The organism is Streptomyces sp. ISL-99, assembly GCF_018614005.1.
Taxonomy (GTDB): domain Bacteria; phylum Actinomycetota; class Actinomycetes; order Streptomycetales; family Streptomycetaceae; genus Streptomyces; species Streptomyces flavidovirens.
In genome coordinates this window covers 170460-224391 of the sequence record NZ_JAGGPC010000028.1, presented here as the reverse complement: position 1 = coordinate 224391, position 53932 = coordinate 170460, and the positions used below count along the sequence as shown (strand labels likewise).

General features: G+C 71.2%; 42 protein-coding genes (1 of these 42 running past the window's edge). 12 read left to right on the top strand and 30 right to left on the bottom strand.

Annotated features, from left to right (window positions below; all coding sequences use genetic code 11):
- The 11 genes from J7E91_RS17575 to J7E91_RS17525 all read right to left on the bottom strand — a co-directional run.
- A partial coding sequence (locus tag J7E91_RS17575) for a serine/threonine protein kinase (RefSeq protein ID WP_214905237.1) occupies positions 1 to 1566 on the bottom strand: 1566 nt, incomplete at its 3' end.
- Positions 1563 to 2846, bottom strand: coding sequence for a hypothetical protein (locus J7E91_RS17570; RefSeq protein ID WP_214905306.1), 1284 nt, complete (start codon positions 2844 to 2846; stop codon positions 1563 to 1565). The genes J7E91_RS17575 and J7E91_RS17570, both read right to left, overlap by 4 nt.
- Before the next feature lie 142 nt (positions 2847 to 2988).
- Positions 2989 to 4035 (bottom strand): glutamate ABC transporter substrate-binding protein, encoded by a 1047-nt coding sequence (locus J7E91_RS17565; protein WP_214905303.1) that lies wholly within the window; start codon positions 4033 to 4035, stop codon positions 2989 to 2991.
- An 8-nt stretch (positions 4036 to 4043) separates the two neighbouring features.
- Positions 4044 to 5393, bottom strand: a complete 1350-nt coding sequence (locus J7E91_RS17560) for a hypothetical protein (RefSeq protein ID WP_374224730.1) — start codon at positions 5391 to 5393, stop codon at positions 4044 to 4046.
- A 426-nt stretch (positions 5394 to 5819) separates the two neighbouring features.
- The gene (locus J7E91_RS17555) at positions 5820 to 6791 is read right to left on the bottom strand and encodes a BadF/BadG/BcrA/BcrD ATPase family protein (protein ID WP_214905234.1); all 972 of its coding nucleotides are present in this window, start codon (positions 6789 to 6791) and stop codon (positions 5820 to 5822) included.
- Positions 6782 to 8047, bottom strand: a complete 1266-nt coding sequence (locus J7E91_RS17550; RefSeq protein WP_214905288.1) for a 6-phospho-beta-glucosidase — start codon at positions 8045 to 8047, stop codon at positions 6782 to 6784. Before J7E91_RS17550 ends, J7E91_RS17555 begins: the two co-directional genes overlap by 10 nt.
- Before the next feature lie 14 nt (positions 8048 to 8061).
- On the bottom strand, positions 8062 to 8958 hold the full coding sequence (locus J7E91_RS17545) for a carbohydrate ABC transporter permease (protein WP_214905231.1): 897 nt from the start codon (positions 8956 to 8958) through the stop codon (positions 8062 to 8064).
- 5 nt (positions 8959 to 8963) lie between these two features.
- Entirely contained in the window at positions 8964 to 9911 is a 948-nt protein-coding gene (locus J7E91_RS17540) for a carbohydrate ABC transporter permease (protein ID WP_214905228.1), read from the bottom strand.
- A gap of 7 nt (positions 9912 to 9918) precedes the next feature.
- Complete coding sequence (locus tag J7E91_RS17535; RefSeq protein ID WP_214905224.1) at positions 9919 to 11253, bottom strand: ABC transporter substrate-binding protein; 1335 nt, start codon at positions 11251 to 11253, stop codon at positions 9919 to 9921.
- A 51-nt stretch (positions 11254 to 11304) separates the two neighbouring features.
- Entirely contained in the window at positions 11305 to 12516 is a 1212-nt protein-coding gene (locus J7E91_RS17530) for an ROK family transcriptional regulator (RefSeq protein ID WP_214905221.1), read from the bottom strand.
- Positions 12517 to 12604: 88 nt separating this feature from the next.
- Positions 12605 to 13681, bottom strand: a complete 1077-nt coding sequence (locus J7E91_RS17525; RefSeq protein ID WP_214905218.1) for a mechanosensitive ion channel family protein — start codon at positions 13679 to 13681, stop codon at positions 12605 to 12607.
- Between the two features lie 240 nt (positions 13682 to 13921).
- On the opposite strand from J7E91_RS17525, the gene J7E91_RS17520 reads away from it, so the two are divergent.
- A complete protein-coding gene (locus J7E91_RS17520; protein ID WP_028814500.1) occupies positions 13922 to 14458 on the top strand; it encodes an HNH endonuclease in 537 nt (178 codons plus the stop codon).
- Between the two features lie 249 nt (positions 14459 to 14707).
- Here the strand turns inward: J7E91_RS17520 and J7E91_RS17515 are convergent, their stop codons facing one another.
- Positions 14708 to 17725, bottom strand: a complete 3018-nt coding sequence (locus tag J7E91_RS17515) for a beta-N-acetylglucosaminidase domain-containing protein (protein WP_214905215.1) — start codon at positions 17723 to 17725, stop codon at positions 14708 to 14710.
- Between the two features lie 250 nt (positions 17726 to 17975).
- Here J7E91_RS17515 and J7E91_RS17510 point away from each other — a divergent pair, with 250 nt between their 5' ends.
- The 6 genes from J7E91_RS17510 (at position 17976) to alc (ending at position 24093) form a co-directional block, all read left to right on the top strand.
- Positions 17976 to 18173, top strand: a complete 198-nt coding sequence (locus J7E91_RS17510; protein WP_374224731.1) for a hypothetical protein — start codon at positions 17976 to 17978, stop codon at positions 18171 to 18173.
- A complete protein-coding gene (gene malQ / locus J7E91_RS17505) occupies positions 18174 to 20495 on the top strand; it encodes a 4-alpha-glucanotransferase (RefSeq protein WP_214905212.1) in 2322 nt (773 codons plus the stop codon).
- A gap of 20 nt (positions 20496 to 20515) precedes the next feature.
- Complete coding sequence (locus J7E91_RS17500) at positions 20516 to 20746, top strand: hypothetical protein (protein WP_028814504.1); 231 nt, start codon at positions 20516 to 20518, stop codon at positions 20744 to 20746.
- Positions 20747 to 20932: 186 nt separating this feature from the next.
- Entirely contained in the window at positions 20933 to 21904 is a 972-nt protein-coding gene (locus J7E91_RS17495) for a DMT family transporter (protein WP_214905210.1), read from the top strand.
- 41 nt (positions 21905 to 21945) lie between these two features.
- Complete coding sequence (locus J7E91_RS17490; protein WP_214905207.1) at positions 21946 to 22854, top strand: LysR family transcriptional regulator; 909 nt, start codon at positions 21946 to 21948, stop codon at positions 22852 to 22854.
- Positions 22855 to 22944: 90 nt separating this feature from the next.
- Positions 22945 to 24093 carry an allantoicase gene (alc, locus tag J7E91_RS17485; protein WP_214905204.1) on the top strand — a complete coding sequence of 383 codons (1149 nt, stop codon included), beginning with the start codon at positions 22945 to 22947 and terminating at the stop codon, positions 24091 to 24093.
- 164 nt (positions 24094 to 24257) lie between these two features.
- Here the strand turns inward: alc and pepN (J7E91_RS17480) are convergent, their stop codons facing one another.
- Positions 24258 to 26852: an aminopeptidase N gene (pepN, locus tag J7E91_RS17480; RefSeq protein ID WP_214905201.1), complete on the bottom strand. Its 2595-nt coding sequence runs from the start codon at positions 26850 to 26852 to the stop codon at positions 24258 to 24260.
- A gap of 141 nt (positions 26853 to 26993) precedes the next feature.
- Here pepN (J7E91_RS17480) and J7E91_RS17475 point away from each other — a divergent pair, with 141 nt between their 5' ends.
- Complete coding sequence (locus tag J7E91_RS17475; RefSeq protein ID WP_214905198.1) at positions 26994 to 27524, top strand: DUF1203 domain-containing protein; 531 nt, start codon at positions 26994 to 26996, stop codon at positions 27522 to 27524.
- 13 nt (positions 27525 to 27537) lie between these two features.
- Here the strand turns inward: J7E91_RS17475 and J7E91_RS17470 are convergent, their stop codons facing one another.
- Complete coding sequence (locus J7E91_RS17470) at positions 27538 to 28407, bottom strand: LysR family transcriptional regulator (RefSeq protein ID WP_214905195.1); 870 nt, start codon at positions 28405 to 28407, stop codon at positions 27538 to 27540.
- Positions 28408 to 28495: 88 nt separating this feature from the next.
- Here J7E91_RS17470 and J7E91_RS17465 point away from each other — a divergent pair, with 88 nt between their 5' ends.
- The gene (locus tag J7E91_RS17465) at positions 28496 to 29746 is read left to right on the top strand and encodes an MFS transporter (protein ID WP_214905192.1); all 1251 of its coding nucleotides are present in this window, start codon (positions 28496 to 28498) and stop codon (positions 29744 to 29746) included.
- Here J7E91_RS17465 and J7E91_RS17460 read toward each other — a convergent pair.
- Complete coding sequence (locus J7E91_RS17460) at positions 29736 to 30764, bottom strand: aspartate-semialdehyde dehydrogenase (RefSeq protein WP_214905189.1); 1029 nt, start codon at positions 30762 to 30764, stop codon at positions 29736 to 29738. The two genes, J7E91_RS17465 and J7E91_RS17460, sit on opposite strands and share 11 nt — an antisense overlap.
- Before the next feature lie 275 nt (positions 30765 to 31039).
- Positions 31040 to 34333 (bottom strand): S8 family serine peptidase, encoded by a 3294-nt coding sequence (locus J7E91_RS17455; protein WP_214905178.1) that lies wholly within the window; start codon positions 34331 to 34333, stop codon positions 31040 to 31042.
- A 218-nt stretch (positions 34334 to 34551) separates the two neighbouring features.
- Between J7E91_RS17455 and J7E91_RS17450 the strand changes: the two genes are divergently transcribed.
- Together J7E91_RS17450 and J7E91_RS17445 are read left to right on the top strand one after the other, a co-directional pair.
- Positions 34552 to 35010 carry an NUDIX hydrolase gene (locus J7E91_RS17450; protein WP_214905175.1) on the top strand — a complete coding sequence of 153 codons (459 nt, stop codon included), beginning with the start codon at positions 34552 to 34554 and terminating at the stop codon, positions 35008 to 35010.
- 271 nt (positions 35011 to 35281) lie between these two features.
- Positions 35282 to 37012 (top strand): TIGR03767 family metallophosphoesterase, encoded by a 1731-nt coding sequence (locus tag J7E91_RS17445; RefSeq protein ID WP_214905163.1) that lies wholly within the window; start codon positions 35282 to 35284, stop codon positions 37010 to 37012.
- A gap of 6 nt (positions 37013 to 37018) precedes the next feature.
- On the opposite strand, the gene J7E91_RS17440 is transcribed toward J7E91_RS17445, so the two are convergent.
- Positions 37019 to 38104, bottom strand: a complete 1086-nt coding sequence (locus J7E91_RS17440) for a hypothetical protein (protein WP_214905160.1) — start codon at positions 38102 to 38104, stop codon at positions 37019 to 37021.
- A gap of 154 nt (positions 38105 to 38258) precedes the next feature.
- Positions 38259 to 40877: an aminopeptidase N gene (pepN, locus tag J7E91_RS17435; RefSeq protein ID WP_214905140.1), complete on the bottom strand. Its 2619-nt coding sequence runs from the start codon at positions 40875 to 40877 to the stop codon at positions 38259 to 38261.
- Positions 40878 to 41017: 140 nt separating this feature from the next.
- Between pepN (J7E91_RS17435) and J7E91_RS17430 the strand changes: the two genes are divergently transcribed.
- The gene (locus J7E91_RS17430; protein WP_214905137.1) at positions 41018 to 41665 is read left to right on the top strand and encodes a DsbA family protein; all 648 of its coding nucleotides are present in this window, start codon (positions 41018 to 41020) and stop codon (positions 41663 to 41665) included.
- A 123-nt stretch (positions 41666 to 41788) separates the two neighbouring features.
- On the opposite strand, the gene J7E91_RS17425 is transcribed toward J7E91_RS17430, so the two are convergent.
- The 12 genes from J7E91_RS17425 to J7E91_RS17370 all read right to left on the bottom strand — a co-directional run.
- Complete coding sequence (locus J7E91_RS17425; RefSeq protein WP_214905134.1) at positions 41789 to 42430, bottom strand: superoxide dismutase; 642 nt, start codon at positions 42428 to 42430, stop codon at positions 41789 to 41791.
- Positions 42431 to 42526: 96 nt separating this feature from the next.
- Positions 42527 to 43603, bottom strand: a complete 1077-nt coding sequence (locus tag J7E91_RS17420) for a glycerophosphodiester phosphodiesterase family protein (RefSeq protein ID WP_214905131.1) — start codon at positions 43601 to 43603, stop codon at positions 42527 to 42529.
- 503 nt (positions 43604 to 44106) lie between these two features.
- Entirely contained in the window at positions 44107 to 45549 is a 1443-nt protein-coding gene (locus J7E91_RS17415) for an FGGY-family carbohydrate kinase (RefSeq protein ID WP_214905129.1), read from the bottom strand.
- 38 nt (positions 45550 to 45587) lie between these two features.
- Positions 45588 to 46601 (bottom strand): 2-hydroxyacid dehydrogenase, encoded by a 1014-nt coding sequence (locus J7E91_RS17410; RefSeq protein WP_214905125.1) that lies wholly within the window; start codon positions 46599 to 46601, stop codon positions 45588 to 45590.
- Positions 46598 to 47716: an ABC transporter ATP-binding protein gene (locus J7E91_RS17405; protein ID WP_214905121.1), complete on the bottom strand. Its 1119-nt coding sequence runs from the start codon at positions 47714 to 47716 to the stop codon at positions 46598 to 46600. The genes J7E91_RS17410 and J7E91_RS17405 overlap by 4 nt, the downstream gene beginning before the upstream one ends.
- Positions 47709 to 48557 carry a DeoR/GlpR family DNA-binding transcription regulator gene (locus J7E91_RS17400; RefSeq protein ID WP_308376704.1) on the bottom strand — a complete coding sequence of 283 codons (849 nt, stop codon included), beginning with the start codon at positions 48555 to 48557 and terminating at the stop codon, positions 47709 to 47711. The genes J7E91_RS17405 and J7E91_RS17400 overlap by 8 nt, the downstream gene beginning before the upstream one ends.
- A complete protein-coding gene (locus J7E91_RS17395) occupies positions 48554 to 49693 on the bottom strand; it encodes an ABC transporter ATP-binding protein (protein ID WP_214905118.1) in 1140 nt (379 codons plus the stop codon). The genes J7E91_RS17400 and J7E91_RS17395 overlap by 4 nt, the downstream gene beginning before the upstream one ends.
- Positions 49693 to 50535 carry a carbohydrate ABC transporter permease gene (locus J7E91_RS17390; RefSeq protein ID WP_308376701.1) on the bottom strand — a complete coding sequence of 281 codons (843 nt, stop codon included), beginning with the start codon at positions 50533 to 50535 and terminating at the stop codon, positions 49693 to 49695. The genes J7E91_RS17395 and J7E91_RS17390 overlap by 1 nt, the downstream gene beginning before the upstream one ends.
- Positions 50532 to 51491, bottom strand: a complete 960-nt coding sequence (locus J7E91_RS17385) for a carbohydrate ABC transporter permease (RefSeq protein ID WP_214905115.1) — start codon at positions 51489 to 51491, stop codon at positions 50532 to 50534. The genes J7E91_RS17390 and J7E91_RS17385 overlap by 4 nt, the downstream gene beginning before the upstream one ends.
- A gap of 8 nt (positions 51492 to 51499) precedes the next feature.
- Complete coding sequence (locus J7E91_RS17380) at positions 51500 to 52918, bottom strand: sugar ABC transporter substrate-binding protein (protein ID WP_251015790.1); 1419 nt, start codon at positions 52916 to 52918, stop codon at positions 51500 to 51502.
- A 463-nt stretch (positions 52919 to 53381) separates the two neighbouring features.
- Positions 53382 to 53591: a hypothetical protein gene (locus J7E91_RS17375; protein ID WP_214905109.1), complete on the bottom strand. Its 210-nt coding sequence runs from the start codon at positions 53589 to 53591 to the stop codon at positions 53382 to 53384.
- A gap of 40 nt (positions 53592 to 53631) precedes the next feature.
- A protein-coding gene (locus J7E91_RS17370) for an amino acid permease (protein ID WP_308376700.1) crosses the window boundary here: on the bottom strand, positions 53632 to 53932 show its 3' end. It continues 1340 nt past the right edge of the window; the window shows 301 of its 1641 coding nt (coding positions 1341-1641); its start codon lies off the right edge, out of view — the gene reads right to left on this strand; the stop codon is at positions 53632 to 53634.

Sequence of the window (53932 nt, the reverse complement as noted above, 5' to 3'; positions counted from 1 at the left end):
GCCCAGGGCGCCCGCGCCCGCGCGCCGGGCGCGCCACGCGCGGCGTCCCGTCGGGGCGGCCCGGCCGCCCAGCCGCGACACATCGCCCGTCAGTTCCGCGAACAACCGCGTGTCCGGCACGCGTAGTTCCGGGCCGAACAGGGTCGAAAGCGCCGGACGCGGGCGGCCCGTCTGAAGCGCCACGACCTCCCGCAGCACGCCCGTCAGCTGCTCCGCCATCTCCGCCGCCGACGCGAACCGCCGCGCCGGGTCCGGGTCGGTCGCCCGTACCAGCAGTCGGTAGAAGGATTCGTACTTACCGAAGACCTCGATGTTGGCGGGGTCGGGCAGGCTGTCCACGAAGACGTTCGTGTAGCCCTGGAAGTCGAAGGTCAGCACGGCCAGCGTGCGCGCCACCGTATAGAGGTCGGAGGCGACGGACGGACCGACCTCCGCGACCTCGGGCGCCTGGTAGCCCACCGTGCCGTAGATCGCGCTCTCGTCGTCGTCCATCCTGCGGACCGCGCCCATGTCGATGAGCTTCAGCTGGTCCTGCTGCTGGATGGCGTTGTCGACCTTGAAGTCGCAGTACAGCAGATTGCGGCTGTGCAGGTGCCCCAGCGCCTCCAGCGCCTCGATGCCGTACGCGCACGCCTGCTCGACCGGCAGCGGATCTCGCCTGCCCGACGGGCCGCGCCGCTCGTTGGCGATCTCCTTGAGCGACTTGCCGCCGACGTACTCCATGACGATGTAACCGTCCATGGAGCCGGTGCGCTGGTCCAGGTGCTCGACGAAGTTGTAGATGCGGACGATGTTGGAGTGCTCGATCTCGGCGAGGAAGCGGCGCTCCGAGATCGCCGCGGCCATCGCGTCCTGGTCGCCCGTGTCCAGCAGGCCCTTGAGCACGACCCACCGGTCCGAGACCGCCCGGTCGACCGCCAGATAGACCCAGCCGAGGCCGCCGTGCGCCAGGCAGCCCATGACCTCGTACTGGCCGTGCACGATGTCGCCCGCGCTCAGCTTCGGCACGAAGGAGTACGGGTGCCCGCACTTCGTGCAGAAGCCTTCCGTACGCCCCTTCCTGTCCCCGCGCGAACGCCCCACCGGCGCCCCGCAGTCCGACCGCGAGCAGAAGCGCTTGCGCTCCGGGACCTCCGGGTTCTCCATCACCGCGGACTGCGGATCGGGGCGCGGCACGTCCGGTATCGAGACCAGGCCCGCGCCCAGCCGGTTGCGCCCGGAAGCGCCCGTCGACGCACCGGAACTGCGGACCGAGACGGACCCGGAGGTGGACGCGCCCGACAGGGAGCGGGAGAGGCGGCCGGAGACCGAGCGGCGCGAGGTCGAGGACCGCGACGAGCGGGAGGAGGCACGCGACGAGCCGCGCGAGCCGCTGCGCCCGGACGAACTGTCGCCGCCCGCGCCGCCCTTGCCGCTGCGGCCGTCGGCCGCCATCCCGGTCGGCGGCGACGCCAGCATCCCGGTGGGCGAGACGACGGGAGCCAGCCCGCAGGTGCCGCAGTAGAACTCGCCGCTGCCCATGTCCTCGTACGACCCCTCGCACCCGGGGCGCCGGCACTGGCTCATGACGGGTTCCCCGTGTGGCCTCTGGGCTCGGTCTGCCGCGGGACCAGGACTTCCGCGGCCGCCTGCTGATAGCGCAGCACCGCCTGCTCGGCCGCCCGCAGGTCGCACGGCGCGCTCCACAGCATGCGGCGGGCCACGTCGTAACGCTCGATCAGCAGCGGGTCCTCGGCCATGCCGTGCCTGGCGACCTTCGCCCTGTACGCGTCGAGCCGGCCGCGCAGCTCAGCCCGTACCGCAAGCGGCGCGGTGACCGCGGTCAACGACTCGCGCGCCCGCAGCAGTTCGTCCTCGGCCTCGCGCTCCAGGGACTCCAGCAGCGGCGAGAGCCGGTGCCACTGGGCGTGCCTGCGGTAGTCGGCCGCCAGCACCAGCTGATCCTGGAGAGCGGTGGGCGGGCCGCCGACCGCCGGCACCTCGGAGGCGGCGATCTTCGCCAGCACCTCGCCGCGCGCGGACCTGGCCTCGGTCAGCGTGCGGTCCGCGCGCGAGAGCACGTCACGCAGCCGCACCAGCCGCTGCTCGGCGTCCTGCCGCACGGTGAGCACCGCGTCGATCTCGCGCCTGACCTCCTCCAGCGCGCGGGCCGCCCGGTCGTAGCGCTCGGTGTCGGGCCGCCCGCCGCCCGGCGCCGAACTGCCCAGCCCCGGGCGCCAGAAGGCCAGCGGATCGGTCACCACCTGGGAGCGCAGCGCCGGCAGCTCGCGGGTGATCGACTCCAGGTCGTCGCCCGACGGATGCTCACCGGGCCGTACGCCGACGGAGTGCGCGAGCGAACGGGTGCGCTGCAGCTCGGCCGCGAGGAGGTCGATCCGGGCCGGCAGCGCGGACCACACCGCGTCCGCCGTGACGACCATGTCGAGCGACTGCGCGTACAGGTCGTTCATCCGGGACACCAGCGCCGCCAGCGTGAGCCGCTCGCAGAGCTTGGCGGGCCCGGTGAGGGACGGCTGGGCGTGGGCGGACGCGCCGCCCGCCACCGTCACGCTCTCGCCGCGCAGGAGGTCGGTCAGCTCGGACAGGTCCTGGCGGGTGGGGAAGCGCCGCCGGGCCCGCAGCTCACGGGCGGCGCGCAGGGCGGCGGTGTACGTGTCGAAGTACGACCACAGCAGGGTGATGGCCGGCTCTGTGGCGTTCCAGCGCTCCAGCGTGATGCCCGTCAGCTCGGCGCCTTCGAGCAGCCTGCGGCCGGCGTGATCCTGCAGCGCGAGGAGCGAGCTCTCGATGGCCTCGTACTCCGCGCCGAGCCGTGCCAGCGCACGGTCCACCTCGTCCCGGTCCATCACCGGCCCGGTGGCATCCGCCGCCACGCTCATCGATCACCTCTCCGCTCTTCCGCTTTTCTGCTCTTCCGGTTTCCGGCTTCCAGGCTTCCGGCTTCCGCGATGCACTGCCTCGTGTCGTTCTGCCCAGGATTCAACCGGCTCAATTGTCCCGGTACTTCGGCTCCGGTGGTTTCTTTATGCCGGGCAGGTCTTCCTTCAGCCACTTGCCGTACGCCTTCATCCACGGGCCGTCGTCGCCGCCCTCGCGGTAGTCGTCGAGGACCTGGTTCAGCCGGCGTACCAGATCGTCGCTGCCGAGCTTCGTAGCGATGCCGTAGTACTCCTGAGTAAACGGTTCGCCCTTCAGCTCGACCGCCGGGTCCTGCGCCGCCTGGCCTGCCGCCAGGGCGTTGTCCGTCACCACCGCGTCGACCTCGCCGAGCTGGAGCCGCACCAGGCAGTCCAGCTGGTTGGACACGGTGAGCCCTTCGAACCGCGCGCCGAACGACTTCGCGGCCAGCGCGTCGTACGCCGTGGAGCCCTTCGCCGTACAGACCTTCTTGCCGGCGAGCGAGGCATCGTAGCCCTTGACCGTCGATTCCTTGGGGGCGAGCACCTGCTGTCCCGCCTGGAAGTACGCGGTCGAGAACGCGACGTCCTTGATCCGGGCGCAGGTGACCGTCATCGTCCTGACGACGACGTCGACCCGGCCCTCCTGGAGGGCGAGGATGCGCTGATTGGTGGGTATGGCGCGGTAGATGACCTTGTCGGGGTCACCGAGGATGTCCTCGGCGACGGCGCGCACCAGGTCGATGTCGAAGCCTTCGAGGTCACGGGTGGCCGGGTTGCGGTAGCCCCAGCGGAAGCTGTTCTGATCGACGCCGGCGATCAGCTTGCCCCGTGCCTTGATCTTCTCGATCGCGGGTCCTTCCGCGCCCGACGGCCGCAGGCTGGCCTCCGGGTCCTCACAGGTGTCCGCCCGCGTGGCGACCGCCCGCGTCACACCCTGCCCCGCGGCATCCGGGTCCTGCCCCGCCCCGGCGCCGTGGGAGATCGGCAGCAGCGTGACCGCGGCCGTGAGCGCGCAGGCCGCGGCCATCCCGGCCACGCCGCCCCAGCCGCGCAGCCTGCTGCCGGTGCCGCCGTACCTGCTGCCCGACCTGGTCACCGCGCCTCCTTCCGCCCGCATCTCCCGCATCTCCCGCATCACCCGCATTACCTGTACTCCGAAAGCCGGCGCCCGATGCCGAGCACGGCGCCTGCCGCGCCCAGCACCGCCAGGACCGCGGCTCCCAACGGCAGCCCGGAGAGCGCGCCCCGGCTGCCCTCGGCGGCCCTGGTGAACTCCGCCTGCTCGTGGGCGAGCGCCTTCTCCAGCGCCGCGTCGACCCCGTTGAAGCACTCGCCCGTGGAGCCCTTGCCACCGATGACCTTCGCCAGGGCGCCTTCGTAGTCGCCGCTGTCGTCGGTGGCGCGCGCGGTGGTGTGCCGCTTGCGCCACTCGGCGGCCTTGTCGGCCGCTTCCGCCACGGGGTCGCTGCCGTGCAGGTCGTCGGCGAGCCCGCGCGCCTGCGCGAGGCGCTGCCCGAGGGCCTTCATGCCGTCGGCGTACTGCGATTCGTACAGGTCGCGTCTGCCGTCCTCGGCCAGTACGGCGCCGCGCGCGACCAGGGTGAGGTTCTCGTTGGCGCGGGCGTTGAGTGAGTTGATGCGCGCGTCGTTGAGGACTTCGAGCGACTCCTGGCCGTGCGCCATGGCGTCCTCCAGCTCGGCCCGCGCGACGGCGTGCCCTATGCCCAGCCACAGCAGGACGACGGCTGAGGCGATGCTCGCGGCCAGCAGACCGTGGTTGAACACCCGGTTGGTACGCCGGTAGTTGCGCCCCTGGGCCCAGCCGAGGCCGCCCAGCGCGAGGACTCCGAGACCGAGCCCGACGAAGGGCCACACCCGGGCGTCGTCGTAGTCGTCCCCGAGCCTGCTGGTCTCCGCCTTGTACAGCCGCTCGGCGGCGGGCAGCAGTTCGGTGGTCATGCGCTCGTTGGCGTACCGGAGGTAGGCGCCGCCGAGAGGGAGGCCGAGGCGGTTGTTGGCGCGGGCACGTTCTATCAGGCCGGTGTACTGGGGGAGTTGGCTGTTGAGGGTGGTGATCTCGCGTCCGGAGGCGCTGGTGCTGTCCGTGTTGGCCGCGGCCTTCACCAGCAGCGCCGAGGCGGTCGCGATGTCGTCCTCGTACCGCTCGCGCACGTCCTGCGGTTCCTGCGCGCCCGCCAGGAATCCGCTGGCGGCGGCGGAGTCGGCGTCGGCGAGGGAACGGTAGATGCTCGCGGCGTCGGCGCTCAGCGGCTGGCTGCGGGTCACCACGTCGTCGGCGGCGGCCGCGCGGTCGGAGATCTCCCAGGCGGTCACCGCACCGAACGCGACTACGAGCGCGGCTACGAGGGCGCCGATGATGCGCAGCCGGCCGGGTTCGGTCGTCGCTCCCGCGCGCAGGCGGTCCACGCCCTCCGACCACGCGGTGGTCCGGGCGGGTGGCTGCGCCTCGCGCACATTCGGCGGGTGTGCCACGTGACCTCCCCCTCGGTCATTGACGGTCTGCCGTGCCCGGCAAGCAGTATGGCCGCAGGGACCGGTCTCCACACCAGGATTGACTGGATCTTGTGCCGATCAAGGCTTGCGCGTTCTGAATCTCCCCACCATGTATACGCGGGGCGCGCTGCGGTGGTTCCCGGGCCGGGGCTCGGCCACTGGGTTCCCTGCGGGGCTGTTCTCCACCCCGCCCCTTCCCGAACCGGGGCGCTGCCCCAGCCCCCGACGCCCTCCGGGCGCTGTCCGCAAACGCCGGACGGGCTGGAATTCGCCGCTGCGGCCCGACGCGAGCCGGGCCAGTCACTCCTGGGCAACTTTCAGCCGTCCGGCGTTTGAGGACCGGGGTCTGGGGCGGAGCCCCGGTTCGGGAAGGGGCGGGCCGGGGAAGTGGCCGCAGGCACCCGCTCACGCGTAACGGCCCCGCAGCCGTGTATGTGCCTCCGGTGGGGCCGCGACGTGGTCCAGGCCGAGTAGGGCCGCGCCCAGGACCGGTGGGGCCGTCACCACGCGCAGGGTCGCCTTCGGGGCGCGGTCCGACATCAGGGTCGCGATGCGGTCGTCGAGCTGCGGGTGGCGGGCCGCCAGGACGCTGCCGCCCAGCAGTACCGGCGCCTCCTCGGTGAGGAGGCCCAGGCGTCCCAGCGCCACCGTGGACATCGCGACGATCTCGTCCGCCTGGCGGTGCACGATCGACCGGGCGATCCGGTCACCCTCCGCCGACACGGCGAAGAGCACCGGCACCAGTTCGTGCCGCCGCCCCGGCGCGATACGCCCCAGATGCAGCGCCTCGATCAGCGCGTACATCGACGGCAGCCCGAAGTGCGCCGGAAGCGCGTGCGCCAGCTCCGTGCGCTCGCCCCGGCCGTCCTCCGCCCGCGCCGCGAACCAGATCGCTTCGTCCGCCAGCCCCCCGCCGCCGCCCCAGTCGCCGGAGAGCCGGCCGATCGCAGGGAAGCGGGCAGTGCGCCCGTCCGGCAGCATGCCGACGCAGTTGATGCCCGCGCCGCACACCACCGCGACGCCGCGCGGCTCGTCCACACCCGCCCGGAGGATCGCGAAGGTGTCGTTGCGGACCTCCGTCGTACGCCCCCAGCCGCGCGCGTGCACCGCGGCCTGCAACTCCTCCTCCTCGACGGGAAGGTCGGCGTTGGCGAGGCAGGCGGAGACGCACTCGGCGTCCGTCGCACCCGCCTCCTCCAGCGCCCGGCCGACCGTCTCCGCCAGCGCGTCGACCGCCGCCCCGACCCCCACCAACGGCGGCTGGAACCCCCCACCGCGCGCGGCGGACAGGACCGAACCGTCCGCCCCGACCACCGCCACGTCCGTCTTGCTGTTGCCCGCGTCGATGGCGATCACGGCGACTGTGGTCACGCCCACGCCAAGTGCTCCCGGTTGTGCGCGATCAGCCGGTCGGTGAGCCCGTCGGCGTACTCGAACTGGCCGATCAGGGGGTGTGCGAGCAGCGCCTTGAAGACGCGGTCGCGGCCGCCGCGCAGCGCCGCCTCCAGCGCCAGTTCCTCGTACGCCGTCACGTTCGCGACGAGCCCCGCGTACAGCGGGTCCAGCTCCGGCACGGCCAGCGGCGTGGCGCCCGTCCGGTCCACCCGTGCCTGGACCTCGATGACCGCGTCGTCCGCGAGGAAGGGCAGCGTGCCGTTGTTGTACGTGTTGACCACCTGGACGGGGCTGCCGCCGTCGCCCAGCAGCGAGGCCGCCAGATCCACCGCCGCCTCCGAATAGAACGCGCCGCCGCGCTTCGCGAGCAGCGCGGGCTTCTCGTCCAGCGACGGATCGCCGTACATCGCCAGGAGTTCCGCTTCCATCTTCGCCACCTCCGCCGCCCGCGAGGGCTTCGTCCCGAGTTCACGTACAACCTCGTCGTGCGCGTAGAAGTAGCGCAGGTAGTACGAAGGGACGACGCCCAGGCGGTCGAGCACCGCGCGCGGCAGGCGCAGGTCGTCGGCGATCGCGGCACCGTGCTCGGCGAGCAGCTTCGGCAGCACGTCCTCGCCCTCGGGCCCGCCGAGGCGTACCCCCAGCTCCCAGGAGAGGTGGTTGAGCCCCACGTGGTTCAGGTGCACGTCGGCGGGTGCCACCTCCAGCAGCTTCGCGAACTTCCGCTGGAAGCCGATCGCGACGTTGCACAGCCCGACCGCCTTGTGGCCCGCCTGGAGCAGCGCGCGCGTCACGATGCCGACGGGGTTGGTGAAGTCGATGATCCAGGCGTCCGGGTTCGCGCGGCGTACCCGCTCCGCGATGTCCAGGACGACCGGGACCGTACGCAGCGCCTTCGCGAGACCGCCGGCGCCCGTCGTCTCCTGCCCGACGCAGCCGCACTCCAGCGGCCACGTCTCGTCCTGTTGGCGGGCGGCCTGCCCGCCGACGCGGAGCTGGAGCAGCACCGCGTCGGCGTCCGCGACGCCCGCGTCCACGTCGGAGGTGGTCGTGATGCGGCCGGGGTGGCCCTGCCGGTCGAAGATGCGGCGGGCGAGGCCGCCCACCAGGTCGAGGCGGTCGGCGGCCGGGTCGACGAGGACGAGCTCCTCGATCGGCAGGGTGTCCCGCAGACGGGCGAAGCCGTCGATCAGTTCGGGGGTGTAGGTGGAGCCGCCGCCCACCACCGCGAGTTTCATGCCGGTCATGGTCGTCATCCCTTTACTCCGGTCAGTGTGACGCCTTCTACGAACGCCTTCTGGGCGAAGAAGAAGACGACGATCACAGGGGCCATGACCAGTACGGTCGCGGCCATGGTCAGGTTCCAGTCGGTGTGGTGCGCGCCCTTGAAGGATTCGAGTCCGTACGACAGCGTCCAGGCGGCAGGGTTCTCGGAGGCGTAGATCTGCGGGCCGAAGTAGTCGTTCCAGGCGTAGAAGAACTGGAAGAGGGCGACGGCCGCGATGCCCGGCCTGGCCATCGGCAGTACGACCCGGATCAGCGTCCGCAGCTCGCCGCAGCCGTCGACCTTCGCCGCGTCCAGGTATTCGTTCGGGATCGTCAGCAGAAACTGCCGCAGCAGGAAGATCGAGAAGGCGTCACCGAACGCCATCGGGATGATCAGCGGCCACAGCGTGCCCGACAGGTCCAGTTGCTTCGCCCAGAACAGGTACATCGGGATGATGACCACCTGCGGCGGCAGCATCATCATGGAGATGACGAGCATCAGGGACAGGGTGCGGCCCCGGAAGCGGAACTTGGCGAGCGCGTACGCCACCGGGACCGACGACACCACGGTCAGTACGGTGCCGAGCCCGGCGTACAGCAGGGTGTTCTTCCACCAGGTCAGGAAGCCGGGCGTCTCGAAGACCTTGACGTAGTTTCCCCACTCCCAGGTGTTGGGCGTCAGGTCGCGGGTCAGCGCCTGCTGGTCGTTCATCAGCGACGTCAGTACGACGAAGACGAACGGCAGCACGAAGAAGAGCGCGGCCGCGGTCCCCAGCGAGTGGACGGCGATCCAGTGCAGCAGCGCCTTGCGGCGCGCGGTGCGCTCAGCCGGTGTGGAGGTGTTCGCCGCCACCTTCGCGGGAGCGTCCAGTAGTTGAGTCATGACGGTCATTCACCTGCCTGGAGGATGCCGCCGCGCCGCCGCATCAGAAGCGCGGTGAAGGCCATGGCCAGGGCGAACAGGACGAGGGCGACGACGCACGCGGACCCGTAGTCGAACCGCTGGAAGCCGAGGTTGTAGACGAGCTGGGGAAGCGTCAGCGTCGACTTGTCGGGATAGCCGGGCTCGAACTGCTGGCCCGAGCCGCCGATGATGCCGGAGGCGACCTTTCCCGCGACCAGCGGCTGTGTGTAGTACTGCATGGTCTGGATAACGCCGGTGACGACGGCGAACATCACGATCGGTGAGATGTTCGGCAGCGTGACGAAGCGGAAGCGCTGCAGCGCGGACGCGCCGTCCAGCTCCGCCGCCTCGTACTGCTCCTTCGGTACGTCGAGCAGCGCGGCCATGAAGATGACCATCAGGTCACCGATGCCCCACACCGCGAGCATGGTGAGCGCCGGCTTCGACCAGGACGGGTCGTTGAACCACCCAGGGGTCGGCAGCCCGAGCTCCCCGAGGACCGAGTTGACCGGTCCCGTCCCCGGGTTGAGGAGGAAGACGAAGGCGAGCGTCGCGGCGACCGGCGGCGCCAGGAACGGCAGGTAGAAGAGGGTGCGGAAGAGGCCCGTGCCCGTCTTGATCCTGGTGATCAGCAGTCCGATGCCCAGCCCGAAGACGACCCGGCAGCCGACCATGATCAGGACCAGCCACAGGGTGTTGCGCAGCGACGGCCAGAACATGGGGTAGTGGCTGAAGACGTACGTCCAGTTGTCGAGCCCGTTGAAGGCGGGGACGCCGAAACCGTCGTACCGCATGAAGGAGAAATAGACGGTCGACAGCAGCGGGTACGCGAAGAAGACGCTGAAGCCGACCAGCCACGGCGACATGAACGCCGCCGTCCGAAGCGCCGACCTGCGACGCTTGGAGCGGAGCGGGTGCGCGGTCGTGCTCATCGGCGGGCTACTTCGCCTTCGCGATGTCGGTGTCGATCTGGGCGGCGGTCTTCTCCAGCCCGGCCTTCAGGTCCTTCACCGCGCCCTTCTCGTACTGGTAGCCGAACTCCTGGATCGTCTGGAGGTACGTCGCACCGTTCACGGCGCCCGCCGGGGTGCTGGACTTCGGGTGCCGCGCGATGTCCAGGAACGTCTTGAAGCGCGGGTCGAGCTTGAGGTCCGGCGACTTCAGCGCGTCGAAGGTGGACGGCACGTTGCGGATCGCGTTGGCGAACTCCACGACGGCCTCGGTGTCGGTCGTCATGAACTCGACCAGTTCCCAGGCGGCGTTCTGCTTCCTGCTGGCCGGGGCGATGCCCATGATCGTGCCGGACAGGAAGCCCTTGCCGTAGCTGTCGGCCTCGTCGTCGGCGACGGGCATGGGCGCGACACCGACCTCGAACGGCACCTTGGCGTCCTCGGCCATCCCGAGCCGCCACTCGCCGTCCATCTGCATCGCGACCTGCCCGGTGTGGAACGGGTGCTTGGCGCCCCACTCGTCACCGAAGGTGCCGCGGAACTTCTCCAGCTTCTCGAAGCCGCCGAGCTCGTCGACCAGCTTCTTCTGCTGCCTGAACATGGCGGCGAAGGCCGGGTCCCTGGCGATGTTCGACTTGCCGTCCGCGTCGAAGTACTGCTGGTCCCAGCTGCCCATGTAGTGCTCGGTGGTCGTCTCGTAGCCGTGGTAGTTCGGCATGAAGCCGAGCTGCTCGTAACTGTCGCCCCTGGTCCTCGTCAGCTTCTTCGCGGTCGCGGTCAGCTCGGACATCGTCCTGGGGGGTGAGGCGATACCGGCCTTCTTGAAGGCGTCCTTGTTGTAGTAGAGGCCGTACGCGTCGGTGAGCAGCGGCATGGCGCACCGCTTGCCCTCGAACTGCGTGTACTCCAGCGTCACCTTCGGGAACGTCTTCTCCAGGTCGAGCTCCGACTTCTCGATGAAGGGCTTCAGGTCGGCGAAGGCGCCCGACGAGCAGAACTTCCCGACGTTCGAGGTCGTGAAGGACGAGACGACGTCCGGGCCCTTCGAACCTCCCGCGCGCAGCGCCTGGTTGAGCTTGTCGTCGTTGATGTTGCCGACGACGTTCACCTTGATGTTCTTGTGCCGCGCCTCGAAGCGGTCGACGTTCGCCTGGATCGCCTTCACCTCGCTCGGGGCGCTCCAGCCGTGCCAGAACGTGATCGTGGTCTTCGCGTTCGGGTCGTCGGTCGCACCGGTCTCCGGCTGCCCCGTACACGCGGAGGCGAGCACGGACATCGCGGCGACGACGACGGCTGACGCGGTGAGACGGCTGTTTCTGCGCATGGCGAAGCTCCCAGGGGCAGGGGTCATGGGGAGGAGAGGGGAGGGGAGGGGCTAGCGGGCGGTGGTGTCGAAGACCTCGTCGCGCGTGGTGGCGAGAGCGCTCTCCAACGCCCCGCGCAGTACGGGCTCTTCCTGTACGGAACCGATGACGAGCCGGGGCCGGGGCGCGGCGAGCTCGGCCAGCTCCGCCTGGACCAGCGCGCGCAGCGGTTCGCCGCCGGCGACGAGGACCCCGCCGGACAGCACGATCAGTTCGGGGTCGAGGAGGGCGACCATGGAGGCGAGACCGGTCGCGAGCCCGGTCGCGAAGGCCTGGAGAAGCTCCTGGTACGGTCCGCCGTCCGCCCGCGACGCCTCGCCGATCAGCGCGATGGCCTCATCGATGTACGTCTCGCCGGGCGGCACCGCGATGCCCAGCTCCCGCGCCAGCCGCGGCACGGCCTGACCGCCCGCCAGCTCCTGGAAGCCGCCGGAGTTGGCCTTGGTCACCCGGCGTACGAGCGGAGTGCCCGGCACCGGCATGAACCCGACCTCGCCGGCGCCGCCGGTCCAGCCGCGGTGCAGCCGGCCGCCGATCACCAGCGCGGCGCCGAGGCCGCCGTGGTTCCACAGCAGTACGAAGTCCTGATGTCCCCGCGCCGCGCCCAGCCGCTGCTCGGCGACGGCGGCCAGGTTCACGTCGTTCTCGTACTCGACGGGCATGGGCAGCACGGCCGCCAGTTCGTCGAGGAGGGTGGGAGAGTGCCAGCCGGGGAGGTGGGAGGCGTACCGCAGGCGCCCGGTGCCCGGGTCAAAGGCGCCCGGCGTGCCGATGACGACGCGGTGCACGTCGGCCCGTACGAGACCGGCGGCCTTCACCGCGCCGTCGAGTGCGTCGGTCACCTGGCGTACGACGGACTCGGCGCGGCGGCCCGGGGTCGGCAGTTCGAACTCACCGACGGTCGCGCCGGTGATGTCGGCGACGGCGGCGCGGATGCGCTGCGGCGTCACGTCGAGGCCGGCCACGTGCGCGGCGCGCGCGTTGACCGCGTACAGCTGGGCGTTCGGTCCCGGGCGCCCCTCCGTCGTACCGGTGGCGACGACGAGGCCGGCGGTCTCCAGGCGGACGAGCAGCTGGGACGCGGTGGGCTTGGAAAGACCGGTCAGCTTGCCGATCTTCGTACGGGAGAGGGGGCCGTGCTCCAGGAGCAGGTCGAGGGCGGCCCTGTCGTTCATCGCCCGCAGAACGCGCGGCGTGCCCGGCGTACTCGGCGTACCGGCCATGGCAATGCACCCATCCACTGTTAGGAAAGTTTCCTATTTGGTGGGACGAAAGTAGGGCGGAGGCAGGGCGGCCGTCAAGAGCGCTCGGCTACTTGTGGAGATTCGTGGCCGGCGGCGGAATCGGAGACGCCGCGAGGGACTGCGGGGACGTCGGGCTGGCCAGTGCCGACGGCGCCGCCATGCCCGCCGTCGGGTCGGCCGACGCGGCCTCGTCGCCGAGCACCGCGGGGCCGCCGACGATCCGGATGCCCGCCCGGTCGAAGGCCTGCTTGATGCGCCAGCGCAGTTCCCGCTCGACGCCGAGCGCCTTGCCCGGCATCGTTTTCGCGGAGACCCGCACCACCATCGAGTCGAGCAGCACCGAGTCCAGGCCGAGCACCTCGACCGGGCCCCACAGCAGCTCGTTCCACGGCTCGTCCTTGGCGAGTACGGCAGCCGTCTCGACAATGACCGCGCGCACCCGGTCCAGGTCCTCCGTCGGACGTACCTGTACGTCGATACCGGCCGTGGCCCAGCCCTGGCTGAGGTTGCCGATCCGCTTGATCTCGCCGTTGCGGACGTACCAGATCTCACCGTTGTCGCCGCGCAGCTTCGTCACACGCAGACCGACCTCTATGACCTCGCCGGACGCCACTCCCGCGTCGATGCTGTCCCCGACGCCGTACTGGTCCTCAAGGATCATGAAGACGCCGGAGAGGAAGTCGGTGACCAGGTTGCGCGCACCGAAACCGAGCGCCACACCCGCGACACCCGCGGAGGCGAGGAGCGGCGCCAGATTGATGTTGAGCGCGCCGAGCACCATCAGGGCGGCCGTACCCAGGATCAGGAACGACGCGACGGAGCGCAGTACGGATCCGATCGCCTCCGAGCGCTGGCGGCGGCGCTCGGCGTTCACCAGGAGGCCGCCGAGCGGGGTGCCCTCGACCGCCTGGGCGCTGCGGTTCATGCGGGCTATCAGCTTGGTGAGGGAGCGGCGGATGACCGTACGCAGAATCGCGGCGATCACGACGATCAAGAGAATGCGCAGGCCCACGCTCAGCCAGGTGGACCAGTTCTGCTCGACCCAGCTCGCGGCATTGGTCGCCTTCTGCGCCGCCTCGTCGAAGGTGACGGGCTGCTGGTGCTCGGGCGTCGGATCAGCGGCCGACAGGACGGACCAGGGCACGGCGGGGACCTCCAGGCGGGCGGGACGACAGCAGACCAACCACACTAACGGGGCATCCCGCCTAACCCGGCGCTGTGTTCGAGGGAGAGACAAGGCTCACCAGGGCATGAAGGTCGTGTGGTCGAAAACACTCCCAGCCCGTTACCCGGACGTGGTGGCGTTTCGACCAGGCATGAGGGGAGACTGAGAGCAGATCGTCCCGGCGCGAGCCACGCGCCGCCGGCGTTATAGGAGGCATCCGTGCCGCATGTCCTGGTCCTCAACGCGTCGTACGAGCCGCTCGGCGTCGTACCGCTCCGCCGCGCGCTCGTCCTCGTCCTGGAGAACAAGGCTCTCTGCCTCGAGGAATCCGGCGCCTTCATGCACAGCGCGACCCGGGCGGTTCCCGCGCCCAGCGTTGTGCGGCTGAAACGGTTCGTACGGGTCCCCTACCGGGGGCCCGTTCCTCTCACCCGCCGTGCGCTCTTCGCCAGGGACGGCGGGCGCTGCATGTACTGCGGTGGCGTCGCAACCAGCGTCGACCACGTCGTACCGCGCAGTCGGGGCGGGCAGCACGCCTGGGAGAACGTGGTGGCGGCGTGCCGGCGCTGCAACCACGTCAAGGCCGACCGGCACCTGATGGAGCTGGGCTGGCGGCTGCGCCACCAGCCGGCTCCGCCGTCCGGTCTGGCGTGGCGGATTATCGGGACCGGGCATCGGGATCCGCGCTGGCTGCCGTACCTGCAGCCGTTCGGCGCGGATGACGCGCTGGCCCGGATCGACGGCATCTCCGCCTGAGACCCGGGGGCGGGGCGGCCCGGATCGCCTGCGGCGGGCTTTCCCCTACCCGCCCCTTCCCGAGCTGGGGCTCCGCCCCAGACCCCGCTCCTCAAACGCCGGAGGGGCTGAAAGTTCCCCAGGGCAACCATCCAGCCTGTCCGGCGTTTGAGGACACGCCCGTAGGGCGTCCGGGGGCCTGGGGGCTTGCCCCCAGCTTCGGGAAGGGGCGGGAAGGGGAAAGCCCCGCAGGGCCGCAACCACCCCGCGCTAGTCCGCGTCCCCCGCTGCATCGCCCGCCGCCGCGTCCACCGCGTACGCCTCCACCCCGAACAGCGAGTAGCCGAACGGCAGCGCCCGCTCATCGCACTGCACCCGCACGAACCGCGTGTTCTTCGCGTCCATCCGGACCGCCTCGCGGCCGCCCCGCCCGTCCCTCACCGTCGCTGCCGTGCGCCAGGTGCGGCCGTCCTCGGACACCTGGACGCGGTACTTCTTCGCGTACGCCTCCTGCCAGTGCAGGACGACCTGCCCGAGCCGCACCGGCCCCGCCAGCTCCGCCTGCCACCACGCCGAGGGGCCTATGGGCGAGGTCCACCGGCTCGCCGGGTCGCCGTCGGCGGCGTTCGGTGCCGGGAAGTCGGCGGTCTCGTCGCCGGACGAGGACACCTTCACGCCCTCGCCCCGCACGAGATCCGGCCCTGCCGTACGCGGAAACGCACGCACCGTAAGGACCCTGTTCTCCCCGTCGAAGGACACCGGCACCTTGTACTCGCCCGCCGGGACCGCCTTGTCGACCCTGACATCGAGCGGCACGGCGGTGGACGCGCCGCGCGGCACCGTCGTCGCCTGCGGGGCCCGCACCTCGATGCCCTTCGGCGCCTCGGCCGTCAGCCGGCCGCGCACCTCGCCGGGCCGCTGCCCGGTCAGCCGTACCGTGACCCGCTCCGGCCGGCTCCCGCCGATCTCCGCGTCCGTCTCGCTGCGCTCCAGCCACAGCCCCGCTCGCGGCTCGTCCGCGAACCAGGGCACCAGGCGGTGCACTACGGGAGCGCCGCCGTCACCGTCCGCGTCCCACCTCAGCCGTACGGCGTCGACACGCGCACCCTTCGCCTCCGTCTGCGTCCAGCCAGTGCCCGACAGCGTGCCGACACGCCGCCAGCCCTCGCCCACGACATGCGCCTCGACGGCCGCGCCCTCGCCCGTACCCGGCTCGGTCATGGCGGTCAGCGCCTCGACGGGCCGCGCCCTGTCGAGCCGCACGGTGTACGAACCCAAGCCCTCCGACACGCGGCCCGCCTTGCGGTCCGCGCCGGTCCAGGCGTCCGCCGCCTTGACGGCCTTCGTCAGGAACGGGTCGAGCACGCCCTTGCCGACGGTGACCCGGCTCGCCTCCAGGGAGCCGCGCAGCGCGTCCAGGTCGAGCGAGGCGCGCCAGGCGGCCGGGCCGTCGCCCCGCGCCTGCGCCTGGAGCAGGTCGACGGAGAGCTCGCCGGCCCTCCCGTACCGCGCCAGCTGCTCGGTCCACGGCCGTACCTCGTCGTCGAAGGCTCCGCCCGCCGGCCCCTGGAGCCGCAGCGGCGCCTCGCGCATCACCGTGAAGGCGTCCCGCAGCCTCTGCGCCGCCGCGTCCCGCACGCCCTGGTCGTCGGACGTACGCGCACTCCAGAAGCCGTCGATGAGCGGCCGCAGATACGCCGACTCCTCGCCGCCCAGCACGGACGACGCGGTGTTGCCCGCCAGCGCCCGCATCGCCGCGCGGGCCGCCGCGTCACCGCCGGCCAGGTCGTCCATCGCGGCCTGCCAGGACTCCTGCGGCTGATAACCGCGCGGGTTCCAGGCGTAGTCGGCGGCCGTGAACAGCGGGATGCGGGAGGCGGACGCCTGCTCCATGGCGTTGGCGAGGAGGGCGGCCGAGCCGGACGCGACGGCGGGCTCCCGGCCCGTGTAGGGGCCGAGGAAGACGCGGTCCTGCGCGTAGTCGTTGACCGGGTAGTTGTCCATGGTGACCAGCGGATGCCGGAACGCGTCGCGCGCACCGGCGAGTTCACGCCCGGTGATCGTCCTGGGTACGACGCCGACGCCCGTCCACGCGACCTGCACCCCGCCGTCCAGGTGGGCGGCGAGCGCCTGCCGGTAGTCGGTGTCGCCCTCCTGGTAGAACTCCGTCGGCATCACGGACAGCGGCTCGGACCCGGGGTGCCGCTCCGCCAGGTGCCGCGCCACCGCGTTGGCCACGCGCGCGTGCGCCTTGGCCGCCGCCTCCGGGCCCGCGCCGAAGGTGTCCGCGTCCGCGCCGCAGTGCCACTCGCTGTAGCTGACGTCCTGGAACTGGAGCTGGAAGGAACGCACTCCGAGCGCCCACATCGCGTCGAACTTGCGGTTCAGCGCCTTGATGTCGTCGTCGGACGACATGCACATCGCCTGCCCCGGTGCCACCGCCCAGCCGAGCGTCACATGGCTGCTGCGGGCCCGCTCCGCGAGCGCCCGGAAGTCGGCGCGCTGGTCCGCCGGGTACGGGTCGCGCCAGCGGGCCTGGCGGTACGGGTCGTCGCCGGGGGCGTAGAGGTATCGGTTCTGCTTGGTACGGGCCATGAAGTCGACCTGGGCGAGACGCTGTTCGCGGGTCCACGGCTGCCCGTAGAAGCCCTCGGTCATGCCGCGTACGGCCGTCCCCGGCCAGTCGCGGACGGTGGCCCCCGCGATCTGCTTGCCGCCGCCGTTGCCGGAGGCCGTCACCAGCTGACGCAGGCTCTGCGCGGCGTGGAACAGGCCGTCGTCACCGGCACCGTCGAGCGCGACCGTGTCCCGCCCGTCGACGCTGCCGACGGCTATCCGGTAGCCCCCGGACGGCAGATCGGCGCGCTCGGGCGCGCGCAGGGCGCGCAGCGCGTCGTTCGCGCCGGTGCCTCCCGCCCGTACGACCAGGCCACGCACGGGCAGCGGCTCATCGGGCCGCACGCTGTAAAGGGTCTGCACGCCCGCGTCGCGCAGTACGTCTCCGAGAGCCTTCAGGGCGTACGGATCAGTGCCCGCCTCCGCGACGAGCACCGCTTCCCCGCCGACCTGCACCGGCTGCCCGGCCGCCCGTATGGTCTGCGGCCGCGGCCACACGGCCGGCAGGGCCGCGGCGTCGCTCTCCCGGTCCGGCTTCGTGGCCGCGGCGGCGCCCGGGTCGGGGTCGGAGGGGGCGGCGAACGCTCCGTGCGAACCACCGAGCAGCCCACCGATCACCGCGACCGCGACCGCGGTCGCGCCCCTCGCGCCTCTCCTGCGCCCGAACTGCACGGCCGTCTCCTCAGTCGCGTCAGTCTTCTCCTGTGGGCCCTGAGCCCACCACCCGTCCGGCCGGGTGTCAATTTGGATACCGGGAACCTGGTGTGACGCGGGACACGTTGATGGAACCTATACGTCTGCGGCCGTGTCCATTGGGTAGGGCTGCTGTGTCCACTTAGCCCATCGTAGGGAGGCCCCTGTGGCCGCTGCACAGCTTCTCCTCTCCGCCCTGTCCAAACCCGTGCCCGCCCCTCGTGCCGACATCACCGCCGCGTTCCCCTTCGACGACGCCGGTTTCGCCGAGCCGCTGCTCACCTCCGAGCCGCCCCTGACCAGCGAACCCCCGATGGCCGACGCCGCCCCGCTCACCAGTGAGCCCCCGATGGCCGACGCCGCCCCCCTGACCAGCGAACCGACCGCCCACGGCACCGCATCGGGCGTGGAGCCCACGGGGGTCTAGATGGGCCTTGCCCGGCTCGCGGCCCTGCACGGCGTCGCCACGTCCTACCAGCCGTCGGCGCACCGCACGCTCCAGGTCCCCGACGAAACGGTGGTGGCCGTTCTGGCGGCCCTCGGCGTCGACGCGCGCACGCCCGAGGCGGTGCGTACGGCCCTCGAAGCCCACGAGGCCGCCGCCGCCCGCCGTCTGCTGCCCGCCACGCTGGTGTCCTGGACGGGCCCGGCCGGCCCCCAGCCGCCACCCGCCGTCGCCGCCCTGCCCGCGGGCACGCGGCTGCGCGTCGAGACGGAGCAGGGGCCGGCGGTGGAGTGGCAGACGCCGGCCGCCGACCCGCCCGAGCCCGCGCCCGACGCGGCCCGGCCGCCCTCGGCCGCCGCCGCGAGCGGGGCGAGCGAGGGCCGCGTGTCCGGTAACGGCAGCGAGTCCGGCAACAGCAACACATCCGGCAACGGCAGAGTGGCCGGTCACGGCAGCGTGGGCAGCGAAGGCTGGGGGCAGCTGCCTCTCGGAGTGCACCGGCTGGGCGTGCGTACGCCGGAAGGGCAGGAGGACGCCGCGACGCTCGTCGTCGCGCCCGCCCGTGTCCCGCAGCCCCCCGGCCGCACCTACGGGTTCATGGTCCAGCTCTACTCCCTCCTCTCCCGGCGCTCCTGGGGCATGGGCGACCTCGGTGACCTCGCCGAGCTGGCCGCCTGGTCCGGGCGCTCCCTCGGCGCCGGCTTCGTGCAGATCAACCCGCTGCACGCGGCCGTCCCCGGTACGCCCACCGACCCCTCCCCCTACCGCCCGTCCTCGCGCCGCTTCCCGGACCCCGTACACCTGCGGGTCGAGGACGTTCCGGAGTACGCCCATGTCCCGCCCGCGGACCGTGCCCGTATCGACGACCTGCTCGACCGGGCCGCCACCCTGCGCGACGGCGTACTGAACAAGGGCGAGCTGATCGACCGCGACGCCGTGTGGCAGCTGAAGAAGCAGGCCCTGGAGCTCGTACGTCCGGTCCCGCTCGGCACCGGCCGCCGCGCCGCCTACTGCGACTTCCTCGCCGAGCAGGGCACCGCCCTGGAGGACCACGCCACCTGGTGCGCGCTCGCCGAGATGTACGGGCCCGACTGGCACACCTGGCCGTCCGCGCTGCGCGACGCCCCGCACTCCGCCGCCGTCGAGCGCGCCCGCAACGAGCTCCACGACCGCGTCGACCTGCACTGCTGGCTGGCCTGGCTCACCGACTGCCAGCTCGCCGCCGCCCAGAGCGCCGCCCGCGCGGCGGGCATGCCCGTCGGCATCGTCCACGACCTGGCCGTCGGCGTGCACCCCGGCGGCGCCGACGCCTGGGCGCAGCAGGACGCGTACGCCCGCGGCATGTCCGTCGGCGCCCCGCCGGACGCCTTCAACGCGCTGGGCCAGGACTGGGGCCTGCCCCCGTGGCGCCCCGACGTCCTGGCCGCCGCCGGGTACGCCCCCTTCCGCGGCCTGCTGCGCGGGCTGCTGCGCAACGCGGGCGCGCTGCGCATCGACCACGTCATGGGACTGTTCCGGCTCTGGTGGGTCCCGGAGGGCCTCGAACCCACGGCGGGAACGTACGTCCGCTACGACGCCGAGGCGATGCTCGCCGTACTCGCCCTGGAGGCCCACCTGGCGGGTGCGAGCGTCATAGGGGAGGACCTGGGAACGGTCGAGCCGGGGGTGCGGGACGCGCTGACCGAGCGCGGTGTGTCCGGTACGTCGGTGATGTGGTTCGAGCGCGACTGGGCCGGTACGGGCAGGCCGCTGCCCCCGGAGAACTGGCGCGAGCACTGCCTGGCCACCGCCACCACCCACGACCTGCCGTCCACCGCCGCCCGCCTGACGGGCGAGCACGTCGCACTGCGTCACCGGCTCGGCCTGTTCACCCGTCCGCTGGAGGAGGAGCGGGCCGAGGCGGCCGTGGAAGTGGCCGACTGGCTGTCGTACCTGGCCAGGCTCGGTCTGCTGCCGGAGGGCGTGGGCGACGAGGAGGGCGAGATCCGCGCGGTGTACCGCTTCCTGCTGCGCACCCCGGCCCGGATGGTCGGCATCTGGCTGCCGGACGCGGTGGGCGACCGCCGGCCGCAGAACCTGCCGGGCACCTGGGACCAGTACCCGAACTGGCGACTGCCGGTGGCGGACGCGGAGGGGCGGCCCGTAACCCTGGAGGGACTGGCCGCGTCGCCGCGGCTGCACGATCTGATCGCCGCTTTCCGGACGCGTACGGCATCGGCCGGGGCGGTGTCACCGCCTGTGCCACCGGCTGTGCCGCCCCCTTCGCCGCCCCCTATGGCACCCCCGGGCGCGCGGCTCCCGTAGGCGTTCGCTACGTTTGCACTGTGGACAAGAAGAATGCCCTGCGCGCCGGTGCCGTCGCGGCCGGTACGACGCTGATGATGCTGCTCATGTCGTCCCCCGCGCTCGCGGCCATCCCCGACGACGGCGACGACCCGGGGCCCGGCCTGAGCGTGGCCGAGACGCTCGGTCTGTATGTCGTGGCTCCGATCGCGCTGTTCCTGGTGATCACGGGTCTCGTCATGGTGCTGGACAAGTCCAAGAAGCAGAGCTGACACCAACCCGTACACGTTTCTGAGGGCGCCTTCGTCCGTACGCGAGTAATCGCGTACGGGACGGAGGCGCCCTTTAACGTTTCCGATCTTTCAGCTGAACTGAACGAATGCGTCGAAAAGATTCGATGGACCTGATGTGTGCTGCGATGCGACGGTAGAAACCGCAACCAAGTTGGAGGGGATGGCATGGCAGTGCGGGACCGCGTCCGTATCGGCAGCGAGCCGGCAGGGAAGAGGGGGCGGAGGACGAGGGCGGAGGAGAAGGCGGACGAGGCCGGGAAGGCGGAGAAGGCGGCGGTCGTCGGTCTCGTCCTCGCCGCCGTCGCGACGGTCGTCTGGTCCGGCAGCTTCGTCACTTCCCGCGCCCTCCACGACTCCGTCCCACCCGTCCACGCAGCCTTCTGGCGCTGGATCGTGGCCATCGTCGCCGTGGTCCCCTTCGCGGCCCGCGAGGTCTGGCGCCAACGGGCGGTGCTGCGCCGCCACATGGGCTTTGTGGCCCTGGCCTCGCTGCTCGGCGTAACCGTCTACAACACCCTCGTCAACCAGGCCGGGCTCTCCACCTCCGCGGGCAACATGGGCATGATCATGGCCGCCTCGCCGGTCCTGATGGCCCTTTATGAACGCCTGGGCGGCGCCCGCCTTGGCGCCCGCCGCACGGCCGGGATGCTGGTGGCCTGCGCCGGGGTGCTGCTGCTGGTCAGCAAGGGCTCGTTGGCCATGGACTTCGCGGCCGGGGATCTGTGGATGCTGGCGGCGGCGGTCTGCTTCGGCTCGTACAGCGCGCTGCTGCGCCGCAAGCCGGCCGGGATCGGCGGACTGGCTTTCCTCTTCAGTACGTTCGTGCTCGGCGCGCTGATGCTGTTGCCGGCGTACGCCGTCAGCCTGGCGCTCCAGGGCGGCTTCGAGCCGACGGTGGGTACGGTCGGCCCGCTGGTGTACGTGGGCGTCTTCTCCTCCGCGGTCGCCTTCTTCGCCTGGAACAAGGCGATCGCCCTGATCGGCGCGGCGAGGGCGGGCGTCGTCTACTACCTCCAGCCGGTGTGCGTGGCCCTGCTCTCCCTCGCCCTGCTGGGTGAGGCGACGGGCCCGACGCAGATCGTGTGCATGGCGCTGATCCTGGGCGGAGTGATGCTGGGGGCGGGCCGGGGACGGTGACGGGCCGTGTGGCGGCGGCGGGCCGGGATAGATTCCGTACCGTGATCGAGTGGGACATCAAGAAGCTGCGGATCCTGCGCACCCTGCGCGACCGGGGGACCGTGACCGCGACGGCCGAGGCGTTGATGATGACGCCGTCGGCCGTTTCGCAGCAGCTGTCCAACCTCGGCAAGCAGCTCGGAGTACCTCTGCTGGAGGCGCACGGGCGGCGGGTACGTCTGACGGACGCGGCCCATCTGGTGCTGCGGCACGCGGAGGCGGTCTTCGCGCAACTGGAGCAGGCGGACGCCGAGTTGACGGGCTATGTGCGCGGGGAGGCGGGAGAGGTGCGGGTCGGGGCGTTCTCGACGGCCGTGCCCGCGCTGGTGGTGCCGGCGGTGCAGCGGCTGCGTACGACACATCCCGCGCTGGAGGTACGAGTGCGGGAGGCGGAGGCGGCGGAGGCGTACGAACTACTGGCGGGCGGGGCGGTGGACCTGGCGCTGTCGCTGGCGGCGCACGCACCGACCGCCCGCGACCTCCAGCTGGCCCGTGTCCCGCTGCTGGCCGACCCGTTGGACGTGGCGCTCCCCGCGGGGCATCCGCTGGCGGCGGCGCCGGGGCTGAGGCTGGCGGACCTCTCGGGCGAGCCGTGGATCTTCGGCGGGAGCGGGCCGTGGTCGGAGATCACGCGCCACGCGTGCGAGGCGGCGGGCTTCGTACCGGAGCAGGCGCACAGCGCCGCCGGCTGGACGGCGATCCTGGCCATGGTCGAGGCGGGGATGGGCGTGGCCCTGGTCCCGCGCATGGCGGCGGCTGAACGGCGTACGGGGGTGGTGATGCGAGTGCTGAGCGCGGACCAGCCCCAGCGCCACGTGGTGGCGGCGGTACGCCGGGGCGCGGAGGCGGGCCCGGCGGTGGCCCGCGTGCTGTCGGCGTTGCGCGAGGTGGCGGCAGCACGGCGGGGGTGAGGCGAGGACTCCAACCATTCGCACCTGCTTCAAAGCTTGTCCAGAAACTTTCGATGGACCTGACCGTTCCTGCGATGTGACAGTCAGTGCATGACCACGACGACCGCAGCGCACCCGGAAGACCCGCACGCCAACGACGCCGCCCCCTACGGGGGAGGCGACCCGTACGCCGATTACCGGGGTGGGGACTTTCCCTTCACCGAGCTCGTCGACCTGGCCGACCGGCGTCTTGGGGCCGGGGTCATCGCCGCCAACGACGAGTTCTTCGCCGAGCGCGAGAATCTCCTCATCCGGGAGCGCGCGATCTTCGACCCGGAGCACTTCGGGCACAAGGGCAAGATCATGGACGGCTGGGAGACCCGCCGCCGACGCGGCGCCGACGGGTCGCACCCCTTCCCGGCGCCCGACGACCACGACTGGGCCATCGTCCGCCTCGGTGCCCCCGGCGTCATCCGCGGCATCGTCGTAGACACCGCCCACTTCCGCGGCAACTACCCGCAGCGCGTGAGCATCCAGGCCGCCGCGGTGGAGGGTTCGCCGAGCGCCGAGCAGCTGCTCGACGCCGACGTGAAGTGGGAAGAGCTCGTGCCGCCCACCCCCGTACGCGGACACGCCGCCAACGGGTTCCACATCACCAGCGAGCGCCGCTTCACCCACATCCGGCTCTGCCAGCACCCCGACGGCGGCGTCGCCCGCCTCCGCGTGCACGGCGAAGTCGTGCCCGACCCCGAGTGGCTCGGCCTTCTCGGCACCGTCGACCTCGTCTCCGTACTCAACGGAGGGGTGTACGAAGACGCTTCCGACAAGTTCTACTCGTCGCCGACGCAGATCATCCTGCCGGGGACCTCGCGCAAAATGGACGACGGCTGGGAGAACCGCCGCCGCCGTGTCCGCGACACCAACGACTGGGTGCGCTTCCGCCTCGTCGCGCAGGGCGCCATCCGCGCCGTCGAGATCGACACGGCGTACCTCAAGGGGAACTCGGCCGGCTGGATCGCCCTGAGCGGGCGCAACGGCGGGCCCGAAGAGAACGCGGAGTGGTTCGAGATCATCCCGCGCACCAAGCTCCAGCCCGACACGCTGCACCGCTTCAAGCTCCCGGCCCAGGCTGTCGCCACCCACGTACGCCTCGACGCCTTCCCCGACGGCGGCGTCGCCCGCATGCGGTTGCACGGGGCGCTCACGGAGCAGGGCGCGGCCGAGCTGCGCGCGCGTTACGAGGAAGTGGCCGGCCAGTAGTCGCCTCGGCCAGTAGACCCCGCCCGGCGGACGGCAGCGGCACAGCGCCCGTCCGTCGGGCGGTTTCAATGGTGCACGAGAGGGCGCCCTGCACACAGCAGGGCGCCCTCTCGTGTGTGCCGGTGCGGGGCGTCGGCGGCGCCCCGCACCCAGCCGGGCCGCAGCTACGCCCCAGCCGCCGCCGCATCCGCCGCCTGGGCCTTCAGCGCCCGCTCGATGCCCGCGCGGGACTCCAGGACCAGGCGGCGCAGCGCCGCGTTCGGGGACGCCGAATCCAGCCACGCGTCCGTCGCGTCCAGCGTTGCCCGGGAGACCTGGACCGCCGGGTACAGGCCGACGGCGATCTGCTGGGCCATCTCGTGGCTGCGCGACTCCCAGACGCCCTTGACCGCCGCGAAGTACTTCTCCGTGTACGGCGCCAGCAGCTCACGCTGAGCAGGGTCGGTCTGGACGAAGCCGCTGATCACCGCCTCCTGCGTGGAGTTCGGGAGCTTGTCGGACTCGATCACCGACGCCCACGCCTCCGCCTTCGCCTCGGCCGTCGGCCGCGCCGCCCGCGCCGACGCCGCGTGCAGCTCGCCCGCCGACGTCTTGTCGCGCTCCAGCTCCGCCGCGATCACCTTCTCGTCCGCGCGTCCGGTGGCCGCGAGACGCCCGACGAACGCCCAGCGCATCTCGGTGTCGACCGCCAGACCGTCCACCGTCTCCGTGCCGTCCAGCAGGCCCTGCAGCAGGTCCAGTTGGGCGTCGGTACGGGCCGTCGCCGCGAACGCCCGCGCCCACGCCACCTGGTGGTCGCTGCCCGGCTCGGCGGCGCGCAGGTGCTCCAGCGTCGCCTCCGTCCACCGTGCGAGGCCCGTCTCGCGCCAGTCCGGTGCCGCGTACAGCTCCAGGGCCAGCTTCGCCTGGCGGTGCAGCGACTGGACGACGCCGATGTCCGACTCCTTGCCGATGCCCGACAGGACGAGCGCGAGGTAGTCGCGGGTGGCGAGTTCGCCGTCGCGCGTCATGTCCCACGCGGCCGACCAGCACAGTGCGCGCGGCAGCGACTCGGTGAAGTCACCGATGTGCGCGGTGACCACCGCCAGCGACTCCGCGTCCAGACGCACCTTCGCGTACGACAGGTCGTCGTCGTTCAACAGGATTACGGCGGGGCGCGGCGTGTTCGCCGGGAAGGGGACCTCCGTCAGCTCGGCGGCCTCGATGTCCAGCTCGATGCGGTTCGTACGGACCAGCTTGCCCGCGCCGTCCAGGTCGTAGCAGCCGACCGCGATCCGGTGCGGACGAAGGATGGAGGTGCCCTTCGCGCCGGCCGGGAGCGCGGGGGCCTCCTGCCGCACGGCGAACGACGTGACGTTGCCGTCCGCGTCCGTCTCGATCTCCGGGCGCAGGATGTTGATGCCGGCCGTCTCCAGCCACGCCTTCGACCACGTCTTCAGGTCGCGGCCGGACGTCTTCTCCAGCGCGCCGAGCAGGTCGGACAGGCGCGTGTTCCCGAACGCGTGCGCCTTGAAGTACGCCTGCACGCCCCGGAAGAACTCGTCCTGGCCGACGTACGCGACGAGCTGCTTCAGTACGGAAGCGCCCTTGGCGTACGTGATGCCGTCGAAGTTGACCAGCACGTCGTCCAGGTCACGGATGTCCGCCATGATCGGGTGCGTGGAGGGGAGCTGGTCCTGGCGGTACGCCCAGGTCTTCTCCGAGTTCGCGAACGTCGTCCACGAGTGCGGCCACTTCGAGCCCGGCGCGTGCGCCTGGCAGGCGACCGAGGTGTACGTCGCGAACGACTCGTTCAGCCACAGGTCGTTCCACCACTCCATGGTGACCAGGTCGCCGAACCACATGTGCGCCAGCTCGTGCAGGATGGTCTCGGCGCGCCGCTCGTACGCCGCGTCCGTCGTCCGCGACCGGAAGATGTACTGGTCGCGGATGGTGACCGCGCCCGCGTTCTCCATCGCGCCCGCGTTGAACTCCGGCACGAAGAGCTGGTCGTACTTCGCGAAGGGGTACGCGTAGTCGAACTTCTCCTGGAACCAGTCGAAGCCCTGCCGCGTCACGTCGAAGATCGCGTCCGCGTCCAGGAACTCGGCGAGCGACGGGCGGCAGTAGATGCCCAGCGGCACGCTCTGCCCGTTCGCGCCCTCGTACGAGCTGTGGACGGAGTGGTACGGGCCGACGATCAGCGCGGTGACGTACGTCGAGATGCGCGGCGTCGGCTCGAAGAGCCAGATGTCGTCCTTCGGCGCCGGGGACGGGGCCGGGGAGTTCGAGATCACCGTCCAGCCGGACGGCGCCTTCACCGTGAACTGGAAGGTCGCCTTCAGGTCCGGCTGCTCGAACGACGCGAAGACGCGCCGCGCGTCCGGCACCTCGAACTGGGTGTAGAGGTACGCCTGCTGGTCGACCGGGTCGACGAAGCGGTGCAGGCCCTCACCCGTGTTCGTGTACGCGCAGTCGGCGACGACCTTCAGATTGTTCTGACCGGCTTCGAGGTGCTTGAGGGTGATACGTGAATCGCGGAAGACCGCTGCGACGTCGAGCGGCTTCCCGTTCAGTACGACCTGGTGCACGGCGGGCGCCACCAGGTCGATGAACGTCTGCGCCCCGGCCTCGGCGCACTCGAAACGCACGGTGGTCACGGACCTGTAGGTGCCGCCCTCCTGCGCGCCGCTCAGGTCGAGCTCGATCTCGTACGCGTCAACAGTGAGCAGGCTCGCCCGCTGCTGGGCCTCTTCGCGGGTCAGGTTCGTGCCAGGCACCCGGTCATCTCCTCGGTATGTGTCGTTTTCCGTCATCCTTCCACGGCTCCTGGGTGATAGCTGCTGAGTTAGCTCGCAACTGTCAGGGGCGATGTCCGATGTCCGCCAGCACGCCACGCGGGGCGCGGCGAAGCTGGCCGTATGACGACGACCACGACCACGACCACGGCCGCGAAGACGATCTACATCGCCCGCCCCATCGAGCCCACCGCCCTCGCACAGCTCCGGGACACCGACGACGCCGGCCGCGCCTGTGTTCCGTACGCCGACGAGGAGGGCGGCGCGCCGCTGCGCTGCTGCCTGCGCCTGAGCGGGCCCGGCGAGCAGGTCGCGCTCGTCTCGTACGCGCCGCTGCGCCGCTGGGCGGCCGGGACGCGGGCCGGGCCCGGGGCGTACGACGAACAGGGGCCGGTCTTCATCCACGCCCAGGAGTGCGACGGGCCGCAGGCGGCTGACGGTTATCCCTTCGCCCGCGTCGGCGCCCTGCGGACCGTGCGCCGCTACAACGCCGACGGGCGGATCGTCGGCGGCCGGCTGGTGGAGATCCCGGACGACCCGACGACGGGGTTCGACGCCGCGTTCGCCGAGGCCTTCGAGGAGCCGGACGTGGCGCTCGTGCACGTCAGGGCTGTCGAGTACGGCTGCTTCCACTTCGAGGTCCGGCGGCCGTGACCCGGCGCAGTCCTCACTCCGCGATACCGGAAACCGCTCTCGCGAAGGCCCGTACGCGTTCCGTCTCGCCGTCGCGGTGCCACACCACGCCGAGCACCGAGTCCGGCAGCCCCTCGACCGGTACGAACACCACGTCCCTGCGGCCGTGGTACTCCGCGGTCGGCCGGCACAGCAGCATCCCGCCCCGCCCGGCGGCGACCAGGGTCAGGCCCTCCTGGAGTGTGGTGACCGACGGGCCCGGAGCGGCGGAGGGGGCGTGCACGTCGCGCCAGTACGCCGGTGCGGGAGCCGACGCCGTGACCAGGGGGACGGTGGCGACCTCGTCGGCGGTCAGTGAGGCGCGGGCCGCGAAGGGGTGACGTACCGACAAAGCGACCGTCTGCCGCTGCCTGGAGAAGACCGGGCCGAGGGCCAGATCCGGCTCCGCCACCGGCAGCAGCACGATCGCCGCGTCCACCTCACCGCGCCGTACCGCCCCGAAGGGATCGGAGAAGGGGATCTCCGCGATCTCCGTCACGCAACCGGGGTGCCGATCCTGAAAGGCGGTGATCACCCCCATCACAGGGACGTCCGCCGTGCCCTGGAAGCCCAGGCGCAGACGGCCGTCGACACCGCGCGCCTCGGCACGGGCGACCTCGACGGCCGCACGGAGGGTCTCGTACGCCGGGGCCAGGTTGGCCAGGAACCGTTCGCCCGCCGGGGTCAGGCACACGCGGCGGCTCGTGCGGTCGACGAGGCGGGCACCGATGCGGGTCTCCAGCGTGCGCAGGAGCTGGCTGACGCGGCTCTGCGACACGTACAGCCGCTCGCCCGCGCGGCCGAAATGCAGCTCCTGCGCGAGCACCAGGAAACTTTCGAGTTCACGGATCTCCAGCCCGGCCACACACGCCCCCTGATCGATGAGTCCGGCTCATAGAAGGATGAGAACTCCGCCGTTGTTCCCGGCCGGGGCGCGCAAGAGGCTGGACGGCATGTACAGGAACAATGAACTGCCCCATGAACGGGCCGCGTTGCCGCCCGCCGTGTTCGCCGTCGCCGCAGCGACCTTCGCCGTCGTCACGACCGAGATGCTGCCGGTCGGCCTCCTCACCTCCCTCGGCGCCGGCCTCGGTACGTCCGACGGCACGGCCGGGCTGACCGTCACCCTGCCCGGCCTGGTCGCGGCGCTCGCCGCGCCCCTGCTGCCCGTCGGCGTGCGGCGTGCGGACCGGCGGCTCGTGCTGTGCGGGCTGATGGTGCTGCTGGCCGTCGCGAACGCGCTGTCCGCGCTCGCGCCCGGTTTCGGGGTGCTGCTGGGCGCGCGGGCGCTGGTCGGGGTGTGCATCGGCGGGGTGTGGGCCGTCGCGGCGGGTCTCGCCGTGCGGCTGGTGCGCGACGAGGGTGTGGGCCGGGCCACCGCGGTGATCTTCAGTGGCATCGCGGTGGCGTCCGTCGCCGGGGTGCCCGCCGGGACGCTGATGGGCGAACTGGCGGGGTGGCGCTGGGCGTTCGCCGCCATGGGCTTCTTCTCGCTGATGGTGGCGGTCCTGCTCGGCGTGCTGCTGCCGCCCCTGCCCGCGCGGGGCGCCGTCGGGCTCCGGGAAGTGGCGGGGCTGCTGCGGGTGCCGCAGGTGCGGGCCGGGCTGCTCGTGGTGCTGGCCCTGGTGACCGGGCACTTCGCGGCGTACACCTACGTACGTCCGGCCCTGGAGCGCGTACCGGACATCGGCGCGGGCCTGGCGAGCGGGCTGCTGCTGGTGTACGGGACCGCGGGCATCGCCGGGAACTTCCTCGGCGGCGCGGCCGCCGCCCGCGATCCGCGCCGCACGCTCCTGGTGATCTCGGCGGTGCTCGGTGTCACGGTCCTGCTGACGGCCGGGGTGGGGGGTGCCTCGGCCGTGGCCGCGGCGGCGCTGCTCGTGGTGTGGGGCCTGGCGTACGGCGGGGTGTCGGTCAGCGCGCAGAACTGGCTCATGGCAGCCGCACCGGCGCGGCACGAGGCGGCCTCGGCGCTGTTCGCCGGGGTCTTCAACGCCGCCATCGCGCTCGGGGCGCTGCTCGGCGGCCGGGCCGCGGACCGCTACGGCGTGCCGGGGCCGCTGTGGCTCGGCGGCGCGCTGGCGCTGGTGGGGACAGTGGCGGTCGTGACGGTGCGTACGTGTACGCGTACGCCGGCGGGGCGGGGGTCCGAAGAGCCCCGCCCCGCCGAAAGCACTGAAAGTACTGAAAAGGTCAGGCCTTGAGCTCGGCCGCCACCAGCTCCGCGATCTGCACGGCGTTGAGCGCCGCGCCCTTGCGGAGGTTGTCGCCGGAGAGGAACAGCGACAGGCCGTTCTCGGCGGTCTCGTCCCGGCGGATGCGGCCGACGTACGAAACGTCCTTGCCGGCGGCCTGGAGCGGCGTCGGGATCTCGGACAGGGCGACGCCCGGAGCCCCGGCCAGCAGCTCGGTGGCGCGCTCCACGCTCAGCGGACGCTCGAAACGGACGTTGACCTGGAGCGAGTGGCCCGAGAACACCGGGACGCGCACGCAGGTGCCGGAGACCTTGAGCCCGGGGATCTCCAGGATCTTGCGGGACTCGTTGCGGAGCTTCTGCTCCTCGTCGGTCTCGAAGGAGCCGTCGTCGACGATGGAGCCGGCCAGCGGCAGCACGTTGAAGGCGATGGGGCGCTTGTAGACGCCGGGCTCGGGGAAGTCCACGGCCTCCCCGCTGTGGGTGAGGTCGGCGGCGTGGTCCACGACCTTCTTGACCTGGCCGTCGAGCTCGGCGACACCGGCCAGACCCGAGCCGGACACGGCCTGGTAGGTGGTGGCGACCATCGCGGTGAGCCCGGCCTCGGCGTGCAGCGGCTTGAGGACGGGCATCGCGGCCATCGTGGTGCAGTTCGGGTTGGCGATGATGCCCTTGGGGCGGTTGGCCACCGCGTGCGGGTTGACCTCGGAGACCACCAGCGGCACCTCGGGGTCGCGGCGCCAGGCGGAGGAGTTGTCGATCACGACGGCGCCCTGCGAGGCGACCTTCTCGGCCAGCGCCTTGGAAGTCGCGCCACCGGCGGAGAACAGCACGATGTCCAGGCCGGAGTAGTCGGCCGTCGACGCGTCCTCGACGGTGATGTCCTTGCCCTGCCACTCGATCGTGGAACCCGCGGAACGGGCGGAGGCGAAGAGGCGCAGCTCGTCGGCCGGGAACTCGCGCTCGGCCAGAATCCTGCGCATGACTGTGCCGACCTGACCGGTGGCTCCGACGATTCCGACCCTCACGAGGACTCCTTGGTGCGTGCGAACGTGCTGCTGCGGGCTTGACCTGGTGCTGTCCATAATGCGTCTGTCCCCGGCCGCCTTGTCCAATCCATTGTCCGGCCTCTGGACGGCGTGACCATCGTCACCGCCGTCCCGGCCGTCACCTGATCTCCAGATCCCACGCGCCCCCCGTCCTGAGCTGCACAAGCCGCCCGGGAACGGGTTGTCACGCGAAGGGGCGGGCGCCTGTGCGGGCGCCCGCCCCTCCTCCGTAAATCACCTCGCTGCGAACGGTGCTACGGCGTGACCTTCTCGATCTGCGCGCTGCCGGAGCCCGCGACCGTGCCGCGCGCGTTCACCAGCTGCACCTCGCCGAAGAACTTCCGCCCCTCGGGAGCCGCGCCCGCCACCACTACCTCGGCCTTGACCTGCGCCGAAGCACCGTTGGCCAGCTTCACGACCTGCGAGTCGTCGACCTTGACCCGGCCGAGCGACGGCGCGAAGTACACATCGCGGTAGTCGTACGCCGTGGTCCCGGCCGGGACCGAGTAGCCGTCGACGACGATCCTGTACGTACCGGCGGCCGGCTTGACGAGGCTGACGGCCTCCTCCGAGTCGCCGTCGGCGGCCTGACCGACCAGCGTGTTGCCCCGGTAGACCGACAGGTCCAGGTCGGCGGAGGTGTCGGAGACCTTGCCGATCGCGATGTCGAGACGCTCCACGCCCTCACCGATGGTGAGCGTGGACTCCTGCTGCTCCCCGTCCTTGATCGACGGACGGCCGTCCTTCGACGAGCCGAGCGAGCCGGCCTTCAGCTTGCCGTCCAGCGTGGCGAAGCCGTTGGTGACCTTCCACTCGACCGGGGCGGGCGTGCCGACCTCGGCCTCGGGGATGGTCTGCACGGCCGGATCGAAGGTGGCGCCGAGCACCGCGACGTCCAGCGTGTACGGGTTGTCGAGGAGCGGCGACGTACGGCGCGACTCGACCTCGACCTCCCAGACACCGGCCTGCGGGTTCGGGTACGAACGCAGGTCGGGGCGGCACGTGCTGGCCGGGTTCGGGTAGTTCGGGTAGCAGACGATCGACGAGGTGGAGTCGACCGGGAGCCCGTACGGGTGGATGCCGATGAAGCGGGTCTGGCTGCCCTTGCCCAGCCCGCCGAGCGCGACCTCCAGGGACTTCGCGCCCTCGGGGACGTTGATGAAGTACGACTTGGTGCTGTTGCGCTGCACCGAGCCGGAGTCCGAGAACGTGTACGCGGGCTTCACCAGGTCCTTGGACACGACCACGGTCGCGAGGATCTGCTTGTCGACGCCCTCGGTGCGCTCGTCGTCCACCTCCAGGGCGGCGCTGTGGACACCGGCGGAACCGGGCCTGGCCTGCACCTTGACGGTGACCGGCTTGTTCAGCGGCAGGTCGACCTCGTCGTCACCGAGGAGGCGGAACGTGCCGTCGTTGTACTTCCAGTCCAGCTCGTGCTCGATCACGCGGTCCGGGCCGCTCGTACGCGTGATGGTCACGTCGTACGTCTTCTTCTGCCCGGCTTCGAGGCCGCCTTCGCGGTCGTAGAGGCCCGTGCCGAAGCCCGGCGTCTTGAGCGCGTAGTCGATCGCGGTGTCGACCGGGGCCTTCACCGCGTAGTCGTGCGCGGTCGCGCCGTCCCTGATCGCGTCCCAGGCGTCCACGATGTCGATCAGACCGGAGCCCTGCTCGTGCGCCTGCGTGCCGCTGATGCGGTTGGCGGTGCTCGTCAGCGCGGTGCGCAGCTCGACCGGCGTCAGGTCGATCTTCTTCTGCTTGGCGGCCGAGAGCAGCAGCGCGCTCGCGCCCGCCGCCTGCGGCGAGGCCATCGAGGTGCCCTGCAGCATCGAGTAGCCGGCCGGGAGCTGGTAGCCCGCCTCGGCGACCGGGCCGCCGGGCGACCAGGTCTGGGTGGTGTTGATGGACGCGCCGGGCGCGGAGATGGTCGGCGCGAAGCCGCCGTCCTCGCGCGGGCCGCGGGAGGAGAACGGCATCATGGCGTACCGCTTCTCCACGACCGAGCCGTAGTTGGCGGCCCAGGTCTCCTTGGAGATGGACGCGCCGACCGAGATGACCTTGTCGGCCAGCGACGGGTCACCGATGGTGTTGGTGCCCGGGCCGGAGTTGCCGGCCGAGATGACGAGCTGGACGCCGTACGTGTCGATGAGGCGCGTGTAGAGCTGGGCGCGCGCGTTGTTGCCGTCGTTCAGCGCGGGCAGGCCGCCGATCGACATGTTGACGATGTCGACACCGCGCTTGGTGACGAGGTCGATCATGCCCTCGGTGAGCGCGACGTTGGTGCAGCCGCCGCTCCAGGTGCAGGCGCGGGAGGAGACCAGCTTGGCGCCGGGGGCGGCGCCGTTCATCCGGCCGCCGAAGAGGCTGTTGGCGGCGGTGATGCCGGCGACGTGCGTGCCGTGCGAGCCCTCGATGACGCCGATGTTGACGTAGTCGGACTTCGCGCCCGCCGCGTTGTAGACGACGTCCTTGCGGACCTCGGCGACGAACGGGATCTGCTCGACGACCTCGGTCGCCGGGTCGTCCTTGCCGAAGTACCGGATCTGGTGCTCGTCCTTGTACGGCTTCATCGCCTCCTCGTCGCCGAAGTCGGCGTCGTCGTCGAGGTCGACGCGGACCGTGCTGGAGGCGGCGTCGTACAGCACGCCCCAGACGTCGGTGGTGTCACCGTCGCGGTTGAGGTCGCCGTTCATGTCGCCACCCCTGGTGGCGGCCTCGGCGAACTTGGTGAACATGTACGACCCGGCGGGGGCCGAGTACGTACGGCCGCCGGAGTTGAACACCGGGCCGGTCACGGCGCTGTTCATCTGCAGCCAGGTGCGGTCGCCGTCCGTGACCGGGTCGGTGGCCGTCACCCAGTCGACGATCTTGCGCTCGCCGGTGGTGGTCTTCTGGAGCGCGGGGTGGCCGAGGTCCACACCCGAGTCGAGGATGCCGATCGTGACCCCGCGGCCGTCGGCCTTGGGGTGGTCCTCCACGAACTCCACGGCGCCCGTCTCGAAGGACGGGTTGTACGGGTTCTTCGCGGGCGTTCGCTTCCCGGGGCCGGAGTACGTGCCCTCGGCGGCGGCGTCCGCACCCTTGCCGCGGTCGGCCGCCGGCGTCGGGTCGTCCAGCAGGATCTCCTGCTTGAGGTCGATGCCGTGGACGGAGGAGAGCTTCGTGGCGGCCTTGATGGCCGCGTCCGCCTTGCCGGTGGGCAGGGTGGCCCGTACGTAACCGAGCCTGTCGTCCGTACGGCCGACCACGCCGCCCTGTACGGAGTCGAGCTGCTGCGCGACCTGCTCGGTGGCGCCGGGCGCGGTGGCGACCATCAGCGTGACGCTCTTCGCGCCCTCGGCCTCTGCCTCCGCGAGCAGCTCCGCGTCGGCGGAACCGAGCTTCGCGGCGGCGGACTTGGGCGCGGGCGCCGTGGTCCGGGGGTCGTCGGCGCCGGCCGCCAGGGCGGGGACCGGTGCAGCCGCACACAGCGCGGCGACCAGACCGGCGGCGAGCGCTATGCGGGCCGCGGGTCTCGCCCCGGGTATGGAGCCGGATGATTCGAGGGTCATGGGCTTCCCTGTATGTGAAAGAAGGAGTCGTCCGGTAGGTCGTCCGGAATACGGTGCCGGATGACCGCTCAGCCTCGCCTAAGTGAGGGTTGTTTGGGGAGAGTTGCCCATGTCGTAATACAGTCGTGGCACACATCCGCCACCGCGCGGTATGCGCCACCGGGGCTGAATCACCAGATACCGGGCGCCTTGTCGGCCCCACCCCGTAACCTCACCCAATGAACCGAGAGCTCAGGGTGGCGGCCTACGCCGTGTGCGTGCGGGACGGCCGGGTGCTCCTGGCCCGCTGGGTGGCGCCCGACGGCGCGAAGCGGTGGACGCTGCCGGGCGGGGGCATGGACCACGGTGAGGACCCGTACGACACGGTGATCCGCGAGGTGGCGGAGGAGACGGGTTACGCCGTCGAGCCGGTCCGGCTGCTCGGCGTCCACTCCATCACCCGGCGCTATCCGCGCCGGCTCGGCGCGTTCGCCGACTTCCAGGGCCTGCGGCTGGTGTACGAGGGCGAGATCACCGGCGGCGAACTCCGCCACGAGACCACGGGCTCCACCGACCTGGCGGCCTGGCACCCCCTGGACGAGGTCCCCCGCCTCGACCACGTCGAACTGGTGGACACGGGAATAGAACTGTGGCGGACGAAACCGGCGACGGGACGGGTGGCGGTTCCGGGGAGGTGAGGGGGCGGGGCGCTGGGTGCGAGTGGGCATGTGCGGGTTGCATGACGGCTCGTTGCCTGCGGCGCACCCGCACCACACCGGCACCCGCGTCCGCCCACCCGCACCCGGCAGTGATCCCTGTTCGTTGATCGGCGTTGCGCGTTGCGGAGCCGTTAACGCGCAGGCCATTCCCGGTGTCAACGATCCAGTGGGGCAAGGGGTTCCACCGGGTCACGCCGGCGGTCCACCCCCTGCCCGGCCGATGCGACCGCACCCCCGGGGAGACCGCGCCATGTCACGCCTACGCTCCGCAGCCGAAGCCGCCCTCGACCGCCGTTCGTTCCTCGCCGCGACCGGAGCGGTCGGCATCTCCGCCGGCGTCGGGCTCGCGCTCCGCCCGGACCACGCGGCCCACGGTGCCCGGGCCGGGGCCGCCGCCCCGCCCGCCCCCGCCGGCCTCGCCGCCCCCGGAGCGTCACCCTCCGCCGCCAAGGCCCCGGCCCGCATCGCGCCCTGGGCCGCCACGACGCTCCGTACGGTCGCCACCCCGCGCGGCTCCCTCTCCGGCTACCGCCGCCTCGGTACTGGCCCCGGCTGGAAGCGCGTCGTACGCACCCAGCTCGCCGCCGCCCGCTCCGGACGCGTGGAGCGGCGTACCGCTCTCGCCTCCTTCGTGCAGCTCACCGACATGCACCTCACCGACGTACAGCACCCCGTCCGCACCGAATACCTGCGCGCCCAGGCGGTCGGCGCCTGGCGCCCGCAGGAGGCCCTCACCGTGCACGGCGCGATCTCGCTCGTCGAGCGCGTCAACGCGCTGCGCGCCGGGCCGGTCACCGGGGCGGACCTCGGCTTCGTGATGACGACCGGTGACAACACGGACAACAACTGCAAGGCCGAACTCGACTGGTTCCTGCGCACCATGAGCGGCGGCCGCATCACCCCCAACACCGGCGACCCCGCCCGCTACGAAGGCGTCCAGGACTCCGGCCTGCCCCTGTACTGGCACCCGGACGGCGCCCTGCGCGACGCCGACAAGAAGCGCGGCTACCCCCGCCTGGAGGGCTACCTCGCCGCCGCGCTGCGCCCCGTGACCAGCCCGGGCCTGAACCTCCCCTGGTACTCCACCGTCGGCAACCACGACGACCTGCCCAGCGGCTGCTTCGCCAACGGCAACGCGTCCGGCTTCCTCGCCGACTTCGCGGTCGGCGGCCGGAAACTGCTGTCGCTCCCGGCGAGCGAGGCGAGCGCGCTCGAAGCCGTACTCAAGAAGGGCAACGACCCGCGCGGCACCTACTTCACCGACCTCCTGCGCCGCGAGGCCCGCCGCATGCGCCCCGTCACGCCGGACCCCTCCCGCGCCCCCTTCACGCCGCGCGAGTACGTCGAGGCACACCTCGACCCCGCGTACGCGGGCGCGGGCCCGGCCGGGCACGGCTACACCCGCGAGAACGCCGACACCGGGAACCTCTACTACTCCTTCCGCGTCTCCGACGGCGTACTCGGCATCAGCCTCGACACGACCGACCGGGGCGGCCACTTCGCGGGCTCGATCGGCAAGGCCCAACTGGACTGGCTGACGCGCACGCTGCTCGCCCACCGGGACGACCACGTCATCGTTTTCAGCCACCACAACAGCTGGACGTTCGACGACGGCGGCGGCGACAAGCTCGTCGCCCTCCTCAAGCGGAACCGCAACGTCATCGCCTGGATCAACGGACACAGCCACCGCAACGAGATCCTCGCGCACGGCACCTTCTGGGAGATCTCCACCGCCTCGCACGTCGAGTTCCCCCAGCTCGCCCGCATCATCGAGCTGACCGACAACCACGACGGCACGCTCTCCCTCTTCACCACGCTGATCGAGTCCGCCGCCCCGCACAGTACGGACTACACCGACCTCTCCCAGACGGGCCTGGCAGCGCTCTACCGCGAACTGGCCCTCAACACGCCGGGCGCCCGGCAGACCCTGGCGGGTCCGGCGGACGCCCGGAACACGGAGCTTTTGGTGAAGAAGCGCTGACGGGCCCTAACGCGGCAGCACCACCACACAGGCGGACGGCTCCCGGTCCGAGGACGCCATGAGAGCGGTCCGTACGACGGTCGCCTGCTGCTCCATCGATTCCCGCAGCTTCTTCGGCGTGATGTGTACGACGGTGATACCCAGCCGCTCCAGGTGTTCGCGCTTGCGGGCGTACTCCGACCATTCCCCAAGCTCCCGGCTTCGCTCGCGCGGGGGAGACCCCATTGCGTCCTCGTCCTGCCGCGGCGCCCGGGTGTCCAGCTCCACGGCCACGGCCTGCTCGGGCCAGTAGACGTCGACGCCGCCGAGGTGGGGCCCGCCGGGCAGCCGCAGGTCGACGTTCCAGAGCGGGTCGGGCAGCCCGTACTGCCGCACCATTTCGTACAGCCGGTCCTCGGCGATGGCGCGCCCCTCGGCGAGCAGTGAGTCGACGGCGTCGATGACATGCGGCCGCGACAGCAGCCGCCCGAGCGTCAACTCACGCACCACGGCGGCCGGCTCGCAGTGCGAGCCGCGCACGGCCTCGGTGAGCAGCCGGCGTACGGCATCGGCGTCGGTGAGGTGCGCGACGGCGTCGGCGAGGGCGCGGGCGACCGGGGCGACGGGCAGGCCGCCGATCTCCTGGACCTGGGGCATGGCATGCACCCGGATCAGCCGCGCGCACCCGGTGGACCGCAGCCGTCTGGTGCGCGGCACGAGCACATCGATCCGGTCGAGGGAGATCAGCGGGGGAGCGGAGGAGAGGCGGTGCAGGGCGAGCGCGGCCAGCCCGGTGATCACGACGTCACCGTACGAGCCCGCCTGCCCCTCCGCCCTGACCTGCGCGGGAACCACCGGACTCGCGGCGGAGCCGATGGGCCGCCCCGCGTACAGCAGGGCGGCGTGCAGCCGCTCCTCGCTGGTGGGAGGGCCCGGGTGCAGCACGTAGACGCCGGGCAGGATCTGCTGCCAGGGCCCGCCGGGGCGGCACTGCGCGGCGGTCTGGGCGGCGGACACGCCGTGCGCGCGCAACTGCGCCGCGGACAGCACGCGCCGCTGGGCGTCGGTGAGGTGGCTGAGGGGGCGGGGGGAAACCGGGGTGTTGTGGCTCATGTTCCAGGAGCTTCCCGCCGACCCCCCACTCCCTAACCGCTGTTACACATCCGTCGACAATTCAGGACAACCCTGCGCTAAAGTACGGCCGTTCGATTGCCGAAACCCCACCCGCCGAACGGGCGAACACTCCAGGCCAGGGCCCCTCGGCCACTCACCCCACCGCACCCTGGTCGCACGCCTGCGCCCGCAGCGCCCGCGCCAAGTCGTCCCGCGCCTCGAGCACCAGCCGCCGCAGCGCCGGCGCCGCGTCCGCGTGGCCGGCCAGCCACGCGTCCGTGGCGTCCAGCGTGCCCTGGCTGTCCTGGAGCCCCGGGAACAGCCCCGACACCACGTCCATCCCGATCTGGATGGACCGCTCAGCCCACACCCGCTCGATCGCCGCGAAGTACTTCTCCGCGTACGGAGCGAGCAACTCCCGCTGCCCCGGCTGCACAAAGCCGTCGATCGTAGCCACGACCAGCGCGTTCGACAGTGAGTCGGACTCCACGACCGCCGCCCACGCCTGCGCCTTGACCGCCGCCGAGGGCCGTGAGGCCAGGCACCGCACCTGGTGGCGCTTTCCGGAGGCCGTGTCGTCCCGTGCCAGCTCCGCGTTGATCACCTTCTCGTCCGCGACACCGTGCGAAGCGAGCGGTCCGAGGAACGCCCAGCGCAGTTCTTGGTCCACCTCAAGCCCGTCGATCTTGGCGGTGCCCTCCAGCAGCCCTTCCAGCAACTGGAAGTCCGCCTCCCGGCAGGCCGCAGCCGCGAAGAACCGTGCCCACGTGAGCTGGTGCTCACTGCCCGGATCCGCGATCCGCAGTTCCCGCAGCGCGCCCTCCGCGAGCGCCTGCCCGCCCTCCTCGCGCCACTCGGGAGCCGCGTAGTGCGTGAGCGCGGACCGCGTCCACGCGTGGAGCATCTGGAGCACGCCGATGTCGCTCTCGCGGCCCGCGAACCTCAGCACGAGGTCCACGAAGTCCCGCGCCGGCATCAGGGCGTCGCGCGTCAGGTTCCACAGTGCGGACCAGCACAGCGCCCGCGCCAGCGGGTCACTCACCTCACCGAGGTGAGCGCGCAGGGTCCCCAGCGACTCCGCGTCGAAACGGATCTTGCAGTACGTCAGGTCGTCGTCATTGACGAGCACCAGATCCGGCCTCTCGCTGCCCGCGAGCTCCGCCACGACCGTACGCGGACCGTCGACGTCCACCTCCGCCCGCGCGTACCGCACGAGCGAGCCGTCCGCCTCCTCGCGCCGGTACAGCCCGACAGCCGCCCGGTGCGGCCGCAGCAGCTCAGGATGCGATGCGGAGCTCTCCTGGAACACCGCCAGCTCGGTGATCCGCCCGGCGGCGTCGTACACCACCTGCGGCGTGAGGGTGTTGACCCCCGCCGTCTGCAGCCACGCCCGTGACCAGGACGCCAGATCGCGCCCCGAGGTCTCCTCCAGCACGGCGAGCAGGTCCTCCAGCCGGGTGTTCCCGTACGCGTGGCGCTTGAAGTACCGCCGGGCGCCTTCCATGAAGGCGTCCTTGCCGACGTACGCGACGAGCTGCTTCAGTACGGACGCGCCCTTGGCGTACGTGATCCCGTCGAAGTTGAGCTTCGCGGCCTCCAGGTCATGGATGTCGGCCGTGATGGGGTGCGTCGAGGGAAGCTGGTCGGCGCGGTACGCCCACGACTTCCGGTTGTTGGCGAAGGTGATCCACCCGTTGCTGAAGCGGGTGGCCTCCACCATCGAGTACGACCCCATGAAGTCGGCGAAGGACTCCTTGAGCCACAGCTCGTCCCACCACTGCATGGTGACGAGATCCCCGAACCACATGTGCGCCATCTCGTGCAGGATGACGTTCGCCCGCCGCTCGTACGACGCCTGCGTCACCTTCCCGCGGAAGACGTACTCCTCGCGGAAGGTCACACAGCCGGGGTTCTCCATGGCGCCGATGTTGTACTCGGGCACGAAGGCCTGGTCGTACTTCCCGAAGGGGTACGGGAAGTCGAAGTTGTCGTGGAAGAAGTCGAGGCCCTGCTTGGTGACGGTGAAGATGTCGTCCGCGTCGAAGTGCCGGGCGAGGCCCTTGCGGCACATGGCGCCGAGCGGGATCTCGATCTCCGTACCGTCGCTGAGCGTCCGCCGGTAGAGATCGCTCTCGTAGTGGTACGGACCGGCGACGAAGGCGGTGATGTAGGTCGAGATCGGCTTGGTCTCCCCGAACCGCCACACCCCCTCGTCGGTCCGCTCGCCGACCCCGTTGCTCCACACGGTCCACCCGTCGGGAGCCGTCACCTCGAACCGGAACGGCGCTTTGAGATCCGGCTGTTCGAAGTTGGCGAACACGCGGCGCGCGTCGGCGGGCTCGTACTGCGTGTAGAGATAGACCTCGCCGTCCTCGGGATCGACGAAGCGGTGCATGCCTTCACCGGTGCGGCTGTACGCGCACTGCGCGTCCACGACCAGGACGTTCTCCTCGCGCAGCCCGGCCAGCGCGACCCGCTTGCCGTCGAAGACGACGCCGGGGTCCAGCGCCTCGCCGTTGAGTGTGACGGCCGTCACGGAGGGCGCCAGGAGATCGGCGAAGGTACCGGCGCCGGGCCGCACGCACCGGAACCGAATGGTGGTCACCGAACGAAACGTGCGCGGACCGCCTCCGCTGTCCGGGGCGCTCTCCCCGCCGCCGTCCCGGGCCTCGCCGACCGCTGATCGCAGGTCGAGGGCCACTTCGTACCCCTCGACGGACAGCAGCTCGGCCCGCTCGCGGGCCTCGTCGCGGGACAGATTCTCACCGGGCACGGGCACTCCTTCGTGTCTCGTCACAACCTCCCGATCCTCGCACGCGGCGCTGTCCGGGGGAGCGTGGGAATGCCTCCGGCGGCCGGTGGTGTTGCCACGGTCAGATTGCGACCGCGCGCTGCGCGCTATTGAGGAGAGACATGCCCGAGAGCTCCGAGAACGGCAGGACCACGGCGGATTTCTGGTTCGACCCGCTGTGCCCGTGGGCCTGGATGACGTCCCGCTGGATGCTGGAGGTGCAGAAGGTCCGTGATGTCGAGGTCCGCTGGCACGTCATGAGCCTGGCCGTACTGAACGAGGACAAGATCGACGAGCTGCCGGAGCAGTACCGCGAGCTGCTCGGCCCCAAGGGCTGGCGTCCGGTGCGTGTGGTCACCGCGGCCCGGCAGCTGCACGGCGACGAGGTGGTCGGCAAGCTGTACACGGCGCTCGGCACGCGCTTCCACAACCAGGGCGAGGGCCCGACCCTGGAAGCCATAGAGGGCGCCCTGGCGGATGCCGACCTTCCGGCGGACCTGATCGAGTACGCCGACAAGGACACGTACGACGCCGAGGTGCGCGCGTCGCACAAGGTGGGCATCGACAAGGTCGGCCAGGAGGTGGGCACTCCGGTGATCTCCGTCCCCGGCGCGAACGGCGAGGAGATCGCTTTCTTCGGCCCGGTGGTCACCCCGGCCCCGAAGGGCGAAGAGGCGGCACGCCTGTGGGACGGCACGCTGATGGTGGCGTCGATCCCCGGCTTCTACGAAATCAAGCGCACGCGCACACAGGGCCCGATTTTCGACTGACTCAGCACGCAGCCGGCCCCCGCGAGTCACGTCCTCGCGGGGGCCGGCCGTTCTTCCGCCTGCAAGTGAAGGTTGAGAAGACGATCACGAGCAGGACGCCATTAAGTGCCCGGTGCGGCTGGTCTACGGCGCCAGCAGCAGGTTGTTCGCGCGGTCCTTCGCCGCGGCGTAACGCTTCGACACGTCCTGCCAGTTGACGACCTTCCACATCGCCTCGATGAAGTCCACCTTCTGGTTCTTGTACTGAAGGTAGAAGGCGTGCTCCCAGGCGTCGAAGACCAGGATCGGGACCGAGCCCTGGCCGACATTGCCCTGGTGGTCGTAGACCTGCTCGACGATCAGGCGGCCGCTGAGCGGTTCGTACGCCAGAACGCCCCAGCCCGAACCCTGGGTGGTCGCGGCGGCCTTGGTCAGCTGGGCCTTGAACTTGGCGAAGGAGCCGAAGGACTCGGCGAGCGCGTCCGCGAGCTCGCCGACGCCGTCCGCGGCCAGCGGCTCGCCACCGCCGTCGCCGGTCATGTTGTGCCAGTAAATGGAGTGCAGGATGTGACCGGAGAGATGGAACGCGAGGTTCTTCTCCAGCCCGTTGATCGCTCCCCACGACTCCTTGTCGCGCGCCTCTTCGAGCTGCTCAAGAGTGTCGTTCGCACCCTTCACGTAGGCCGCGTGGTGCTTGTCGTGGTGCAGCTCGATGATCTGCGGGTTGATGACAGGTTCGAGCGCCGCGTAGTCGTACGGAAGTTCAGGAAGTGTGTAAATGGCCATGTCCGAGCCCTCCGACTGCTTATTGCGACCTATATGCAAGTGCAGATTAGCAGCAGGAGGGTCCGGAGTTGATCAGCCCTCGGTCGTTCGCTGGTCCTAGGACCCGGCTGCGGCGGCCGCGTCCCTAGCGATGACCGCGAGGTCGGGGAAGTCGGTCACCACCGCGTCGACGCCCATCCCGTAGTGCAGGGCGTACTCCGCGAAGGCGTCGCCGAAGTCGTTGGGCGCGGTGCCGCGGCGGAACTGTGCGGGCAGGAACTGGTTCTCGCAGCGGAAGGTGTACGCCCCGACCTTCAGCCCCGCTGCGTGCGCGTCCGCGAGCAGCGGAGAGGGCGCCACGACCGACGACTTGTCCGGTCCGATCCAGTCGGCGTACTCCGCGATCCGGCCCAGACCGGCCGGCGTCATCATTTCCTTGTACGTCACCGGGTGGCCGTACGGACCGCCCGTGGTCCCCAGCGCCTGCCACAACGGCAGCCGCAGCCGCGCCTCCGCGATCCGGGTCAGGCTCGAAGGCTCGAACGACTGGACGACGCACTCGTCCGGCCGGAGCCGGTTGCGCCGAACGACTTCGACGAGCGCCGGTTCGAGGGGCAGGCCGATCGAACGGAAGTAGGTCGGATGCTTCGTCTCCGGGAACACGGCGATCGTGCGCCCGTACCGCTTGGACAGCTTCCGTGCCAGGTCCACGACTTCCTGGAACGTCATGACCTCCAGGCGGCCGTCGAAGACGGTGTTCCTGTTCCTGACCAGCGGCAGACGCTCCACGGCGCGCAGGGTCTTCAGCTCGGCGAGCGTGAAGTCCTCCGTGAACCATCCGGTGACGGACCGGCCGTCCACGGTCTTCGTGGTACGCCGCGAGGCGAATTCAGGGTGTCCCGCGACGTCCGTCGTCCCGGAGATCTCGTTCTCGTGCCGTACGACGAGGACGTGGTCCTTCGTCGGTACGAGATCCGGCTCGATCCAATCGGCGCCGGTCTGGACGGCATGGGTGTACGAGGCGACCGTGTGCTCGGGCCGCCACCCGGCCGCGCCGCGGTGTCCGATGACGACGGGACCCTTGGGCCGGCGGCGTGGTTCGTCCGCGGCTGCCGAGCCAGTGCCGGGCAGGGCGACGACGGCGGATGCGGCGGCGCCGGCGAGGAGTACGGAACGGCGTCTCGGTGCGGGCATGGAAGTCTCCCTGGTAGGCGGGGATATGGGGGGCGGCGACTGCACGATAGGGCCGCCCTGTGTCCGTACGGAGCTGAGTACGCCCCCTTTCACGCAGTGGCCGACCGGAGGTCACGCGGGCTTCACTTGACGGCCCGCACCCCACGAAGCCCGCATCCTCCACCCCGCCTCACCTGCCAGGCCGCCGGTAAGGGGATGTGCCGGGGCGCTCCCCGAGGGCCGGGAGACGGTGCATGGCCACGCCCGCCCCCGTCTCACCTGCCACGGTGCCAGTCGGGGACGTGCCGGGGCGCTGCAGGGCCGGGTGACGGTACATGGGGCCACCCCCACCCCCGTCTCACCTGCCAGGCCGCCGGTGAGGGGACGTGTCGGGGCGCTCCCCGCAGGGCGTTGAACGCAACCACCGCGAACGAACCAACGCAGTACCCGAACGTTCGACGCCCGAGGAGACGCCCCGGCGCGGCACCGACCCCGAAGCCACCGCAACCGCACCCCCGACCAACTCAGCCCCCGCCACGGCCCCGCGCCCGCCTCCGCGCCTCAGCCAAGTGCGCCAGATGCTTCGCGTACGCCACCGTGTAGAACTCCGCCCGCCCCGCATCCGGCTCGATCACCGCCGTCGGGCGCGTCCACGAAGCCGCGTCCAGCTCCACCCCGTACCGCTCCGCCGCCGCCAGCACCGCGCCCCGCGCGCCCACCTCGCCCTCGACCACGCGCAGCGGGCGGCCCAGTACGTCGGCGAACAGCCGCGTCCACGCCGGCGAACGCGTCCCGCCCCCGCACACCGCCAGGTCACCCGTGAGACCCGCCGCCTCCAGGCAGTGCCGCGCGGCGAAGGCGATGCCTTCGCACGTCGCCCGTACCAGGTCGCCCTTCGTCGTCTCCAGCGAAACCCCCGTCAGCTCCGCCCGCAGCCGCGGCTCCACGAACGGCGCCCGTTCCCCCGACGGCGCGAAGTAGGGCAGGACCTGTACCCCGTTCGCCCCCGGCGGCGCCTGGTCCAGGAGCGCGTCGACCTCCGCGTGCCGTACGCCCGTCGTCCTCAGCACCCAGTCCAGCGCCGCCGTGCCCACCATCGCCGGCATCGCGCGCAGCCACTGCCCCTGCCGGTCGGTCGAGATGTACAGGCCGGCCGGCTCGCCGGCCTCCAGGTCCAGGGTGTCCGTCGCGACCAGCGACGCCAGGCACGTGCCGATGATGAGCAGCCCGTCCCCCGGCCGCGTCACCCCCGCGCCGAGCGCGCACGCGGGCAGGTCGTACGGGCCGTTCGCGATCCGCGTGCCGGGCGGCAGGCCGGGGCCACGCGCCCGACCGACCGCGACCGGATCGCTGACCGGGGCCAGCAGGCCACGCCGGTGGGTCAGGCCCAGCAGGGCCAGCGACTCGTCGTCGTACGTCCGCGTCCGTGGGTCGAGGAACGGCATGGACGCGTCCGAGACGTCCGTCGCCCGGACCCCCGTCAGGCGCTGGAAGATCATGTCCTTGCAGTACAGGGCGGTAGCGGCGCCGTCCAGAACCTTCGGCTCGTGCCGGTCGAGCCACCCCAGTACCGGCCCCGGACACCCCGGGAACATCGCACTGCCCGTACGCCGGAAGAGGGAAGCGAAGACGCCGGAGGCCATCCACTCGTCGAGGAGTTCGTGCGCCCGGCCGTCCATCCAGGAGATCGCGGGCCGCACCGGGCGGCCCTGCGCGTCGACCAGCCACACCCCGTCGCCCTGCCCGGTGAGCCCGGCCAGTTCCACCGCAGCGGGCCCGGCCGTCCCCGACGTCAGCGTCGCCAGGACGTCCACGACCGCTGCGTACACCTCGTCCATGTCCTGCTCGACGAACCCGTCGCGCATGTCGAGCGCGACCGGCCGGGACTCGACCGCGAGCTCCCGCCCGGACGCGTCGAAGGCCGCCGCCTTGACCATGGACGTGCCCACATCGATTCCGACGTACATGTTCCCGACGACCTCCTCAGGTCAGGCAGTGCGCGAGCTCAGGTCAGGCAGTGTGCGAGTGGGGACCCTCCGGCGTACCTCGCCACCTCGGCCGCCGCGATGCGCGCGGCCTTCTCGGCCACCTGCCGGCTCGCCCCGCCCAGGTGCGGCGTCATCACGACCCCGGGTACGCCCCTCAGCCGCGCGTCGGCGGGCAGCGGCTCCTGCTCGTACGTGTCGAGGGCCGCCGCCGCCAACTGGCCGCTCTCCAGCGCGTCGCACAGCGCCTCGGTGTCCACCAGCGGACCCCGCGCCACATTGACCAGCACCGACGAGCGCGGCAGCAGGCCCAGTTCGCGGGCGCCGATCAGGCCGCGCGTCTCGTCGGTCAGGCGGGCGTGCAGGGTGACGACCCGCGACCGGGACAGCAGGGCGTCGAGCGAGGCGACCCGTACGCCGTGCACGTCGCCGCGCAGGTACGGGTCGTACACCTCCACCTCCGCACCGAAGGCGCACAGCACCCGCGCGACGCGGCTGCCGACCGCGCCGTAACCGATCAGCCCGACCCGCGTGTCCTCCAGCTCCGGCCCGCACCGTTCGTACGTGTAGCAGGAGCCGTCCCAGACCCCCCGCCGCGCCAGCGAGTCGTGGGTCTGCGGGATGCGTCGCATCGCGGCCAGCATCATCCCGACCGTGAACTCGGCGGTGGCCGCCGCGTTGCGGCCCGGCGCGAAGCACACCTTCACCCCGCGCGCCCGCGCCGCCTCCACGTTGACGTTGACGGGGCCGCCGCGGCAGACGACGACGAGCCGCAGCGCGGGTGAGGAGTCCAGTACGCGCTCCGTGAACGGCGCCATCTGGGTCACGCACACCTCGACGTCCCGCAGCGCCTCGATCAGCGCGTCCTCGCAGTCGCTGGCCTCGTCGACCTCGGCGACCTTGCCGAAGGGTTCGAGCGGCCAGGGGAGGGTGAGCTCGGTCAGTTCGAAGGGGGACGCGGTGACGGCGGCCTCCAGGGCGTCACCGATCAGTGAGTTGAGGACGAAGTGATCACCGGCTGCCAGGATTTTCATCGCAGAGCCTCTCCTGTCTCGGCGTCGAAGACATGTGTGAGCTGCGGGTCCGCGCTCACCCGCACGGTGTCGCCCCGGTCGAGGAACACCTCGGGACCGGTCTGTACGACGAGGGGCCCGGCCACTCCGGCGAGGGCGAGCGTGGCGATGCCCGACTCCAGGAGCGGTTCGTGCGCGCTGACCTGGGCCGGTACGGCGGCCACACCGTCCTCGCCGCCGGACAGCCGGTCACCGCCGAGCCGCAGATCCTCGGGCCTGATCCCCAGCACCACCTCCCGCCCCGCCGCCAGCCGCCCGGCTGCGAGCCGCACCGGAACAGCCAGCCGCACCGTGTCCGAGAGCCGTACGAACCCTCCCGCCTCGGCGACTCCCGGCAGCAGGTTGATCGCGGGCTCCCCGACGAAGTCGGCCACGAAGAGATTCGCCGGACTGTCGTAGATCTCGTACGGCGTGCCGAGCTGCTGGATGACGCCGTCCTTCATGACGGCGATGCGGTCGGCGAGCGACAGCGCCTCCTCCTGGTCGTGCGTGACCAGAATGGTGGTGTGGCCCAAGTCCTTCTGGATGCGCTTGAGTTCGCGGCGTGTGGTGTCGCGCTGCGCCGCGTCCAGGTGCGAGAGCGGCTCGTCGAGCAGCAGTACGTCCGGCTCGCGGATCAGCGCCCGCGCCAGCGCCACCCGCTGCTTCTGGCCGCTGGAAAGCCCGCCCGGTCTCGCGTCGAGCAGCTCCGTCAGACCGATCCGCTCGGCCATGTCCCGTACGCGCGAGGCCACTTCCCCGCGTGGCGTGCCGCGCGCCGCGAGCCCGAACCCGAGGTTGCCGGCGACGGTGAGCGGCGGATAGAGCGCGTAGTTCTCGAAGGCGACCCCGATATTGCGCTGCTGGGCGGGGACCTTCACCACCGATTCGCCGCCGACGAGGATGTCCCCGCCGGTCACCTCCTCCAGACCCGCGATCATCCGCAGCGTGGTGGACTTGCCGCAGCCGGAAGGGCCGAGCAGGCCGAGCAGCTCCCCGGAGCGCAGTTCCAGGTCGATGCCGCGTACGGCCTCCACCTGGGGGCGGCCCCGCGACGCGTAGGTCTTGCGCAGCGCGCGCAGTGCCAGCTCAGTCACGGTCCGGCCCTCCCGTCGCCGCAGCGGCCACCCCAGCCCCCGTCACCGTCGCCGTGGGGCACACCTCGTACGGCACCTTGTGTTCGTCGAGGTCGCGCAGCAGCTCCGCCGACGCCCCGTCGTCGACCAGCACCAGATCGAAGCGGGAGAGCGGGGCGAGCCGGTGCAGGGCGACGCGGCCGAGCTTGGAGTGGTCGAGCAGCAGCACGTTCTTCGCGGCGGAGTCGAGCATGGCCCGCTTGACGGAGACGATGTGCTGCTCCTGGTGGTAGGCGAAGCCGCCGGAGACGGCGGACGTCGACGTGAAGCAGATGTCGACCTGGAGGAGCTGGACGGCTTCCATGCACGAGACGCCCAGGAACGACGAGTGCAGCGGATCGTAGTCGCCGCCGAGCGCCATCAGGTGGATGCCGCGCTCGCTCGACAGCAGCGTCAGCGCTTCGAGGAAGTTGGTGACCACGGTCAGGGGAGTGATGGCGGCGGAGCCGAGCCGGCGCGCGATCTCCAGCGTGGACGTCGAGTCGTCGAGCATCACCGCCATGCCGGGCTCGATGAGCCCCAGCGCGTGCTCGGCGACGGCGGCCTTCTCCGCGCGCATCGTCTTGAGCCGGTACGCGACGTTCGACTCGAACACGCCGGACGGCTGGGCGGTCACGCCGCCCCTGAACTTCCGTACCATCCCTTGCCGTTCGAGCTCGTCGAGGTCCCGGTGGATGGTCATCAGGCTGACGTCGAACCGCTCGGCCAGCTCGGCGGCCGTCGCCGACCCCGCCGCGAGCACCCACTCCGCGATGGCCGCCTGGCGTGGCGCGGGCCCGCGCTCCCGCTGGTCGCCGCTCACTCGGTGATCCTTCGCCCCGGCCGGCCCTCGGCGTCGTCCGCCGCGAACAGCAGCAGGCTCTCCGGCCGTACGGTCAGCCTCACCGGCGTGTCGGGCCGCAGCCCGGCGGCGTCCGCGCGCGGCACGACCAGCGACAGGTGCTGTCCGCCGAGCCGTACGGTGACCTCGGTGGCGCGGCCCAGGACTTCGGTGATGTAGACGCTGCCCACCAGCTCGATGGCGCCCGGTCCGAGGGCCGAGGAACCCAGCGACAGATCGCGCGGCCTGACCCCGATCTGCACGGCTGTGCCGGGTGCGACGGACCGTACCGGCGGCGCGTTCGGCGAAGTCAGCGGAATCTCGAAGAACCGGTCGGCGGACATGAAGGCGCCGTCATCCGTGACGGTCCCCGGCAGCAGATTGATGCGGGGCCGGCCGAAGGAGCGGGCGACGAAGGTGTCGTACGGCCGGTGCCAGATCTCCTCGCGGGTGCCCGTCTGGACGATCCGGCCTTCCCTGATCACCCCGATACGGTCGCCGAGTGCCAGCGCCTCCACCGAGTCGTGCGTGACGTACAGGGTCGTGGTGCGCCGGACGGCGCCGATGGCCTTCAGCTCGGCGCGCATCGCCTGGCGGAGCTTCGCGTCGAGGTGGGACAGCGGCTCGTCGAGGAGGAACGCGCGGGCGGGGCGCACCAGGACGCGGCCGAGGGCGACGCGCTGGCGCTGCCCGTTGGACAGCCGGCCGACGGGGCGCTCCAGGAGCGCGCCGATGCCCAGGAGGTCCGCGACGGCGCCGACGCGCTCGTGGGCCTCGGCGGCGGGCAGCCTGTAGCGGGGGGAGCGCAGTGGGGAGGCGAGATTGTCGTACGCGCTGCGGTGCGGGTAGAGGGCGTACGACTCGAAGCACATCGCGACGCCCCGGTCGTACGGCTCGACTCCCGTCATGTCGGTGCCGTCGAGCGAGACCGTCCCCGACTGGGGCTCCTCCAGCCCCGCGACGGTCTTGAGCGTCGTGGTCTTGCCCGCGCCGGACGGCCCGAGCAGGCAGAAGAACTCCCCTTCCTCGACGTCGAGATCGAGACCGTCGAGCGCCTTGCGCTTGCCGTACGACGTGTGGATGCCGCGCAGCGAGATGGCGGCCGTCGGATTCGGCATCAGGATTTCACCGCCCCGAAGGAGAGCCCGCGCACCAGATAGCGCTGGATGGTGAGGGCGAGGAGCAGCGGCGGGATCACCGACACCAGCGCCGCCGCGGCCGTCAGGTTGTACTTGGGGCGGTCGCCGCCGAGGAAGGACAGCGCGCCGACCGTCACCGTCTGGGCCTCGGAGGACGTCAGGATGAGCGGGAAGACGAAGTTGTTCCAGGCGAAGATGAAGGCGAGCAGCGAGACCGCGGCGATGCCCGGCTTGACCAGGGGCAGCGCGACTTTGAAGAAGGCCTGTTTCCTTGTGTAGCCGTCGAGCAGCGCGGCCTGTTCCAGCTCGGGGGAGAGGTCGGAGAAGTACGAGCGCATGATCCAGACGATCAGCGGCAGCGTGACGAGCTGGAGCACCCAGATCATGCCGACGTACGTGTCGAAGAGCCCCAGCTTCTGGTAGAGCACGAACAGCGGGATGATCACGGTGAGTTCGGGCGCGAACCGGAAGGACAGCAGGGTGAACATGAGGTTCTCCGAGCCACGGAACCTCCACCGGGCGGCGGCGTACGCGGCGGGCAGCCCGATCACCAGAGACAGCCCCACAGCCCCCAGCGACACCACCAGACTGTTGACGAAGAACCGCAGGAACGGCACGGCCTCGTCACTCCCCGCCCCGAGCACGGTCCGGTACGAGTCGAGGGTGGGGGTGAACGAGAAGTACGTACTGAACAGCTCGTTCGCCGGCTTCAGCGAAAGAATGACCATCCAGGCGATCGGAAAGAGCGCGAAGAGAAAGTACAGAATCAGCGCCCCGTCCGCGGCGACAGCGATCAGTTTGCCCCTCACCCTGCGCTTCACTTGGGCACCTCCGCCGCCCGGTTCTGGATCTTCCCGAGATAGCGCACCAGCACCATCGTCACCAGGTACACCACCGCCCACAGCACGATCATGTAGCTGATCCCGAACGAGTACCGCTGGAAGCGGATCGCCTCCAGGTACGCCCGGATCTGGAGCACCACGGTCGAGTCGCCGGGCCCGCCCTCGGTCAGGGCGTAGATGATGTCGAAGACCTTCAGCGAGTCCATGAACCGGAAGATCACCGCGACCAGGACGTACGGCCACAGCATCGGCAGCGTCAGCTTCCGGAACGTGAACCACCAGCCGGCCCCGTCCACCGCCGCCGCTTCGAACGGCGACGTGGGCAGCGACCGCAGCCCCGCCAGCGCCAGGATGGCCACGAAGGGCGTGTAGACCCACACGTCCACCGCGATCGACGAAAGCAGCGCGCCGGCCGGGGTGTCCGTCCACTGAACACCCCCCATCCCGAGGGGTTCCAGCAAGTAATTGACGACTCCCACACTCGGCTGGAGCATCAGCTTCCACATGATCGCGGCGATCACGGGCGCGATCATCAGCGGCAGGATGAGGATCTTCTCCAGTACGCGCCCGACGAGCGTGGAGCGATGCAGCAGCAGCGCCACCCCCACCCCCAGCACCGTCTCCACGGCCGCCGCCCCCACCGCGTACAGCACCGTCACCCAGGCCGAGTCCCAGAACGACGACTCACTGAAGATCCGCCGGTAGTTCTCAAGACCGACCATGTCCGGCTGCGGCTTGCTCGCCGCGAAGTCGAAGACCGTGTAGTACAGCCCGAGCCCGAAGGGATACAGAATCCCGCCGGTGAGGAGCAGGGCGGGCACGATCAGCAGATACGGCCGCAGCGAACGCCGCCAGCGCGGTACGACGCGCGCCGGCGGCCCGCTTCCCTCGCGTGAGGCCGCCCCGTGGCCGGTCTCGCTGAGGGACGACGACATGGGAGGCGTCACCCGACCTTGGAAGCCAGGTCGCCCGCCAGCCCGTTCAGAACCGACTTGGCGTTCTTGCCGCCGTATATCTCCTGGAGCGAGGCCGCCCAGCTCGTCGTCGCGTCGAAGAACTGCTCCTGCGGTGTGAACTGGATCTTCGTCTGGTCGACGACCGTCTCGAAGGTCTCGATGAAGCCTTCCAGCCCCTTCATCTTGTCCTTGTAAGCCGCGTCCTGACTGATCGACTTTCGCACCGGGTCGATGTGGTTGCTCTCGATAGCAGCTCTCCGCAGATGCTCCTTGCCGGTAGCCCACTGCAGGAACAGCCACGCCGCGTGCTTGTTCTTGCTCTTGGCGTTCATGCCGAGCGACCAGATCCACATGTTCGTGGCAAGCGACCCGTCGGGCCCCTTCGGCCCCGGATGGAAGGCGATCTTCCCGGCGGCCGGCGACGCGCCTTTCACCGCCTGGAAGTACGCGGCCGTATCGGCGTCGAAGAGCATCCCGGCCTTCTTCGCGCCGAGGTCGCTGGAGCACTGGTACCAGGTGTACGAGGTCCAGGACGGCGGCCCGCCCTTCTTCACCATCTCGGCCCAGTCCTGGGTGAAGGCGACGGCTTCGGGCGTGTTCATGGCGGGTTTGACCTTTCCACCCTCAACCGTGAAGTCCTTCAGCCCGAACCGCGAGTACATCGTCATGAAGCCGGGGTGGATCGTCGCCCAGCTCCGCGACCCGCGCACCGCGACGCCGTACATCCCGTCGAAGCCGGCGCCCGGCGCCTTGCGCTTGATGACACCCGAGATCTCGCGCAACTCGTCGAAGGTCTCGGCCGGCTTCAGCCCCAGCTTCTTGAAGACCTCGGTGTTGTACGCGACGACGTTCGTCTCCCAGCCCCACGGCAGCGCGTACTGCCCGCCCTGCCCGAGCGGCGCGCCCGCTTTGAGCGACCACTGATCGGCCTGCAACAGGTTGGGAAAGAAGTCCCCTTGGTCCCACTCCCCACCGGTCGCCGAGGAGTTGCTCATCCAGGGCCCGAGATCCTCCAGCCACCCCGGCGGCCCGTACTGCCAGACCATGTAGGCGCCGAGCATGAAGATGTCGTACGAGGCGCGCCCGCTGGACAGATCGACCGTGAGCTTGTCGAAGTAGTTGTCCTCGGGGAAGACGTCGTACTCGACCTTGATGCCGGTCTTCTCGGTGAAGGACTTGAGGTCGGCGATCAGCGCATCGGTATAGGGGTGCTTGTTGAGCAACGCCTTGACCGTTTTCCCCTTCGCCTTCTTCCAGTCGAACGAGCCGGTGACGTCGTCGGCGGCCGACCCGCCGCCCTTCGTGTTCTCGTCGCCGCCGAAGCCGGCGCCGCAGGCGCTCAGCAGCGGGGTGGCGGAAGCGGCCGCCGTGAGGGCGAGGAACCGCCGCCGGTCATGTACGCGCATGTCCATCCCGACCTCCGCCAACACGTGCAGTCGATTGGTTAACAGAGCTTCGGACAGCGGTAGTTGGGCGTCAATCCCTCGCGCAACGGAAAATCTCGGTGCACAGTGAGAACTTCACAGACGGCGCCGATATGCGCGGGAGAATCGTGTGCGGTCGGACGAATCCGCCAAGGACACAGCCTGGCTGGGCAACGACATCGGTACGCACGCCCCCACGCCCCACTGGGCGAATCCAGCCCGTCCGTCGCTTGAGGCCGGAACCGCCGACCGGGCCCCGGCCCACCACCCAGCCCCGTCCGGCGTTTGAGGACGGAACCGTCGGCCGGGTCCCCGCCCACCACCCCAGCCCGTCCGGCGCCTGAGGACTTTCGGGAAGGGGCGGGTAGGGGAAATCGCATCGTGAGCACGCGCGGGACCCCCCGGCCATAGCGGCCAGGGGGTCCCTTGAACTGCGACGCGTCGCTCAGTCCTTCTTGGTCGCGGCAGCGTCCGACGCAGGCTCGGCCACGACATCGGCCTCCGCCTCCGCCTCGGCCTCGGCCACGACATCGGCAACGGCCTTGGCCACAGCCTCAGCGACGGCCTCGGTGACAGCTTCCGAGACGGCCTTCGTGACGGCCGCGGTGGTCTTCGTGACGGCTTCCGTGACGGCGGCAGTCACGGCTTCGGTCACGGCCTTCGTGACAGCCTCCGTAACGGCCTCGACGGCAGCCTCACTCGCGGCGGCCTCCGGGACGGCGACCGCGACAGCCTCGGCAACAAACCACCGGCTCGGCCTCCACCGCGGGCTCGCCGTCGGCCTTCGCGAGGGCCACCCGTGCGGGCTCGGCGACGACCACCGCAGCCGACTCACCAGCAGGCTCGGCCGGGACACCGCCCGGGTCCCCCTCACCCGCGGCCACGGCCACAGCCACAGCCACAGCCCCCGACTCACCCACCGGCGTCCGCACCATCTGCAGCACAAACCCCGCCACAGCCAGGAACAGCGTCAGACCACCGCTCCAGTACAGCTGC

Excerpts from the sequence above, each read along its gene's own strand:
- J7E91_RS17570 (WP_214905306.1), bottom strand. The coding sequence starts at position 2,846 with ATGGACCGGGACGAGGTGGACCGTGCGCTGGCACGGCTCGGCGCGGAG.
- J7E91_RS17565 (WP_214905303.1), bottom strand. The coding sequence starts at position 4,035 with ATGCGGGAGATGCGGGAGATGCGGGCGGAAGGAGGCGCGGTGACCAGG.
- J7E91_RS17550 (WP_214905288.1), bottom strand. The coding sequence starts at position 8,047 with ATGAAACTCGCGGTGGTGGGCGGCGGCTCCACCTACACCCCCGAACTG.
- J7E91_RS17545 (WP_214905231.1), bottom strand. The coding sequence starts at position 8,958 with ATGACTCAACTACTGGACGCTCCCGCGAAGGTGGCGGCGAACACCTCC.
- J7E91_RS17540 (WP_214905228.1), bottom strand. The coding sequence starts at position 9,911 with ATGAGCACGACCGCGCACCCGCTCCGCTCCAAGCGTCGCAGGTCGGCG.
- J7E91_RS17535 (WP_214905224.1), bottom strand. The coding sequence starts at position 11,253 with ATGCGCAGAAACAGCCGTCTCACCGCGTCAGCCGTCGTCGTCGCCGCG.
- J7E91_RS17530 (WP_214905221.1), bottom strand. The coding sequence starts at position 12,516 with ATGGCCGGTACGCCGAGTACGCCGGGCACGCCGCGCGTTCTGCGGGCG.
- malQ (WP_214905212.1), top strand. The coding sequence starts at position 18,174 with ATGGGCCTTGCCCGGCTCGCGGCCCTGCACGGCGTCGCCACGTCCTAC.
- J7E91_RS17495 (WP_214905210.1), top strand. The coding sequence starts at position 20,933 with ATGGCAGTGCGGGACCGCGTCCGTATCGGCAGCGAGCCGGCAGGGAAG.
- alc (WP_214905204.1), top strand. The coding sequence starts at position 22,945 with ATGACCACGACGACCGCAGCGCACCCGGAAGACCCGCACGCCAACGAC.
- J7E91_RS17475 (WP_214905198.1), top strand. The coding sequence starts at position 26,994 with ATGACGACGACCACGACCACGACCACGGCCGCGAAGACGATCTACATC.
- J7E91_RS17465 (WP_214905192.1), top strand. The coding sequence starts at position 28,496 with ATGTACAGGAACAATGAACTGCCCCATGAACGGGCCGCGTTGCCGCCC.
- J7E91_RS17455 (WP_214905178.1), bottom strand. The coding sequence starts at position 34,333 with ATGACCCTCGAATCATCCGGCTCCATACCCGGGGCGAGACCCGCGGCC.
- J7E91_RS17450 (WP_214905175.1), top strand. The coding sequence starts at position 34,552 with ATGAACCGAGAGCTCAGGGTGGCGGCCTACGCCGTGTGCGTGCGGGAC.
- J7E91_RS17445 (WP_214905163.1), top strand. The coding sequence starts at position 35,282 with ATGTCACGCCTACGCTCCGCAGCCGAAGCCGCCCTCGACCGCCGTTCG.
- J7E91_RS17440 (WP_214905160.1), bottom strand. The coding sequence starts at position 38,104 with ATGAGCCACAACACCCCGGTTTCCCCCCGCCCCCTCAGCCACCTCACC.
- J7E91_RS17430 (WP_214905137.1), top strand. The coding sequence starts at position 41,018 with ATGCCCGAGAGCTCCGAGAACGGCAGGACCACGGCGGATTTCTGGTTC.
- J7E91_RS17425 (WP_214905134.1), bottom strand. The coding sequence starts at position 42,430 with ATGGCCATTTACACACTTCCTGAACTTCCGTACGACTACGCGGCGCTC.
- J7E91_RS17420 (WP_214905131.1), bottom strand. The coding sequence starts at position 43,603 with ATGCCCGCACCGAGACGCCGTTCCGTACTCCTCGCCGGCGCCGCCGCA.
- J7E91_RS17415 (WP_214905129.1), bottom strand. The coding sequence starts at position 45,549 with ATGTACGTCGGAATCGATGTGGGCACGTCCATGGTCAAGGCGGCGGCC.
- J7E91_RS17410 (WP_214905125.1), bottom strand. The coding sequence starts at position 46,601 with ATGAAAATCCTGGCAGCCGGTGATCACTTCGTCCTCAACTCACTGATC.
- J7E91_RS17395 (WP_214905118.1), bottom strand. The coding sequence starts at position 49,693 with ATGCCGAATCCGACGGCCGCCATCTCGCTGCGCGGCATCCACACGTCG.
- J7E91_RS17385 (WP_214905115.1), bottom strand. The coding sequence starts at position 51,491 with ATGTCGTCGTCCCTCAGCGAGACCGGCCACGGGGCGGCCTCACGCGAG.
- J7E91_RS17380 (WP_251015790.1), bottom strand. The coding sequence starts at position 52,918 with ATGCGCGTACATGACCGGCGGCGGTTCCTCGCCCTCACGGCGGCCGCT.